Here is a 41,258-nt window from a genome sequence, read left to right on the forward strand (position 1 = left end):
GAAATCCGGATCAGTAATCGCTTCCGTTTTCAGCTCTTTACCCGTTTTCGACAGTGTCGTCATCAATCCTGGTGCTTGCGGATCATCCTGTGTTTCTTTATGACGGTTAATATCGCTCCCATACAGCAGGATGACCTGACCGTCTTTCGGCTTAAACGTCATCGTCGTGAGATCCTTCGAAATGACCGGATAGGAAACGGCTTTTGGTTCCTCCGGACGCAATCCGAGATATAAAGCACCTGCACTGACAAGAACGACAAGGCCCGCCGATCCGTACAGCATTCGTTTTTTCCATGATTGAAGCATTTTATTCACTCATTTCATTTGTCGTTTTCCCCTTCCATTGTACCGCTTTTTTTGTAAAAAAATTCTTTTAAAACGGATTTATTTAACCAATTGAACTGTTTTTCCATATAGAAAGACACTGCCGGATGGACAGTGCCTTCATGTCGTTCCAATTATCTGGCTGTGACGCCACCGTCTACCGGAAGACCGACGCCGGAGATATGGCTTGCTTCATCTGTTGCGAGGAAAAGAACAGCGTGCGCGACTTCTTCCGCCTGACCAACATGACCAAGCGGAATCACCTGTTCAAAATAGTCTTTATAGGCGGTCATCGACGGGGCACTCATCTTCGTCTCAATGTAACCCGGATAGACGGCATTGACCCGAATGTTGTGCTTGCCGTAATCGACAGCCGCCGCCCGTGTCACCGCATCGATTGCGCCTTTTGATGCCGTATAGCCGCCGGCTCCCGCCATTCCGCTGATGGCAGAAATCGAAGCGATGTTGACAATCGATCCACCCGTTTCCTGCATCAAGTGAATCGCCTGTTGCATCCCGAGCAGAACACTGTTGACGTTGATGTTAAAAATCCGGGACCAATCGGTTTCATCCTGCTCTAAAAACGGCGTACTTAGTGCAACGCCGGCATTGTTGACCAGAACATCCAGTCGATTAAACTCCCGCTTGATCATGTCCGTGACGTCTTGCCAACTTTCGCGGGAAGAAACGTCGTGGTGTAAGGCATACGCTTGACCGCCTTCAAGCAGGATCTGTTTGACGACAGCACGGACGGCCTCTTCATTGATGTCGGTCGCGACGACGATGGCGCCTTCACGCGCCGCCATCAATGCCGTTGCTTCTCCCATGCCACTCCCGGCACCGGTCACTAATATGATTTTTTCTGCTAATCGATTCATCCTCTTTCACTCCATTTCTGAATTACTGCTGCATTGCTAAAAAATCGGGACTGGTCGGATTGCCGATATAATGCCCGCCTTCAATCTGAAGGGTTTGTCCGGTCATGAATTTTGATTCGTCCGACGCGAGATAAACGACGGCATGTCCGATGTCATCGGCTTCGCCGTGATACGGAAGGGCATTGTATTTTTCGAAGGTCGCAAGCAGACTTGGAATCATGTTGGCTTTTGCCGCCGGTGTCAAAATCAGACCGGGAGCAATCGCATTACAGCGAATCAAATCTTTCCCATACTGCGTCGCGATATACTTCGTCAACTGGACGACGGCAGCTTTTGACGTCCCATAGGGCGAACGGATGCTGTCACCTGCAAAGGCCGACATCGATGCTGTATTGATGATTGATCCGCCACCTGCTTGTTTCATATGCGGTATGGCATACCTTGCACCAAGCAAGACACTTTTGACATTGACAGTCATCAAACGGTCCCATTCCGCCAAGTCCATCGCGACGACATCTAAGTCCTTCTGAAGGTTCGTCAGGCCGACGTTATTGAATAATACGTTGAGGCCACCATACGTCTCGACGGTAACATCGATGGCATGTTGAATCGATGCGGCTTCAGACGCGTCCAGGAAGACGGCACAAGCTTGGTGTCCTTGTTTCCGTAACTTAGCTGCCGCTTCTTCCGCACCATCGACGTTATAATCTGCCACGACGACGGCGGCTCCTGCTTCGGCGAGCAAAGTCGCGGCCGATAAGCCGATCCCTGACGCACCACCTGTCACTAACGCCACTTTCCCCGCTACTCGATTCATCGTTTCACTCCATTCTCCCGTTTCGCCCGGATATGGGCCAACAGTTTTTCGTTAATGGCTAAATAAAGCCGAATCTCTTCTTCATCCAATACGTCATACAGTTCGAGATACTGTTGTTTTCCGATTGCCTGGGCTTCACGTAAGACCTGCTCTCCCTGCTCCGTGATTTGGAGCAAAACTTGACGGCGGTCCTGTTCGTTATAGACCCGATCGACCAGTTCGAGGTGGATCAGTTTTTTGGCGATGTTCGTCATCGCTCCTCCTGTAAAACCGAGTGTTTCTGCTAATTTCATTTGGTTTTGAGGACCTTTCCGTTTCAGCTCACCTAACGTCAGAATCGGCGAAATTCCGACATTGTAGGGAAAACGAGCATTCCAATCGATGATTGCTTCATTTGTCACGGCTTCCACTGTATGAATCATTTTAAAGAGTTGATCCTGTTCCATTGTTTATACATCCTTTCCTGGTCATTTGACTCATGAATAATTTTCTGTCCATTCCTTATTACGTTGAATAATTTAACACTAAACTATTTAACTGTAAACATTTCATGGATTTTTTTTGAGTTGATATTTATTCTGATCCCTTTTTTAGGTACGCTCTCTATAATTTATTCAAAATCTAACCGATAACATAGATAAGCAACACGCAGAATATCATCAGGAGGTTTATATGGACACGACACGGACGCATTCCATCAGAACACGGTTATTACTCATCATCAGCTTGATTCTCATTCTTTTCTTTGTTTTCAGCAGTGTGTCCCTTTATCTCAACACGAAACAAACCGCCCTGTCGACGCTCAAGAAAACGGCGGAACAGGACGCCTTACGGATCGCAAAAACTGTCGATAGCGCCGCCTATCAAACATTCTTAACGAATCCGACGAATGATACGAACTACGATCAATTACGTGAATCGCTCGATCAGCTGCGAAAGCAAAACGGATTGCTGTATGCCTATACGGCGACGGTCGAACAGAATCAAGTCAAGCTGTTGGTCGATGGTCTCCCGGTCGCAGATGCCGCGAAGATCAATGATCCGGCGACTGGTGCTGTCGCGTCCGATATGAAAGACGTCTTACAAGGTAAAACGCACGCGACAGATGTCATCGATGATCCAAAGTACGGTAAATATATCAGCGTCTATGTTCCATTAAAAAGTTCGACCGGCGACATCATCGGGATTTTGGGTGTCGACATTGCAGCGAAGAACGTCGAGAACTTGACGACGGCTATGCTTAAACAAACTTTGCCGTTATTTATCGGACTATTGCTTGGTTTACTTGCCTTGACACTCGGTCTCCTCTACTACATACTCGGCCGGAAACTAAAGCCACTTGAGACCCTGCAATCCGTCGCCCGGATGATTGCCGACGGAAAACTTTCGCAAGCCGATCAGACGATGCAACAACTGAAGATTCCGGCAAAAGATGAAATCTATACGCTCGCCCGCTCGATTCAACAGATGAACGAAACACTCCGCCTGATGATCGTCGACATCAAACGGACGACGGCTCTCGTCACGGACACGAGTCAGGCGATTGATGCTGGGACAACGGAAGTCCTCGATGGTTCAACGCAGATTGCCGAGACGATGTCGGAAATCGCGACCGGTACGGAAAGCCAGACGCATACGACTCTCGCCTTGACGGACGAAATGACCGGCTTCTCCTCGCTCGTTCAAAAGACGGCCGACGACAGTCAAGAAATCGAACAGACGGTTGAGACGATGCGGCTCGTGACCCACGACGGACAATCGCAGATGAAACAATCCGTCACCCGGATGAATACGATTCATACGCACGTCGTCGAAGCAACGGAGCAGGTCCGCCAACTGAAACAACAGTCCACCGACATCCAAGCGCTCGTGACGATCATCCGGGACATCGCGGCACAAACGAACTTACTGGCTCTCAATGCCGCCATCGAAGCAGCCCGTGCCGGTGAACAAGGCAAAGGATTTGCCGTCGTCGCGACCGAAGTGAAGAAACTGTCGACCCATGTCGCAAGTAGCGTTGATCAGATCGCCTCAATTGTTCAGCACATCACCGGGAATTCGACGCAAATGGAAGTCCGGTTCGCCGAGGCGTTACAGGAGACGGTCTCCGGTCAACAGGAAATTCAAGCGACGGACGGCTCGTTCACCCAAATCGCGGAACAAGTCGGGACAGTCGCGGCGTCTGCTGCCGGAATGCGGCAACAAATGCTTGACGTCGCCCGAACCGAAGCCCGGATTCGCAATGCCTTGACGGAAATCGCCGCTGTCGCCGAAGAACATACGGCAGGCAACGAAGAAGTTGCGGCGGCGTCCGAGCAGATGATTGCGACGATCACCGGACTGCACGTCCTCGTTGAAACGTTAAATGAAACATCGACCTACTTAACGAATCAGACGGAGAAATTCGATCTGACGTAATCAACAAGCGTCCGTCTCCCATGAAGGAAACGGACGCTTGTTTTCAATGGAATCGTAACTTTAGAACGAACCTACTTTTTCACGGATTCAGATGGATATTGCATCGTGCCGTTCGTTTTATTTTTGAGCGCTTCCGGCACGATTGGGGATTGTAATGCCTGCGTCATCTGTTGCACGGAGAGATTGGTTTCGTTCGCACTTTTAAGTTCGACGGTTCCGTGTGTCGAAAAGGCAGTATGCCACTTTTCCGACTTTAAGTACCGCGTCGCGAACATGTACGGTTGACCTTTTTTCAACAGAGCATCTTCGTTGTATAGAACCAGAACACGATGACCGGCTGCATCTTTTTCGAAGCCGCCCAATTGATTGACCGTAATGTCACCGTTTAACGTTCCCTTCAAGTTTTTCTTCACTTGAACCGCATACTGTGTTTCAGGAAATCCGTCAGGACGTCTGCTGCTCACTTCCGTTATGACTTCACCTATGAATACATTATCCGCGGCACCTGCAAGAAGTTGTGGATTCGAAAAATCCGCAATCTCATTCAGTTGACGGTGCACCATTTCAGGAGGCTTTGTCATGTTTATATAGTAGAAAGTTAAAAAACTTAAGACTACAGCTACAGTCGTGAGTAGACCTTTTTTCATTCTGGACATTCCCCCTGGTTTATTCGCTTCACTTGTTCGAACCGCGTCTGATGCCGTTCATAACACCAGTATGCCATTTCTATTATTTTACAATGAGGATATCGTTATTTCTACTCCGATTGACGTTATTCTGTTGACTGGAATGTAAAGCGTCCGTTTCCTCGACAGGAGACGGACGCTTGTTTATGATGAAATTTGATCTGATATTGCTAGCGGCTACATACGAACCGCTCCACCTGAAAGGATGATTGACGATGAAACAAATCCATCACCTCTGTATCCAGACGACCGACTACAACGCGTCGAAAACGTTTTATGAGCAACTGGGATTCGAACTGGTCCAAGAATCCCCTGATTTCCACACCCGTGCTTTTAACAGTTGGTTGAAGCTCGGTGATTTTTACATCGAACTCCAGACGAACAAAGTCGACGAGACCTTGACGCCTTATACGAAACATGCGGCAGGTCCCGTCCATTTCGCTTTGTACGTCGACGATTTGCAGGCAGAAGTCGCCCGGCTTGAACAACTCGGCATGCCGTTTTTACCGAAACACGGCGGCAACATCTATTTTGTCGTCGACGGTCATCTCAGTAAACTGATAGCGCCGGAAGGAACCATCATCGAGCTGCGGGATACATGGACGATTGAAGGATAATCAAACAAACGCTTATGCCTGGTATGTTTAAGGCATAAGCGTTTTTCCGTTACAACAGAATATCCTATCATTTGATTCCCAAGTTCTCGAGATACGTCGTTTCCGACTTGTCGAGATCATCCGATACCGTTTTCAGATCTTTCCGGACGTATCGGTCACCCTGCTGTTGATAAACACTTTCTTGCAGGGGCTTCTTACCTCCCTGCACAGGTGCATCATAGGACAATTCAATCCAGTCCCCGTCATCACTGACTTCAATCCCTGTTTCTTTTCGGACAATCGGATCGTGATTCTGCCGAACGAATTCCTCGTTTTCCAGTTTGATCACGGTCTCGATGGATGCATTAAATCTCTATTTATAGTCAGGCGCCGGTGGTTCGCGGAACAGATAAAAAATCAGTATGGCACCGAAACCGGCTATAAACATCTTCCGAAAATTCACCTGAATCCTCCTTTGACAGTTGGTCCTGACTTTTTAGAACCGATCGACGATCCGTAAATCAGACCGCTTGTCCCATCCTTTATCGGTGACCCGTTTTTGAAAAATCGTATGACGCGGTAACCCTTTTGAGAACAGCGGGGTCGGGCGAATCGTCCGGGTCTGTAAATCGGATGTGCCATACGCCAGATACAACTGCAACTGTCCGTCTTTTAACTTCGCCGCAATCGCCGTCACCGTCTCCGGAAAATGCGCGATCGCGTCACAGGTCGATTGATACGGCGGCAACTCGTTTTTCAGGTGCATCCGCGCCTGATTTTTAACGGACCACGGCAACAACTTCCATGACTTCAACTGTTCCTCATACTGTTTTTCCGTTTCTTCCGATCTATCGGTCGCGTCGTAATAGACGACATCGATGTCCTGCTCGTCGGTCAAGACCAGTCCCCAAATCAACGACCGGATGTAACCAGCGCAAATCCAGGCATCCGGCAGTCCGAGCCGGTCGACGAGGATTAACTGTTCGCGCAGTGTTTCATTTTCGCGTAATGCATGGTGAATTTCGTTTGTTTCCTGCATTGCTATGCCCCCATTTAAGTCTTCAGCTTCTTCCACGTCTTCGGATAGGTCCGCAACTCTTTTTTCGTCGGATGCTCGGGATCGAGTACTTTTCCGCGGCGTTCAAGGATCGTATCCGTCAGTAAGAGCACAATAGCGAGCAACAGATAAACGCCGATACTGGTGAAGAACGGCAGACTCAGATTTAATACGACCGGCAGAAAAAGACCGACCAATACGATGAAACAGTAATCAATTACGTACTGGATCTGGATGATCCGCTTCATTGCCGGGTTCGGTGTCAGCGCCATATCCCGGTTGACTTCTTTTGAGTGCAGACGGGCAATCAGGACCAGCGCAACGATGAGAACGGCGAACGGCCAGTAAGCCCCGCGATTGGCGACAATCAGGACAATACTTGTTCCGTACAATAGCGCACTCAATATGCGTTGTTTTATCAGATGCCGTTTTTCCTCCTGAATGAACCGGGTCCGCTCCTGTTTATTTTTCATGGATATTTCCTCCCCTTACCAGGACGGCGGGTCATTTCAATGATGGATATCCAGTTCGTGATCGTTTGACGTATACGCACGATCGTCCAAAGACCGTTCCCGGTAACCGCGTCGTGCCGCTAAAATCGTCATTCCTACAGCAATCACGGCAAATATACCAATCATGATTATCGCCATTCCTCCTTTTAGAAATCCGCTACTTATATCCTATTCGCTTCCATTTACCGGATGTCCTTTAATCAGATTAAGCAGTCATTCCGGACGATTCGTAAAAATAAATTGATGGAATTTTTAGATAATTATATCCATTCTGAACCAAAAAGGTTCTTTAATTGTATATAATGGTAAAATAATCATTTTCAAATGAAAAATATGACATACAAATTTTGAGGGAGGAACTGTGATGAGCGATGTACGTAAAAATCCAATCGTCATCCGAATGAATGAACCATCATTTATTGAACCTGTTGTTTCGTTTTTTTCTAGTCAAAGGATGATTGGAGGAACGGCTGATGCTTAAATTCATCTGGAATTCCTGGTGGCGTAACAAGGAGCGGTTCATCCTGCTCCTCGTCGGCGTCCTGATCGTCAGTACCGGACTCAGTTATCTGATTGGGACGACTCAGGCGAGCAACGGCACCGTCGTTGATGAACTGCAAAAGCGCTGGGGCTCGTCTTACGACATCGTCGTCCGACCGCCGGACAGCCGCAGTGTAACGGAAGACTTGAAGCTGCTTGAGCCGAACTATATGAGCGGGCTCGACGGCGGCATCACGCGAAAACAATATGAAACCATCAAACAAATCACTGCTGTTGAAGTCGCAGCTCCGATCGCGATGATCGGAAATTATTATGCAGATGCCCAACTTGGTACGTACGATTTCAAAGAGCCGGGTATCTATAAAGTCACGATTCAAGATGTTCAGGATACCGGTTTACAGCAAGAACAACAGACGAACTCTTACTTTTTAGGAGCCGGTTGGTCCCCTTCCGAAAGTGACGGCTTAAACCGTGATCTTTCCCCGCAAGAGTTGGGAAAACAACCACTGATGGAGTTCGGCAGTGCAACGATGCTCGCCGGAATCGACCCGGAAGCAGAAGCCCGGCTCGTCGGTCTCGATCAAGCGACAAAAAAAGCAACGAACAGCCGTTATTTCACAAAAGACGATATCGCGACAGATAACGGAAACGATGTGTGGAATATCCCGTTGATTTTAAACAGTCACGAATATGTCGATGCGTACCGCAAGTATCGTTACGAAAAAGTCGATGTTCCCTTAGTTAATGATTCGATGACCGAGACCGTCCAAGATATTATGAAAAAAGGCGGGAAGTCATATCTGAAGACGCTTCCGGTCCAACCTGCGAAAGTTTATACGATTACGACAAACGAAACCTCTAAAGAACTGGTCAACGACATTTTAAAAGGGACGGTCCCGTCTAAATCAGCCGGAAGCTTCGATTGGATGTACTTGAAGCCCTCCTCCATCGAATACCAGGCGCTGGCAAGTCCATTCGCTACCCGGTGGCCGTTTGCCTATCAGGTCACACCACAGGAAGTTCCGGAAGACGTTCAATTGGCAAAACGAACAATGTATCGAAAAGCACGAACGTTTGGTGATACGTCCGTCAATTTAAACTCCGTACCGAAGATGAAGTTAAAGTTCATCGGTGTGTTCGATCCACAGAAACTGAAGATTTCAAAGGATCCGTTGACCGAGCTTCCAATGGAAACGTACTTCCCGGCGAAAGCCCAGTGGGTCATGGACAAGAATGAACGACCCGTTAATCCGGTCCGTGACGTCAAGCCGACAAATGACCCGTACGACTTTCTGACGAAACCCCCATCGATGCTGACGACACTCGATGCGGCGTTCAAGCTCCGCGGTGATAAAGCCATTTCGGCGATCCGGGTCAACGTCAAAGGGGTCGAAGCGATGAATGCGTCGAGCGAAAAAAAATTGCAGGCTGTCGCTCAAGAGATTGAAGACAAGACGGGACTGATTACCGATGTGACACTCGGGTCCTCGCCGCAACTCGCCCTGACCTATCTGCCCGGCTTAAAAAATGAATCCGCTTTAGGTTGGGTCCAACAGCCGTGGATCAAGCTTGGTTCCTCGATGGCCATCTTCCAGGAAGCGAAAGTCGGCATGAGCGGTGTCATCGCGAGTGTGATTGCGGTCGCGCTCGTGTATGTCTTTAGTTCAAACATCATCTTGCTGTATGCTCGCAAAAAAGAGTTTGCGATTTTACTGTCGCTCGGCTGGCGTCCGCGTCAATTGTCAAAGTTGCTGTTCCTCGAGGCAACGTTGCTCGGAACGTTCGTCGCTCTGATTTCCTGGACGATTCTCGGTTCGTTCTGGCTGACGACGGATCATCCGATCGCCCTCGGCCGCATCCTGTTGATCGGACTCGCCGGTCTCTTGATTTACTGGGGCGGCACGCTTGTCCCGATGGCTTTGATCCGCCGCATCCAGCCTTTTGAAAGCATGCGGTCCGGTGAAGTTTCGAAAGGCCGCCGGTTCGTCCGGTCGCAGTCCCTGCTCGGGATGAGTCTCAATCAGCTCGTGACGTACTGGCAACGGACGTTGCTGTCGATCGTCGCGATTGCCCTGCCGACCAGTCTGTTTATCTTCTTCCTTTTTGTGACGTTCCGACTGAAAGGCGTCTTGTATGCGACCTGGCTTGGGGAATACGTCGCGCTTGAAGTCGGAACGATGCATTACGTCGCGATGGCGGTCGCCCTCTTAATCGCCATCCTGACGACAACGGAAATCATGTGGCAAAACGTCAATGAGCGGAAACCGCAACTTGCTGTCTTGAAGGCAACCGGTTGGCGCGACGGCTGGATCCGGCTGCTTGTCCTGACGGAAGGCATGTTGACCGGGCTATTCGCCGGTGTCATCGGTCTCTTGATTGCGCTCGCCATGATCGGATACGTCTACAACCAGTTCCCGGTCAACGAGTTGTTATTCCTCGGCGTGATGCTGTTTATCCCGGTCGTGACCGGTGTCCTCGGTGCCCTGTTGCCGGCACAACGAGCCGTCCGCATTACGCCGAATGCGGCGATCGGCAGTGTCGCCGTCAATACCCAGGCGACGGAACGCCGCTTTAAACTGGCGCTTGGATCCATTGGCGTCGTCCTAGTCGCCGGCGTCTCCAGCCTGTTCCTGTTTGCCTCAAACGAAGATATCGAGCAAGCACCAAAACAGACGAAGGCGAAACCGCCTGCCGTTCAAACGACAGGTGCGAAAATCGCTGATTTAAAACAAAATGAATCGAAGAAAACAGCGGCCGTTTCGCAAACGGAAACCGATAAAAAAATCAAGAAACTGATGAAAAAAGGCATGGTGCAGACGACTCCGGGTGGAGAACGGATCAGCAATCAGTTCTTTTATGTCGATCCGCTGATCGAGACATCAAAAGAACTGGATTTAAAAGAAAAACCCGGCTACCGTTTTGTGACAGTTCCGGCGATGATGCAACAAAATCAGGATCCCCGCTCAAAAGGTACTGTATCCAATTATCGACCGAGCACCTATGCGATGACCGCTCCTGACGGGAAAGAGTACTTGCCGGTTGATTATGTCAATCGTAATGAAAAGGCCTGGAAGTTTAGTTATCAGTATGTTTCACCTGAAAAATCACATGTGGATCTCGTCTATCAAGTACCGGAAGATGAAAAAGTATTGGTCCTGTATGCGTCGGACGAAGCGTTCCCGAGAACGGTCACCGTCAAAATCGAATTGCCTCCGGTAGCAAAGGCGTTGACGAATCAAGAAGAACAAGCGGTCAAACAGATGATGAATAAAGGTGTCGTCAAGACCTATCCCGGTGATCCGCTTCAGAAGAAAGCAGTGTTTCATGTGGACGCCATGTTGCCGAATCCGCCGAAAGAGTTGAAGTTACAACCGCGGAGCGGTTATCGACTCGTCACATTACCGTTGATTTTTCAGGATACGTTTGACGATTACGACGGAAGTTCCGTGAATTACCGTCCGAATACGTTCACGCTGCAAGCACCGGACGGAACCGAGTATGAACAAATCGATTACGTCAATCGAAACGAAAAAGCATGGAAAAATGGATTCCAGTATTATCCTCCGTTTCGTTCGCAGATCGATTTCGTCTATGTAGTGCCCGACGATCAGTCTGTTTTCGTCATGTATGCGTCAAGTGAAGCGTTCCCGAAACCAACAACCGTCAAAATTGAACTGGACTAAAAAATGCTCTCTTCCGTCATTGGAAGGGAGCATTTTTAGTTAGAGGCGGATCAATACGATGCCGACAATCATCAGCCCGAGGCTGACCAGTTGAACACCGGTGACCGGCGTTTTTGTTGCGCCAAACAATCCGAAGCGGTCAATCAACAGACTGCCGGTCAACAGACCAATCGTCACGATAACGACAGCGGCACCCGCTCCGACAAGCGGGACGATGACGGCATTGCCTGCGATGAACAAAGCCCCGATCAACCCGCCGATCCAAATCCACCACGGTGTCGGGAGTGACCGGTCAAACTGCCACTTCGTCCGGACAATCAAGTTTACAAGCAACAAGGTCACTGTTCCGACGATAAAGGAGATTAACGCCGCTTTGACAGCAGATTCAAGAACGACTCCAAGATGGCCGTTAATCGCAGCTTGGGCGGCACTCATCATTCCCATGAAGACACCCATGATGCGCCAACCGTAGATCGTCGGATCGACTGGCTTTGCTTGTTCCGGATGCCGGCGTTTCGTTAGCCAGTCACCGAGCGCAACGGTACCAACGACACCGAGCAGCACAAATCCGGCGCCAAGTAGTCGCGTCGACGACAGTGGTGTGACGGCGGTCGAAAACCAACCGAAGTTGTCAATCAACAGGCCCATTAAGACCTGACCGAAAATCGGCATGATGACGGTCTGGACACCGCCGATTCGCGGAAACAACAGAATGTTCCCAGTCAAGAAAATGACACCGAGCACGCCGCCGATCCAAATCCATCCGGGTTCCGACCAGACACCAGGATTCAGACGGAAATTCTGTTCAACGAACAGCGTCAGTACGATCAAAAAAACCGTCCCGAGGCTGAACGACAGCAGAGATGCAAGGAATGGCGAGCCGACAATACCGCGTAAGCGTGTATTGACACTCGTTTGAACGGGAACGAGTATCCCGATGATTAATCCGATGATAATGGCAAGAATAAGAAGCCCTCCTTTTGTGCGAGTCGTTCCTATCATATGCCAGAGGCGGACAGGAAAGCGATTTGCCTGCTTATACCGTCAGTTGAACATAAGAAAAAGCATCCGGATGTCGCGGATGCTTTTTTCGTAATATAGAGAGTATATCACCGATATTCTTTACTCATCGGATGATCTGGATCGGCTTGACTGATTCGACGATCTAAGTATGTTTCGATCACAATCGCAAAAATCATGAAACCAATCATGTAATGAATACGGGAATTAAGAACAATTAAAATGAACGACAAAATTAACATCATTCCAAGATTAGTCGTATATCGAAGTTGAATCAATCGTTTGGCTTGTTTCGATTTTGATAATCTTTGGACTTCAAGACATTCATTTCTTAATGAGATACCAACCGCAATCAAAGCAGAAATGAGCAAAACAACAGACCACAAAGATTGATCAAAAAAAAGGATTATAAATAATGCGATTCCAAAAAATCCGGCACATGCAATCCGGACAGGCTTCGTCCGCTTGTGAATGGTTTTAATCGTTTGAATCCGTTCTTGTTTGTTCATGCCCTCGAGCTCTCCCTTTAGATTTCTTCTCTTTTCGTAAAAATCATGCCAATCCTTTCCCCCCGCGCGGCTGATCTTCAAGTACCCGTTCGACCTGCAGCAGAATCGGCCGCGCCTGTTCAATCAATCGCTGGGTCGCCGGTAACTGCAAAGACGCAGCATGGGCCGCTTGATCCGTCCAAATTTCCCGCACCATCACTGTATCGGGTTGCTCTGTCACACTGACGATATACTGCTTACAATCCGAGACATCTTGTAATGAAGTTGCAGCTTCTAACAGTAAGTCCACCAACCGTTGTCCCTCATCTGCTTGCGTCGTGAACTTTGTCCATAATCCGTAAAACATCTTCATTTCCCCTTTCATGACATGATGATTGCTTATTTAAGTAAAGAATTCTGGGAACACTTGGGTAAAACGGACGTATATGAAGTAATAGCTTACATAAGAAAAAGGAGGATGTTTTCTTGAAGAACCGTCTGTTGTTAACGACCGGCTTGTACCTGCTCGTCATGCTGATGACAATTTACGCCATCTTTTTTGAACAATCCGATTCGACTTTCCTGCTGATCATCCAACTTGGACTGTTGATCCACTTCTACTTTCAGTACCGGATGTCGTACATCGTACCTGATCAGGATGTTCCTACTGCACCATTTCGATTGAATGTCCTTCGAACCGGCCTGATTGTAGCAGCCTTCGTCTCGTACATATTGCTTGATTCCGTACCGCTCCTGCTCGCGACGGCTGTCGCTTTGGCGTTCGCTGTCCCGACGCTTGTTTCCTACTTGCATTTACGGACGCAGGAAGACTGACGCGTTCAGCTTATTCCCGTTCCGGTAACGAGCGGGTCCGCCCAATGAAGACGACCTGTTGTTTTGCCAGTCGAAAGACCTGATACTCGCCACGCGGATCGGTTTTCAATTGAACGGCGACCTGATGCCTCGCCTCTTTTGAAGAAGCCGTCTTGTCATAAGCGGACCGGACCGCAATGATCGTTTCCTTGCCATATTGCTCGGCGACGTGTTTCGTCACCCGGGCGCGTACGATTTGTTCAAACGTCTCATCCTGTTCCTGCTCAAGAAAAAACCAACCGATGCCGCCGATCATTCCTAATAAGAGTAGTGCCAGTACCGTCTTTCGCATTTCGAACGCCCCGTTTCCGTTTTGTTCTCTTTAGACAGAATTCGCTGTTCATTAAAGATTTCCTGCTTTTTGAATAAAGACCGAGATGGACAGGAATCCTTCAAAAAAATCCGTGAATCCACTCCCTTTTCGGGAATCGGGTGCACGGCTTGTTCGTTACTGTTTTAATTCTTCAACTAAATTCTCCTGCTTGTGCCGTGTCGCAAATCAGAAAAATTCGGTAACCGGTATTTTCAAATCCAAAAAAACAGGCCGCTGAACGTCTCAGGGGCTGTTTCAGGATTCAGATCAGTTCTCCTTGTCCTTCCGGTACGTCAGACCGATGAACTGTGATTTCTGATTAAATAATTTCCGGTACGACATGTAACCGACGAGGACAGCCGACGTCGCTGCCGTCGTCAGCAACAGGAATAAGATCAGCAGTTGGTACAGAACGGCTTCCATCGGATCGGCCCCGCCGATGATCAGACCGCTCATCATCCCTGGCAGTTGCACAAGACCCATCGTCTTTTGTGCCTCAATCGTCGGAATCATACTCGTCCGGATTGCGCTTTTGAGACTCGTATCGATCGCCGTTTTCGTATCGCCGCCGAGTGATAAAATCAATTCGATCACTTCGTCGCTGCGTTCGACTTCATCCTTGAACTTGTTCAAGAACAACAGTGACAGGATCATACAGTTTCCGATGACCATCCCGCTGATCGGAATGACCTGCTGGGCTTCAAACGGAATGATGTTCAGTCCGAGCATCAGCCCCATCGTCAGGACTTCGACCGAGACCAACGTCGCGAGAACAATCCACTGGATTCCCGGAATCCCGTCACCTTTACGGATGACGTTGAGCGTCGCCGCCCCAACCATCAACAGAATCATCAGCAGGATATAAATCGGACTGTCGCTCTCAAAAACGAATGTCAGGATATACCCGATGATCAGCAACTGAATGATCGAACGAACAGTCGCGATCAAGATATCTTTTTCAAGACCAAGTTTCAGCGTAAAGGTAAGAATCAGCGGAATCGCGATGAAAATCAGCGACGTCGCCAGTTGAACGTAACTCATAACGATTCCCCCTTCAAGAACGCTTCGATGTCAGGGCGTGTTCCATCCGGCTTAAGCAACGAGACGTCCCCGTGCTCAAGCAATTGACCGTCTTTTAAGAACCAGACCTCTTCACTGAACCGGCGTGCCTGATCGAGATCATGTGTGATCCAAATGACGGTCACCTGAAGCTCGCGTTGCAGGCGCTGAATCAGCTGTTCGATTTCCTTGACCATCCGAAAATCAAGACTGGCCGTGATTTCATCAAGCAACAAAATATCCGGTCGATTGACAAGCGTCCGGGCAATCGCAAGCCGACTCCGTTCACCGCCCGACAATTCTTTGACCGGCTGCTTCAAGTCGACATGGAGGTCGACTTGCTCCAGCAGCCGCTTCGCTTCGTCCGGTGCCAATGTCTCGTGAAAAATCGTTTTCGGCAAACTGAGATTATCCATGACGGACCCCGGTAACATCGGCGCACTTTGAAACGCCATCCCGATCTGTTTCCGCAGTTCGACGAGGTTCATCTGTTCCAAGTCCTCGCCGCGGTAACGAATCCGACCGCTGTCCGGGGAAATCAATCCGTTGATTTGTTTTAAGCACGTCGATTTGCCGGCACCGCTTGGTCCGACGAGCGTCGTGATTTTTCCTTCAGTAAACGCACCCGAGATGCCACGGAGTATGTGTTTGTACTGCACGTCCTCAAAGGTAATGATCGACACGTCTGCTTCACCTGACTTTCTGGTTTCAATTAATCCGCTATGAAACAGGTATACCCGAAAATCACAAAAACATACAACGCATCGATGCGCTGTATGTCCAAAAAACCGTCTATTTTGCTTCTTTTGGGTCGATCAGCGGCCGCACTTCCATCCGCCAGCCGTACTTCTGTGCTTCCGGTAACTGGGTCGTCGGATGAAGTAACGCCAAGTCGACCGCCTGTTCCAAATCATCCGCTTCAAATACAATCAGACTGCCGATCTGTTCCGTTTTGTCCGGATCCGGTCCGTCCTGATGCTGAATCTGACCGTCGAGGAGCCGGGCCCGTTTCGTCTTGGCTCCCGGATGCCATTCATACAAAACGTTGAGCTTCGTAAAAAAGGTTTCGAGCGGTGGATTACACCGTTCCATGACGGCATCGAGCTCTTGTTGCGAGGACTGATTCATCTTTTCTGCATCGTAATAACCGATGAATAGAAATAACATCTGATCCCTCCTAGTTCCAAGGCTTTCCTGAGACGTCGTTCATTATTTAAGTACCCTGTTTTTAATCGATGTAATACAAAACACCTTGTCTCCGTCGAGGAAACAAGGTGCCGCTTATTTATTGGCGATCTTCCGCAACAGGTACAAAGCGTACACCATTGACGGGATTGCCATGACGAGGACTGCTATGCGCAGCAAACCAAAGATGAAATTCAAGTCTGTATAATCCATTCGTACTTCCCTCTTTCTTAATGTAACGATTTTGCGACGACTTGGCGCATCTTTTCAAAGCCAAGCCGTTCGTAGAAGACATCGACCCCGTCGTTGCTCATCCAGTAGTCGAGATCAATTTTATGTATGTCTTGTTCGAGTGCCCGGCGCTCGACTTCCAGCAACAACTGACGGCCGAATCCCTGTTGCTGTTTGTCATCGACGATACAGAGATGATGGACGCGGGCTTTCGAATGGGCAAACTGAAAGGCACTTTCCGGACGTCGGAGATATTCGATCCAGACGTAGCCGATCGCTTCCCCGTCCAGTTCCGCCAGCAAAAACTGATGGGTGCCGGTTCCGACGATTTTCGCAAAAAACGCCCGGACCGTCGTAAAGTCATACGGTTTAAAGAAGTCCGGCTGTTGCACGACATGCGGCTCATGGACGTAGCGGTTCAGCCGGGCGAGTGTATCGAGATCCGTTGTTTCGACAATTTGCATGCCTATCCCTCCGCTCAGTGTGTGATTTGTCCGTTGAAGACATACGGGATCGTCTGTTGCGTCGTAAGGATCTGTTCGTATTCTTTCGACAGATTCATGAACTGAACAGCATCGGAAATTGTGACCCACGAAATTTCTTCAATCTCATCCGGGAACATCGTGCCGAGTTCGCCACCGCGAATCTCGGACTGGAAAAAGAAGAACAGACAATGTTCATCGACTTGCGGGAAAAAGGCTTCGCTGACGTGCAACAGTTCCCCGACTGCAACGTCATAACCGGTCTCTTCCTTCGCTTCCCGGACAGCTGCTTCCGGTAACGTCTCCCCCGCTTCGACCGTTCCCCCAGGCAGCGTGTAGTACGAATACGACGGTCCGATGTTTTTGACCATCAGGACCTGATCCCGTGTCTCGTTTAATAAGACGTTATAGACGATGTTTTTTTGGCGTGTCATGCTCATTCCCCCCCTTAAACCAATAGATGGTATTTTTTAACTTATCTACTATACCATAGTCTTTTTCAGGCAGGGAGAGTCCATTATTCAAAAAAGGAAAATTAATTCCATACAAAAGGAATCATGGTAAAATAATTCCATCCTGGACAAACAGGAAGGATGGATACGATGATTCACTTGGAACCGGCAACCGATAACGATGCCGACGCTTTATGGAAGTTGCAAGTTGCAGCCTTCAGTCCATTGCTTGAGAAGTATCAAGATTATGATACCAATCCGGCCAATGAAACGATTGACCGGATCTATACGCGAATTCATCATCCAGCGAGCTGTTTCTTAAAGATCGTCGCGGACGGCCAGCTCGTCGGCGCGATCTGCATTCGTTGGAAAGGAGACGTCCATTTCCGGATCAGTCCGCTGTTTCTAGCACCGGATGCGCAAGGCAACGGATTTGCCAAACAAGCGATGCTGCTTGCAGAAGCCCGTTATCCGCAGGCTGAGACATGGGAACTGTCGAGTCTCTTTGAAGAAACGAGAACGTGTCAGTTATACGAAAAGATGGGTTACGTCGAAACCGGTGTCCGGAAACCGCTGAACGACAACGCAACGCTGATCTATTATCAAAAAATCATGGGATGAAAAAGGAGTCTCGTCTATGTTGATCAAATTTTTCGCGGCCGTTCTGACGACCATTGCCACTTCCGGTCTGTTGACGTTGGTTTTATGTGTTTATGACTTTCTCGAAGATTCAGATGCAGATGTCTTTTCCTCAGCTTTCGATTTTTTCCTTATCTATACGATCTATTTGTTTCCCATCATCTTAATTTCAGGAATCATAGTCGACTGGCTGAAGAAACGATTCGTTTCAATCTTTCCTACGCGCCGAAAGACGGTCCCTTTACTGTATGGTGTATCCGGCAGTCTGATAGCCTTGGTCATTCTATTACTGCTTCATGACGGTGCCGTTCGATTCAGTGATCTGCCTGTTTTGTTGCCTTTCCTGATGCTTTTCGGTGCATCAGCGATTCTGTATTTTTGGATTTCGCATAGGATTCTCAAAAAATCGTATAATAATCCTAAAAAATGACTCTCGGTTGAACTGCCGGAGTCATTTTTGACGTCAGTCGAGTATCGTCCGTTTGAACGGAATGAGCATCGTCCGTTGACCGTTCAGTTCGACTTCTACTGCTGTGTTCTCCTGTCGGAATCCGTTACTTGTCATGATTTTTTGCGAAGCGATGTTTCCGTCCGTCGTTTTCGCTTGAATTTCCTTAATATCAAGTTTCCGACATTGTCCAATCAACAACCGGACGGCCTCTTTGGCAATCCCCTTACCCGTATGATTCTGTCCGATCCGGTAGCCGAGTTCGGCCCGTTTCGTAGTTATATCCCGATCGACGAGATTGATGCGACCGAGAATTTTTCCGCCTTCATCTTTGATCAGGTAAAAGAACGAAGTCCCATCCTGCTGTTCCAGCAAAAGCGACGCATGCCGTTGCTTAAAAATCTCAGGCAGGTAATAGTCATCTCCGCGTGACGGAATCGACTGTTCAAAATACGGGCGGTTCTCGAGTTCAAACGCATATAACTCTTCTGCGTCCAGTGCCGTACAAGCGTTCAACTGAATTTTCATATCACCCCTCCTAACCCCCTAATTATTCCTTTCAAATTCCATATATTATCATTACAATCATATAAGATACAGTTTATCACCGATTCATCACTACAGGTCAAGTTAGGAAACAGCATGTTCATCAAACGAAATCATCATAATTTAGCTACCCATAATGTCCGTGTGTTTTATTTCATCACTTTATTCGGCACGATCAATCTCCTCGATCCGGTCATCACCTTGTTTTATTTCCAGCGCGGCTTGTCGGCATCTGACATTTTGATCATCCTCTTCATGTATTGTGCCGCGACATTAGTATCAGAAATCCCAACCGGTACCTTTGCCGACCGCTTCGGACCAAAAGTATCGTTTTTAACCGGCAGCCTGATCAGTATTTTCTCAACCAGTCTGTTGCTGATTGCGGATGACCTTTGGTGGTTTTCCATTCAGGGACTGCTGTGGGGATTATCAACGTCCTTCTTTTCCGGTTCAGACGATGCCTTGATTTACGAATCCTTAAAGGAAAGCGGACAGGAAAAGACGATGAGTCAGGTCATGGCGAAAATCTCGTCCGTCATGTTCTCCGTCACGATTTTTACCAGCCTGATCGGCGCCTATCTCGTCCGCGATTTAGCGGAAAGTCAGTTCCAATTTCTGATCCTCATCGGAATTCTCTTCAAAATCATCGAATTCTTGTTGATTTTCAGTCTGATCAATCCTAAATCGTTTGATCAGTTCCGGGACAACCCGTATACCCATGTTAAAAACGGTTGGCAGATCATCCGCCGATCACCGGATCTGATTAAAGTTTTTCTCAACTTCACGATTGTGTTGATTCCATCTGTCGTCATTTTCGGAAAGTTTGAGCAACCGTATGTGACGGGAGCCGGACTTCCTGTTGCCTGGCTCGGTGTTTTGTACGCAAGCGCCGCTCTACTCAGCATGCTGATTACCCGACATCTCGCATGGCTGTTGCTCCGGTTTAAACGGACGACATTGATGCAACTGTCCGGGATTGTGACACTGCTTGCCGTGTCACTGGCGAGTTTTCTGTTTGACAGCTTATGGATTGCTTTAGTGCTCTTTTTTGTCCTGCGGATGCTTCGGTCGATCCGTCAACCGCTCTATTCCGGTATTATCAACGAACACATCCCGTCCGGCAGCCGGGCGACGACCCTCTCGCTGCTTAATCTCGTCGATTCCGCGTTCGACTTAATCATTCTCGGAACGATGTCATTCGTCGCGACCCTCGGATTACCGGCCATCTTCATCGGGTGTGCCTTAATCATTGGAATTGGCCTGTTGTTTCCGGTACGGGAAGCGAAACACGTACATGAGCAAGAAGGGAGGCACATTGTATGATTTACCGGAAAGTGATCGCCGCTTCGATCTCCGGCTCTATCTTCGCTATTTTATTCGGTCTGTTCGTTCCGGATCCGACAAGTCCTCCCGTCACCTCGATTTGGCAGTACATATCATACGTTTTAATCAGCATTCCGTTCTACCTGATGTTCAGTTTTCCGGTCATTCTGATGTACGGTGTCATCACGTCACTACTCAGTGAGATCATCAGCCGGCGTATGACCAAAAATCAACGAGCCGTTTTTTTTGTGTCGGGTGCGTTGCATCTGTTATTCGGATCCGTTTTTTTCCTGATCCTCCATGCTTCTGTTCTCCTCATCGTCACAGCTGCCGCTTTATTATTCTTCGTGACAGATTGTTATTTGCAAAACAAACGAACTTCGTACCGCCTGACGCAAGCATTGATGAGTCTTGAAATTCTGATTGCCGTCTGGATTCTGTTCTCAGGACTTAATTATCTTCAAAGTCTGGTGACTGGAATCTGAACAAGAGCGGACCACCTGACACTCCAGGTCGTCCGCTCTTTTATTAAAAGTAAGTATTAAATCCGACTTCATCTTCCCTCAGAAAACCTTTTTCATTGATATATTCCGTGGCCAGGTTCCCGTGGCGAAGCAGCTTCTTTTTCTTCAAGGTCGCTGCCAGTCGCTTCAGATTCTGTTCTTCAATCGGCACCCGGTCCCGTTGCAGTGTAACCGTGATGAACGGCGGGATTTTTGCTTTCTGATAATCGGTTGCTGCTGTCGGCTTTAGCTTCAGCTGCTGGATGTCATCTTGATAATACACGGCCTTGTACGCCGTCCCTGGACCGAAGATGTTTTCGACAAGCGGACGGATCTTTTCCGTCAATTCCTGTGACCACTGTTCAGACAAGTAGGTATCCATGACCTGATTCGTCTGCTGATCGACATAGACGAAAAATTCGGTAGCGGTTTTTGGCTCATTTAATTGCACGCATAATCAAACTCGGAGTATTTGCCTGTAGCATCATAGAAGACGCCACTCACTTCGGCCTGTTTAAAGTGCTTTGCGATGTATGATTTTGTCTCACGTACCACACGGTCGACTTCCGGTTCGTCCGGTTCCATCGACTGGACATACCGGAAAACAACCAAACCTGACATCACGACCATGACACCGAAAAGAATCAGTATCTTCTTCCAGAACGTATTCATTCTGACGCCACCTCTTTTTCCCTAATACTACCACTTCAATAATCAAATTGACTAAAATCATCCATATTTTTCTTTCTACTTGTGCTTAATGCCTCTACAATGGGGATAACCGATTCTTCATACACGTCTTGAGGAAAGGATGGTATACATATGCGTCGGAATAGTTTTCTATTGCTGATGAGTCTTTTGACCTTTTTGATGATGTCCGGTTGCTCGAATGAAGAGTACGTCATCGAAGAAATCCATGGTAATCAGTTTTCGCTCGGTCCTGACGAGCAAAATCCGGAAGAACAATATGCCTTGACAGAAGTCACGATTGACAACCAAACGACGGTCGACGGTAAGGTCAATCCATTATCCGCCTTACAAAAAGGCGACGTCATCCGCTTTGAATACCGAAACGACAAAAAACCGCTCGTCGCAACGATTGAACGGGTCAAGTAAAACTGAAAGAAGGTAAATCAGATGGAACTGTCAGGAAAACGAATACTCGTCACAGGGGTTACCGGGACGCTTGGACTGCGCGTCGCAAAACGATTATTACCGGAAGCGCTCGAAGTCCGGGGATTGATTCGAAATGCGGAGCGGTTCACTGAATTCGAGTCAATCGGAATAACGCCGGTCCTTGGTGATTTAACCGATCAAACGTCACTTGAAAAAGCGATGGATCAGATGGACTGGGTCGTCCATTGCGCCGCCTATCTCGGTGATGATGAAAATCTCGCCCACCAGTCGAATGTTGAAGGTGTCATTCATTTAGCAACGGCCGCGTTAGATGCCGGAGCACGTGTCCTCCACATCTCAACGACATCCGTCTACGGTGAACCGGCAGATGGTCACATGAAGGAATCGTCTCCGCTTGCAGTCGATCATCCGGCACCCTATATCCAAACAAAAATCCGGTCGGAACAGATTCTAAACGAGTACGCCACGCGCGGACTTGATGTCCGGATATTACGGCCCGGGGCCATTTGCGCCGAACACGATTCCCACTGGGGGGACCGGCAAGTCAGACGGATGCAGGAAGCGGATACCGTGACTTGGGTCCATCCGGACGATCTTGTCAACTGGGTCCATGCCGAGAATATTGCCGAGATGGTTGTCCTCGTCCTCACACGCGGACAGCCGGGGGACGTCTACCACGCCGTCGATGCCAACATTCCGGAAACCGACTTCCGGATGCGGATGATTGAAGCCTCCGGCAAACCGTATCAGGTTCCGAACCGCGCAGCGGAACGCCCAACGTATGCAACTGATAAAATCAGGACGCTGGGTTACCGATCGGTTCGCTCGTTTGAAGAGACAATGGTCAGGTTGGTCTACCTGTTTCAATCTCCTGTATGAAACAAGCTCACGTCTGTTTAATTTAAGTGACTCCTTTCATTTTTTAATTGCTGCAGTACCTATTAAAAAGACCTGATCCTCGTAATCAGTGTCTTTTTTATTTTTAATATCGCATTTTTATATCTATAAAAACGATTTTTCAGATTTCTTTGAATTACAATATCGAAATAATCCTTCAAAAAGCCGATATACTATTGAACTGCAGGTATCTTATCAACGGCTTAGAGGAGGGTTTAATTTGAAACAGTTGAAATTCATATCTTTTTTTAGTGTCATTCTTGTTTTTTTATCATTCGGATTTCACTTATTGATATTTGAAGGACCGTCCTGGAAGCGCGTATTAAATTTAAATAGTGTTCAATTAACAGTTGGATTGTTAAGTACGTATTGGCTGTTTAAGACATTTCGACGTACAGCAAAAAAGGATCGATTCTTTTGGCTATTCCTCTCTGGAGGGACGTTTTTTTCAGCGTTCGGGACATTCATTTGGATAGTGATTATGTTACGTTCTCACACCGTTCAAACGCCCGTTTTTTCGTCAGTACTTTGGATTTGTGCTTACTTTCTTTATTTCAGTGCTTTGATTTTTAAATTACGTAAGGATAGCACCATTTTAGCAAACACGACGTACTTCTTTAATATGGCCATCTATATGGTGGCGGCGAGTTCAATTAGTTATTTCTACTTACTTCATCCGCTTTATCATCTGCAAAAAGAGTCTTTTTGGTTAAACGCCATCACTATATTGTTTCAATTTGCCGATTTAGGTATTTTATTTTTTATTGTGACTGTCGGTTATTTAATACCATTTGATCGCAAAAACCATACTTTGATTTTTCTCGTTATCGGATTATTTCTACAGGTGATCGGAGATGTGATTTTTGCTCAACTCACCATCGAGAATAACTATGAAGCCGGTAAACTGGTGGATTTCATGTGGACACTTGCTTTATTGTTCATCGGATTTACAGGCCTTCACTATGCACCCACCCAAGCGCAACATACTTTAAAAGTTAAAAGACCTTTTTTCAAACGAGAATTTTTACTTCCTTATACAAGTATTCTTCTTTTATCTTTTTTAATGATTAAATCGTATGAATGGCACCTAAATGCTTTGAGTATCGGATGGTTTACCATTTTTACACTCATCTTGATTCGACAAACGCTCGTTTTAATAAAAAATAAGCGCCTGTTGACGGAACTTGAGGATGTCGCGTATCGGGATCGTTTAACTGGTATTGGTAACCAGGCGGATTTTATCCGGTCGACCCCTGAACTTAGGCAATATCCCGACGCATCGATTGCAGTTGTAGTGGTTCATTTGGATCGATTTAAACAATTCATGGATGCCTTTGGTTATCATGTGGGAAATCAAATCATCCAAGTCATGAATAGTCGATTATCCGTCATCCTTCCTCAAGGGGTCCGTGTATTTCGGACGAGCGAAAATGAATTCACCGTGCTACTTCCTTACGAAAAAGTAGAAACGCTTCATGAACGATGTAACGAGATGATTGCTTTTTTACGGACCACTATGAAAATTGAATACCATGAGATCAGCCTGGTCCCCCGAATTGGAATCAGTTTATTTCCTGTTCACAGTGACGATTTAGAAGAGCTTCAAAGATTAGCAAGCGAAGCCTTGTACCATTCACAAAAAAGAACGCATCATCTGTATACTTTTTACGATGCTTCGTTCACTTCACGACTGGCACAGCATTTAGAAATGGAGACCCATTTGCGAAATGCACTACAATCAAATCAATTTGAAGTGTATTACCAACCGAAAGTTCATTTGTCGACCGAAAACATTGTGGGTATGGAAGCATTGATACGATGGAAACATCCGGATTTCGGATTTATCTCACCCGCTGAATTCATCCCAGTCGCAGAAGAGTCCGGATTGATCAATGAAATCGGTGAATGGGTGTTACGTACGGCCTGTGCATATAATAAAAAACTCCAAACGTCGGGCTTCACGCCACTTCTGCTATCAGTAAATGTCTCGTCACTTCAGTTTCAGAATCCTCTTTTCAGTAAGAAAGTGGAAACGATTTTAGAGGAAACAGGCCTGGATGCTCAGTGGCTGGAATTAGAAATCACCGAAAGTATTGTTCAGGATATCGAGGAAAGTATTTCCATCCTTCAAGACCTTGCTCGATTGGGTGTCGAAACGTCTATTGATGACTTCGGTACAGGATATTCTTCACTCAACGTATTGGAGCAGCTGCCAATCGATACGCTGAAAATTGATAAGTCCTTTGTCGATCGACTAGAGGAGAATCCCTCTTCGCCAATCGTCAAAACCATTATTGAACTAGGTATGAATTTACAATTATCGATTGTCGCAGAAGGAATCGAAACCGAACAACAAAAAAAAATATTGCAACAATATGGCTGTCCGATTGGACAAGGGTACTTCTTTTCACCGCCCGTAGAAGCACAAGCATTCATGGCATTGCTTCCCGTTCCCCAGACAATGGTTTTAGCGCAAATCAGTCATCACTGAGGTTGCACTGTAAACAGACGACCAAAATGATTTGTCTATTTCTTGTTTAAAAGACACAGAAAGAGACATGATTAAAAATTTTCTTTATGTAAACGAATTCTCATTCCCCTAAACCATAATTACCTGCTAGAACCATGAGGTGAGCATGTATAATGAATAAATCACAAAAAAAGGAGTATAGATGATATATGCTTAAATCATTACGATGGCCTTTATCCATTACGTTTTTTTATCTTTTCCTCTATTATATATGGATTTTAGCTTGGAATGATAACACCTATATTCAAGCATTCGGTGGAAATCTTTTTTCCATTTTCGGAATCTTCATCGCCTTCGTTTGGCTCTCGTCCACGGTCAAAAAATCGAAAGATACAGATAAAACATTTTGGATGCTACTGACAATCGCAACATGCTGTTACCTGATTGCAGAGATTATCTGGTTCATTACAGAGAGTATCTTTTTAAGGGCAGTACCTTCTCCCGGTCTGACCGATGTTTTTTATCTGTTACAGGTTGTTTTTATTTTAAGTGCCCTGCTGTACAAAGTCTTTCATCAAACAAAAAAACAAGAGCGCGTACCCTTCCTATTTGATGTTTTAATTGTTTTAGTAGTCGCCTCGACATTTTCTTGGCACTTTTTAATTGCGCCCATTTTGGATTCACACGATATCAGCATGAATGAGCTGGTCGTTTCGTTGGCGTATCCGATTGGCGATTTAGGAATGCTTTTAGCAACCGCTTTTCTTTTTTTCAGTGCGACAAAACAACACCAAAATCTTTCGACACTACTTGTATTTGCAGCTTTATTAGTCCAGGCAATCGCCGACTCCGTTTACCTCTATCTGTTGTCGATTGGTGCCTATTTTTCCGGAAGTTTCATTGATCCGTTATTCATTGTCGTCATGATGATACTCGGATTGTCGGGATTACTTCATTCCTCTTCCAAAACGCCAGTAGAGTCCGAAGTGCTAATTGCCCAAATGAATATTTTTCAGCTGTTGACCCCGTATGGAGGTGTCCTGATTCTATTTCTTTTCATGGGCTTACACTCGACCGGAATGGATTCAGTCACCATCGGATCGGGTCTATCAATTGTCTTAGTGATTGTCAGACAAGTACTCATGATTTTGGAAAATCAGCGTCTGGTCAAACAATACTACCGCAAGACGCAGGAGTTAGAAATGAGTGAAGAACGCTATAAATCGTTATTTGAATATCACCCGGATCCTGTGTATTCCACTGATCTTACTGGTCGGTTCGAAAGTGCCAATAAAGCTTGTAGCACCCTGCTTGGTGTAACAAATGAAAAAATACTCGGTAAAAACAGTTTATTATACGTCGATCCCCTTGATCGTGACCGTGTCACTTTTGAGCTCAAACAAGTATTTATAGGCCATCCCCGGAGTTATGAAACAATCGTTAACGGTCATAATGGAAATAAAGCATACATGCATATCACAAACATTCCGATCATCGTTCGTGACAAACTGGTCGGCATCTTTGGCATCGGGAAAGACATTACAACCAACAAGGAAAACGAGCAGAAAGTTAACTATTTGGCCTACCATGATGCCCTAACCGGACTTAACAACCGGATTGCTTTTGAGGAAAAAATACATGAATTGATTAATACTCAAACCAATATCAACGCGAATCAAAACATTTCATTATTTTTCATGGATTTAAATCAATTTAAACATGTGAACGATTCTTTAGGGCATGACGTAGGTGATCAACTTCTTACAGCTGTTGCTCAGCGTCTGCTTAATATGTCCGAATCTTTTACGATGATCGCAAGACAAGGTGGAGATGAATTTACTTTAATTGCGGAAAATATCGAATCTGATTCAAATTTGCAGGAGTTGGCAAGCATGTTAGTAACTTGTCTTCAAGATCCTTACAACATTCAAGGGCATACCATTCATTGTCCTCCAAGTCTTGGTGTATCGTCCTTTCCAATGGATTCAAATTCATTTCGAAAATTGATGAAACATGCAGATATTGCGATGTATGCTTCTAAGAAAAAAAGCCTAAAGGGAGCTTACACTTTGTATTCCTCACTCCATGAGTTAGAAAAGTAAGTAATCCTCTTGAACTACCTCCACCTACGCTTCACTTAGAGGTGGAGGATTCCTGAGTTATCCGACCTGACGGTCGAAACCTGATCAGGCTAACCCCGTCGTTCCGACGGTTGAAGAAGCTAAAATGCGTTCTGCTTCTTGTTTGAGATTCAGTCCTGCGTTCACATCACGGTCGTGATGGATGCCGCAACTGGAGCACAGTTGACTGGAAGCAAAGGTCTTGCCGACCTTGACGACAGTCTTCCCGTACCATTCTGCCTTGTACTCCAGCATGCGGAAGAACTCCGACCAGCTGACGTCCGAGATGGCCTTGCTCAACTTGCGATTCTTCTGCATGTTCTTCACCTGCAAGGTCTCGATGCCGATGACGTCGTGGTTTTTGACGATCTCGGTCGATACCTTGTGCAGGAAGTCGGTGCGCTTGTTGGCGATCTTCTCGTGGATACGGGCAACCTTCCGCTTCTGCTTCTGATAGTTCCTCGCCTCGGAAAGCTTGACTTTCTTGTTCAGAGCGATGAGCTGACGGCGAGAGAGCTTGCGCTGTTCGCGCACCAGTTTCTTCTCAAGCAAACGGAAGTAACGGTCGTTCTTGTACACCTTGCCGTCCGACAGGATGGCGAAGTTCTTGAGTCCTACGTCGACGCCGACGGATGAACCGGTCTTCGGCAGTTCGTTGATCTCCTGCTCGACGAGCAGGGAAACGAAGTATTTTCCTGAAGCGTTACGTCGGATCGTGGCGTTCAAGATACGGCCTGTGACCTGTTTCGAGTGGGCGAAACGAACCCATTTCAGCTTCGGAAGTTTGAGCTTGTTGCATCCAATCGAGACTTCAGGAAGCTGATTTTTACCTTGGATGTTGGTCTTGTACGACTGGACGGGATGGCGCTTGGACTTGAAACGAGGGCGTTCGTTCTGCTTCTTGAAGAAGCGGTCAAACGCATCGGCAAGGTGTTTGACGCTGATCTGAACAGATGTACTATCCACTTCCTTCAACCAGTCGAACTCCTGCTTCAACAAAGGAATTTCTTTAGAACAAGAACCGAAAGACAGCCCTTTTCCAGTGGTCTTGTACATTTCATCCCACTTCGCCAGGAAGTGGTTGAAGACGAAACGCGAACATCCAATCGTCTTCGCGATCAGGATTTCCTGCTCTTTTGTGGGGTAGATTCTGAATTTTTAGGCCTTGTGCTTCAACACCATTTTTCACCTCCTTCAAAGGGAATATACCCGAAAAGCAGGCTGGCGATTCATCTCCCACTTTCACTTCGTTTAAAAGTGGGAGATGAATCGCCTAATTTTGATAAAATCATTTTTCATGACTCTAATTAAAAGAACTTATTTAATAACAGAGGAATGATTTCTCCACATGTTGACTGGATTACTGACAATTCGTTTACTCCATCTTTCAAAAGATGTCGCTTCTCGTTCGTCCGGAGAAAAAAATCACATTCATGTCCTCAATGATATTATGTAGATTTTCATAATCGTATCGTTCTTCAAAGGACTTGATCTATACTTGAAAATAGATCGGCAAACGTTAATTACTTCGTTATCAAAGTCGACTCCACAGCTGAGTGAGTTGTTGCTGTACGGTCCAAAACATCCACCAACACGCTCCAGCGCACACCATGCTAAGTAAAAGTGATCCGCCTCGACTCAAAAGTAGATACAATACCAACAACAGAAGAAATGTCGCCGGTAAGCCGTACAGGACACTTTTGACAAACGCCGTCACTTCCATTTTTGATTGGCCTTGCCGGACGAGCCAGATGAGACTGATCAGACTGACGAGCGGCAGGGCCGCAATCACCCCGCCGTACGTCGGGGAACGTCGGGCCAATTCCGTGACAAAACCAATGACGACGGCACTGGTCAGAATCTTAATCAGAAAAGCAGTCATCGGTCGCCTCCCGAAACAGCTGAAATGCCGCTTGAATCATGTGTTGTTCTGCAGGAGATAATTGGGTTAAAACATGCTCGACACGCTTTGCGTCGAGTTCGGTATGCGTTTTGACGGCTGTCCGTCCTTCGCGCGTCAAACTGACTTGAACGACACGCTGATCGACAGATGACCGTTGTTTGACGACATACCCAAGCCCTTCTAGTTTCTTTACATGCTCCGACGCGGTATTCGGAGACAAATTAAACCGGGCTGCAATCTCCTTCACTGTCATGGCGCCTGTCATTTGAATCGTTTGCAAAATCCGGACACTTTGATGCGACAGATTTTCCGTCCATGTTGGGTGCAGATGATAGTACAAGCGGGCAATGTCTTCATGAATCGCTGACATCTGGTTCACTCCCTTTTATATCGATACAACCGATTATATCGTAAATTACGACATAAATAAACAGTCAGGAAAGCGAGGACAGACCATGAAAAAACGAATCACACTGTTCGTCATGAGCAGTCTATTCTTTACAGCAGGATGTACGACTGACACAACGACTTCGACGACAGATTCGATTGCGATCGAAGCCCGTCAAGATCCGGCAGCTGATTTAATCCGGGCAGACGACCGGGTGTATCGGCTCGACGGCAAAGACACGACGATCAAAAAAGAGGACGTGATTTCCTTTTCGACTGTCACGAAACAAATTACCGCCAAACAACCGTTGACGGACCAATCGGCGACAGACTGGCAATCCGGAACGAAGTTATACCGGAGTGAAGACGCGACCGGTGTGCTGTATGTTTTCAAAGGAACGACCGCTTACCGGTATACGGCCATTCCGGAAGGTTGATTGATGTGCGGTCCTTTTGGTCAAGCCGACTGTCCCTTCGAACCTTACGATTTTGTTAGTTAAATCTCTTCGAGGTAGATGGTACACTAATCCCGTTACGTTCCAACGATCCACTAAGGGAGACTTCTTGATGAAAGAAACCACGCACACACCCACTTCCACCTTGACGACGGACGAAAAAATCATCCGCTTGATTCAAGGTCTTCACCAGTTACATACAACACCGATGAAAGCAGCACATTACCAAAAATTAGCCATGCACCTGCCCTATCCCTCTTTACAGGAAATTGAACAACGGTTTGGCTCTTGGACCAAACTATTGGAACAAGCGGGCATCGTCAGACCGTTCGAATTGTCAATCGAGGACCATTTGACGCTGAACCGGGCAAAACCCGATACGTCCAGTCAAAAACGCTGGAGTGTTGACGAAAGCATCGCTTTTTATATCAAGACGCGTGGCTCGCGCGTGACCATCCGCTCCTACTCGGAGTTACGGGAAACACATACGCAGATGGTGAGCGCGAACACCATCATCCGGCATTACGGGACATGGAAACAGGCATTGGCACATTTCCGGTTGTCGTCAAACGGTTTTTATTCCGACGCAGATTGCCTGAACGCGTTGCGTCAAGCATACGAAGAGATCGGTCCTGACTTAACGAGCCAAGAGTATGTCCGGTTTGCCCGTAAGCACCAAGCCCCTTCCTTGACCTTGTTGATCGAACGGTTCGCGAGTTGGCGGGAAGCATTACGGATTCTCGAAGAGACACTTGACTAAAAAACAGTTGATCCTCCGATTCACGCGAGGATCAACTGTTTTTTCATTTTTTAAGTTCATCAGGATTTGATTTGAAAATCTCATGATTCTGTCCTTCTTTGCAATCGGTCAGGGTGAAGGTATTCCCTCCATCTGTTGTTTGTTGCTCAAGGTTTTGACAGATTTCCTTGTCTCGGTCGTCTGTCTGCGCACCATATTCATCACGCGACGAATCGAGCGAATAAATAAACCGTTCCCCGTCATACGTCACATCTTCAAGAATGGCATCGCCTTCCGTCGTATACCCCGTGATACGGATCGTATCCTGTTTCTGTTGCCCGACTCGCGTTAAAAAGGTCTCGAACCGGTCGAGATTATGCCGTTCCGGTGTCGTGACGATGTCACCGTTTTTGACGGCTTCCTCTGACGGGTAATCGTTACTTGCACAACCGGCCAGCATCAGAATTCCAACTCCAAGCAACAGATGGATTCGTTTTCTCATCCCTATTCCCCTTTCAGAGTGTCGTCGCGACGGTCTGTAAATCGTCTGCCGTCTCTGCAATCGATTCCGCGATATGCCGCATTCCTTCAATCGTTCCGGCGACCTGTTCCGTATCCTGCGACAGCGTAATGATTTGTTTCGAGACATCAACCGTTTGACGGGAAATCGTCGTAAAAGCGGTAACGACACGGGTCAGTTCTTCCGTCGTTTGCACGACCGACTGTTCGGTCCCGCTCATCCGCTCCGAAACTTGTCCCATTTTCGAAGTGATTTCCTGAGCGATGCTTGATGCTTCTGACGCGGACCGTTTACTTTCTTCCGCCAATTTTCGGATTTCCTGGGCGACGACGGTAAAGCCGCGTCCCATCTCACCGGCTCGTGCGGCCTCGATCGAAGCGTTGAGACTCAGCAGGTTCGTCTGATCGGAAATCGCCGTCACCATCCCGGCAATCCGTTCGATTTCGCGTGACAAAAAGGCGAGCTGTGTCATCTGTTCCGTCGTCAGCGTCATCTCTTCTACAACTTGTTCAAACCGCTTCGTTTCCGCCTCGACCAATTCGACACCGTCTGCCGCTTCTTTAGCGGCCTGGGTCAATTGTGTTGCAATCGCCCCGGTCGTCACGGACACCTGTTGGGCATGCCGCTCCATTTCCTGAAAACTGGCGGATGATTGTTGACTCATCGCGGCCAGTTCCTCTGTCGACTTTTGAACAGTCTGTCCGACACGCTGTTTCGCATCCGTGACCGTCTGCCGCTCGGCTTCGACCATCTCCTCATACATCGTCAGGACGATCTGTTGTTCGAGATTAAACAGTTTCCCGGCAGATCGGACAATCCGGACCTGTTCCGACTCGGGTAACGTACTCTCCTCGATTTGCCGGCTTAAGACGTTTAACACTTTTTGGAAAGCGGCGATGTACCACTTATTTTGCAGGCCGATCCGGACATGACGGTCGGCGATCCGTTTTCGGACGCTGATGTAGTCCGGTGTGACCTGTCCGTCAAACATCTGAAGGATATGCTTGGCAAGCGTTCCTTTTAACCGTTCGAGTGTCGAATGCCGTTCAATCAATTGTTTCAGCTCCGGCACCCGGACCAACTCCGCATAAAACGCATCGACCATCTGCGGCATCCACTCCGCTACATCGTGACGAATCAAACGGACGATCTGTAAATCCTCGACCGTCAAATCAATCAGCTGGAGTTGTTGCGCAAATGCTGCCCCCGCTTCTAAGCGAACATGTTCCTGTTCTTGTTGCATCCGTTCTGAAAACGTCATCTCTTGTTGTTTCGACCACCATTTCACACTATCGATCCCCTTTTTCAATCATCTCATCTTGTATAACGGCTTCATACTGCCAAAGATGAAGTATTTTCCTTTAAATTTCCAATATGGAAGACCTTTTTTCCAAAAGAGTGACAGATATGACCGAATATTCGAAAAAACAACCCGTCCGTGACGGATTGTCAGAAACTTTTAGGATACGGTTCGTTGAAGAAGCCATTGATCGAGACGGTGCAATTGTGACGTAAACCCTTCTTTCATGCCCATCTCAAGGACCTGCTTTACGGCTTCCTCGGTCTTAAAGTCCGACCGGAACACTACCCGGGTCCGGTCACCGACGGCTTCGAACGTCGTCACGTTTTCACTGCCCGGCAATTCTTCGGAAATGGTTCCGGAAGCATCCGAAAAATAGTCAGCATGAGCGTAACTTTGCGGAGCATCAATCTGTCGGAAGTTGGCTTTTCCCCAGGATTCCATCCCGAAAAACTCGCCCTGATTTGGATCCTCGCATCGCATGCAATAGTGCCAGATACCGCCTTCGACGAAATCAAAGGTCGTGATTTCCGTTTGCCAGCCTTCCGGTCCCCACCAGGCTTCGAGATGCTCTTTTTCCGTGAATGCGGCAAATACCATTTCGCGCGGGGCATCAAACGTCCATTCCATTTGTAAAACGGAACCTTCGACTTTCGTTTTTAGTTTTTCTTGCATCTTCATTCACTCCTTTGGATTGACTGCATTCTGCTTCTGCTCCAAATACGTTTCGAGTCGTGTCATCCGGCTGATCATCTGCTGTTCAAACGATTGGCTCCACGCAGTGAGGCCTTGAAACGGCTCCGTCCGCAAATGATAAATCCGGCGATTGGCGGCCGGTTCGATGCGGACGAGATCCGCTTCGAGTAAAACTTTCAGGTGTTTCGATGTTTGCGGTTGGTTAAGACGTAACTGCGCCGCAATTTCACCGACCGGCAACGGACCCGTTTTCAGCAGTTCGACGATTTTCAATCGATTGGTATCGGATAAAGCAAATAACGTACGTGCAAGCCCATCTGACATGATTTCCACCTCTTCTGTTTATATATACCCTTTAAGGAATATTCCAAACAAGGAATATATTAAATTGAGCGGAAAAGTTGTCAGATCAAACGAACGTACAGTATCGTCAAAGCACAAGAACGTAGGAAGTGAGTGAAGTCTGATGAAAACCGAATGGCTCGAGGCCTTTCATGTCACGGCGGAAACGTCCAGTCTGACGAAAGCAAGCGAACTGTTGCATATGACGCAACCGGCGCTCAGTAAACAAATCAAAAATCTCGAACAGGCGGTCGGCGCTCCCCTGTTCACGCGGACGACGAGCGGTGTCTCGTTGACGCCGGCAGGAGAAATCGTCTTTCAGGACGGGCAACGGATCATCGAACAACTTGACGACATGCAACGAAAAATTGATCAGTTACAGGGACAGACGTCGTTCACCCTCGGTTCGTGGCCGAGTGTCGCCATGTCTTATTTGCCGCAACACTTTGCCAAAAATCCAACAGTGGATGGATCGGAACTCAAAATCAAGACGGCCCACACGTATATCGAATTGATGGCCGGTCTTGAGCAGCACCAGTACGATGCAGTTTTGCTCGACGACCGGCAAATCGAGCATCCGTACCCGTCGACCCACCTGTATACGGAACCGTTTTTACTCTACTTCCATGAAGCCGACGAACGATTTGAAGGCTGTGTTGATGTCCGGTTTGATCAAATCGAAGCTTCGTCATTCCTGTCGCTGCCAATTGACTGTGACTCGACGAATATTCTGAAAGCGGCTTTCGAAGAACGCGGGGCGACCTATACTGTCGCTTCGGAAATGGAGTTCGGTTCAAGTGTCCTCGGTTTCATCCGGGCAAAACTCGGGATTGCGATTTTACCGGCGATTTTCCAGGATGGTCTGCCACCGGAAATCCGGACGTTGCCGATCACCGGCTTTGAAGTCACCCGTGAGTTATCTCTCATAACGAGGGACACCGAACATCATCAGACGTTACTCCGTCTGATTGGTCATCCGCGTAACCGTTGATCCAGTTTGATCCGAAGTGTGTCGATATCGGCACGGTCGAGTATCTGCTCGTCGATTTCACCGTATCGGACAACATGATAAAGCATCGGATCAATCGTCAACTTTATCCGATCAAGCCAGTCCTTGACTGTTTCTTCCGGCCGGCGTTTTGAGACGTCAGGCAATTGCCGGTCAAATGCTGCAATCAATTGACGGACTTCCGACGCGGAGTCCGTTTGTTGTGGTTGCGGACGCCAGTCGGAAATTGACGGCTTCGCTCGCAGAACTTGCGGATCGCCCTCATCTGTTGGATCAAGCGTCTGTTTACGCCCACGGTATCTGGATAGCCGGCGAAAAACAAAAATGGATAATCCGGCTGCGACCAGTGCTCCGACCGGTACCAGTATATCGGGCAAGAACAAGGAGGTCCCTTTGATCATCGGACCGCTCGGAAAATATTTAATTTTAATCGTCGGTGCCTTCAGTCCTTTACGCGGTTCGATCTGGTAGTTGAATTCATAATCCGCCGGTTTATAAATGTACGTCGTGTAGACATACCGTTCAAAAGCGACGAGAGATGCAGCCAGTACTAAAACGGAGATGATCATCAGTCCGAGCTTCCGTTGCATATTCCCCCTCTTTTTTTACCAAATAATAACATAATACATCTTCGTTCATCAGCATTTTTCTTTCTTTTCAGTCAATTTCAGCGTACAGTGAAAATACATTGTCAGAATAGGATGTGATCATATGTATTTACCTTCGTTTCGATTGGATCAAAAAACCGTTCTCGTGACCGGTGCCGGTCGTGGAATCGGCCGTGCCCTGGCGATCGGGATGGCGGAAGCCGGCGCTGATGTCTTACTTGTCGCCCGGACGGAATCCGATTTACAGGAAACCGCAAAACAGATTGAACAGCTTGGACGACGGGCGTTCGTCTTGACGTGTGACGTGACGGACCGGACGCAAGTCCAGGCGACGGTCGATCGTGCCTATACATACGTCGACCGGATTGACGTCCTTGTCAACAATGCTGGGATGAACATTCGCTCGAAAGCACTGGATGTCACCGAGGACGAGTGGGAAACGATTCAACAGACGAACTTAAAGTCGGCCTTCCTGTTCTCGCAGGAAATCGGTCGCCGGATGCAGGACACCGGCGGCAGCATCCTCAGCATCGCTTCGGTTGCAGGACACGTCGCCTTACGGACCGGTGTCGTCTATGCGACGACGAAAGCGGCCTTGATTCAGATGACAAAAGTGTTAGCGCTTGAATGGGGACCCAAAAATATCCGCGTCAATGCGATTGGTCCATGGTATTTCAAGACACCATTGACGGAGCCGTTACTTGCCGATCCCGCTTATCTGAAAGATATTGTCGACGTCACACCACTCGGTCGGGTCGGAGAACTGACGGAACTCGTCGGGCCAGCGGTTTTCCTTGCGTCAGATGCCGGAACATATGTCACCGGACAAACGTTATTCGTGGACGGCGGGATGACGATTAAAGGCTTTTAAGGCGAGACAAAAAGGACTTCCGATCTTGATCGAAAGTCCCTTTTTCTGTCGTGCCCTATTTTTAAAGTGAGGTGGGAAATGTGTATGTCTTCATTAAAAAGTAAAATTGCTGTTGTCACAGGTGCTTCACGGGGTGCCGGTCGCGGCATCGCTTTCGAACTCGGACTAGCCGGAGCAACTGTTTACGTCACCGGACGCAGTACGCAGGAAGGCTCTACCGACGGTCGTCCGGAAACGATTGAACAGACGGCATCCGGTGTCACGGATCGTGGTGGCCACGGAATTGCGGTCCGCTGCGACCATACGGATCCGGATGATGTTGCCCGATTGTTTCAACAGATTCACGATCAGCACGGTCGGATTGATCTGCTCGTCAATAGTGTGTTCGGTGGTTCGGAAGCCTCGCTACCTCCCGGACAGGGCAAACGGTTTTGGGAACGTCCGCCGGAACACTGGGACGCGATGATGGTCGCCGGACCAAAAGCCTATTTGCTGACGACGCGGGCGGCTGTTCCGTTGCTTGAACAGAGTCCGGCTGCATTGATCGTTAATTTGACATCGTTCAGTCCGAATCAAGCGGCCGGCAACTTGTATTACGATTTGGCGATGCAGTCAATCAACCGGATGACGTGTGTCATGGGACAGGAACTTCGAACGGCACGAATCGCAGCCGTCGCCCTGTGCCCCGGTTTCATGCGGACGGAACGGGTCGTCGACGCAGGATTCGGCAGTGATGCAACCGAGACCACCGCTTACGTCGGACGGGCTGTCGTCGCTCTGGCCCAGGATCCGGATATCTTGCAACGGACCGGTCAAGCCTTATTCGTCTCGGAACTCGCCCGTGACTACGGCTTTACGGATCAGGACGGTTCGCAGCCGGCTTCATTTGGATTATAAGTAAACTTTTTATCGATTTACACAAGAAGGTTCGGCTTGGTCTCGCGACAGCCGAACCTTCTTGTATTTCATTATGCCATTCTCCGGCCAATTACCCGGTACATCAGTTTGATTAGAATGAGCGTCGTAATAAGTGTGACAACGAGGACGGCAATCGGCAACAAGACCGGATAACCGAAGACATTGACTGTCACATACTCCCGGAACAATACATAGACACTCAATGACTGACCTTGTGTGAATTGAAGCAATGTTCTAACCGAAGTCGGAGTCATCGAATTAAATACCAAACTTTCTACTAGAAAAGGTCCTCCAATGATCAGACCGGATAGGAAAATAGCAACAACAGTCTGTTTGATCAACATTGACAAGAATAAAACGACGATGACGAGAGAAATCGCAATCAACCACTGATACAAAATCGCGATTCCATACAATTCGCTCATCGACAATGGATAAGGGGAATCGTTGTAAACGAATTGAATGGCGATATTCCAACCAGGATACCCGCGGAAGAAACAAAGAAGTTGTACTAAGTTGTAAATCAGAATGATGCCGGTTATCAACGCGACGGATACAATCAGCTTTGCCGTCAATAATTGCTTTCTCCCGTAAGATGACGAATAAAGATAAGATACGACTCCCGTCTGGTATTCATTTGAAATACTGACAGCTGTTCCGAGAATCAAAATAACTGCTAACAGGGCATATCCACCTGTTCCTAAAAACGTGATCAATTGTTCAAAGGTTTGGTAGTTTCCAACTGGACGATAATCGATCGATTCCATCAAATCTGCTTGTAAGCCGTATTGGTAGCTCTCGTATGAAGAAGTTGCGTTCGTTGCTTTTTTGCGTAAAGACGCAACACGTTGCGCTTGATTACGATCATTCTCTTCAGCGGATAAAACTGTAGCGTAAGTACCATTTTGCTTTAAATCTGCTAGTGTAATATCCGAACTCTTTTTAAAAGAAGCTATTCCCGATTCGGCGCGTTGAACCATTTCCGAGGTCAATTCTCCTTCAAACCCTTTGTTTATGCGTTCGGCATTGGATAATCCCATCCGTTGAAAAGAAATAACCAAGCCCACACAAAACACAAGGATGAGCATTACCCATAGAAAACGTTGTTGAAATACTTTATAAAATTCAAAGCGGACTAATTCTACCATTGTAGCCTCTGATTTTCTCATACAGCTTCCCTCCGTTGACTCGCTCGATATAAGACTTTCAACACAATCAACGTCAGGAGAAACTGGACGAGTAGGATGATTACCGGTAAGAACAAGGGAACTCCTATGTTAATCGTTTGATAAGTTTCAAAAACTTCTCTGGTTAAAAGGGAACGGCTTGGGAAAAACAAAATGATTTCCTTGAAGATTTCCGGGAAAAAAGTTTCCGGAATTACAAAATTATAGAGAAACGGAACGCCAACCAATAAACCTGACCAAATGATCGCCTGTATATGATTTTTTACGAAAAAAGAAATTGCTAGCACCCAGATACCAAGTGAAATTAATACAATTGTTTGAAAAATAAACGACACGAAAATAAACTGCCCAATCGTAAACGGGTATGGGGATTTAGACAAGCCGTCGATTACCTGTATTGGCGCAGACCAATCAATTATTCCGAAGCGATACCAAGAAAGACCGATAATCCCAAGATGTATCACTAAACTGACACCACTCAAAAATACAGACATAGAAAGTAGTTTAGCTGTCAGCAACCTTTTTCGACCATTAATTGAACTCAGCTGGTATTGATTAACGCCAGAAACATGTTCTTTCGAGTAAATAAAGGGAATCAAGATAAACATTGATAACAGCAAAACGGATACCCCAGCATTCGTCGTAAACAATGCGATGCTTTCAGCTGGGATATGGTATTTAATCATATCTAACTTGACATGCTGCAACAGCTTTATATGTAGTGTACGGTCTTTTTTCTCGAAATCAGTTATTACTGGTTCTCTCGATAGGACAGAAAGAGTCTGTGTTTTATAGAGTTGTGCTTCTTGAATATCTAATATACTGCCGATTGCTTTATTTTCATACAAAACATCCGGACCAAACTGGTTGTAAGTGTTATCATTGATTTTAGTGGCGTGGAGTTCAATTTTTTCAAACGCTTCGGCCGTCGCTGGACCTTCCCATGCAACGTACTTCGCCCTTACATTTGCTTCATCTTCCGAAAAGACAGAAGACATCAAATACAGCAATAGTGCTACGATGAATAGCAAAACAGTAATTGATTTACAGAGTTTGTACAATTCAAATCGAATCAACCGGCTCATGCACTTTTGCTCCGTTCGTCCAAGTGATACAAGTATAAATCTTCAAGTTGCGGCTCTTCTTGGACTGCCTCTGGATGCGGCAATTCTTTTGAAATAATCCGGACCCGATTTTTACCTTGTCTTGTTTGTTGAATTGACCCGATTTGATACGTGTCTTGTAAATCGAGCAATTCTTGATCAGTCACATCGACGGTCCAAATCTCAGTTGCGATTTCGTCTAACAACTCATACGGATTAGCTTGTTTGATAACATGTCCTTGCTTCATCAAAATGATTTCACGAGCAATAGATCCAACATCGGATACGATATGGGTTGACAACAGCACAATCCGCTTTCGGGCAATCGAAGCAATCAAGTTCCGGAAATGGATACGCTCCTTCGGATCAAGCCCAGCTGTTGGCTCATCGATGATGAGGAGTTCCGGATCATTCAGCAACAATTGGGCAATCCCAATTCTTCGCTTCATGCCGCCAGAAAAACTTTTCAGCTTTTTATTTGCATGTTCTGTCATGTTAACTGCTTCAAGAGCTGACATGACTTTTTTCTTTAGATCCTGTTTAGGTACACCTTTAACCGTTGCAAGATAACTTAAAAACTTAACGGCAGTAAAGTTTTCATAGATAGGTGTGTCTTGGGGAAGATATCCAATTTTTTCTCGGTAGGCATCGTCAAGCGGCGATACCTCTTGTCCATCGATTAAAATCTTTCCTGATGATGGTTTGAGCAAACCCGCTAGAATTTTCATCAACGTCGATTTACCTGCTCCATTTTCCCCGAATAAGGCATAAACGCCCGGTTCTAACGTGATATTTGCGTCAATCAATGCTTTTTTCCCATTTATGTATGTTTTTGAAGTATTTTGAATTTCAATCTTCATGCAATCTAACTCCTTGAAAAAAATTATAAGATTTTTGAAGCCATCGGCGTATTATGTATTATATAAATCTAATCAATCAATTAATCGGTTTTAATCGTACCATACAACATTAATTGAATCAGGATTTTTAGATACTTTACTAAAGTTTAAATATAACTCCTCTTTACCTGATTCAGAGTTGATTTCAGACCATGTAAGGCAGCTACTTCCTTTGCCAAGGGTTTTAGATGAATAAGTCTCATCTGGATTTGCAGGGTCTTGTTCTTTCAGTGTCACGCGATATTCATAATCAACATCTGAAAAACAAACTTTTACACCGCCACCATCCATTGATACTGCTGTCGTTGTAGTATCAGAATCTACAGTCCAACGTTGACTTGCTATATATTGCCATCCAGCTGAATCTGCAAAAGCAGTATTTCCCACGAGCAGTAAACTACATACCGTAAGTCCACTTACAAATTTCTTTAATTTATTCATTTTCATGATTGTACCTCCAGTTATAATATCCGATGGCTTTAAAAATACAACAATCTAATTAAATGTATTTTAAAAGGTAAAATTCGCTTCTGAAATGGATTTTATATACATTTACTAAGTTTTACAATAGTTTTTGCTGGTTTCAGTTCTTAATACTTATCTCATTTAAAAATTAGGGTAAAAATGCCTTTGTTTTTCGTTTGACGAATTGTAATATTAAGT

General features: G+C 46.8%; 50 protein-coding genes (1 of these 50 cut by a window edge). 17 read left to right on the forward strand and 33 right to left on the reverse strand.

What is annotated here, in order from left to right:
* The 4 genes from BLD48_RS09940 to BLD48_RS09955 all read right to left on the reverse strand — a co-directional run.
* Window positions 1–306: the 5' end (the start) of a hypothetical protein gene (locus BLD48_RS09940; RefSeq protein WP_071500084.1), read on the reverse strand. The gene continues 873 nt to the left of window position 1, outside the view; only the first 306 of its 1,179 coding nucleotides appear in the window; it begins with the start codon at window positions 304–306; its stop codon lies beyond the left edge, outside the window.
* 152 nt (window positions 307–458) lie between these two features.
* Complete coding sequence (locus BLD48_RS09945) at window positions 459–1,202, reverse strand: SDR family NAD(P)-dependent oxidoreductase (RefSeq protein WP_071500085.1); 744 nt, start codon at window positions 1,200–1,202, stop codon at window positions 459–461.
* Between the two features lie 22 nt (window positions 1,203–1,224).
* On the reverse strand, window positions 1,225–2,019 hold the full coding sequence (locus BLD48_RS09950; protein WP_071500086.1) for an SDR family NAD(P)-dependent oxidoreductase: 795 nt from the start codon (window positions 2,017–2,019) through the stop codon (window positions 1,225–1,227).
* The gene (locus BLD48_RS09955; RefSeq protein ID WP_071500087.1) at window positions 2,016–2,465 is read right to left on the reverse strand and encodes a MarR family winged helix-turn-helix transcriptional regulator; all 450 of its coding nucleotides are present in this window, start codon (window positions 2,463–2,465) and stop codon (window positions 2,016–2,018) included. The genes BLD48_RS09950 and BLD48_RS09955 overlap by 4 nt, the downstream gene beginning before the upstream one ends.
* A 226-nt stretch (window positions 2,466–2,691) precedes the next feature.
* On the opposite strand from BLD48_RS09955, the gene BLD48_RS09960 reads away from it, so the two are divergent.
* Window positions 2,692–4,437, forward strand: coding sequence for a methyl-accepting chemotaxis protein (locus BLD48_RS09960; protein WP_071500088.1), 1,746 nt, complete (start codon window positions 2,692–2,694; stop codon window positions 4,435–4,437).
* Window positions 4,438–4,508: 71 nt separating this feature from the next.
* Here BLD48_RS09960 and BLD48_RS09965 read toward each other — a convergent pair whose 3' ends face one another.
* A complete protein-coding gene (locus BLD48_RS09965; protein WP_161487712.1) occupies window positions 4,509–5,018 on the reverse strand; it encodes a hypothetical protein in 510 nt (169 codons plus the stop codon).
* Between the two features lie 320 nt (window positions 5,019–5,338).
* Between BLD48_RS09965 and BLD48_RS09970 the strand changes: the two genes are divergently transcribed.
* Window positions 5,339–5,740: a VOC family protein gene (locus tag BLD48_RS09970; RefSeq protein ID WP_071500090.1), complete on the forward strand. Its 402-nt coding sequence runs from the start codon at window positions 5,339–5,341 to the stop codon at window positions 5,738–5,740.
* 67 nt (window positions 5,741–5,807) lie between these two features.
* Here BLD48_RS09970 and BLD48_RS09975 read toward each other — a convergent pair whose 3' ends face one another.
* The 4 genes from BLD48_RS09975 to BLD48_RS16605 form a co-directional block, all read right to left on the reverse strand.
* Window positions 5,808–6,068, reverse strand: coding sequence for a hypothetical protein (locus tag BLD48_RS09975; RefSeq protein WP_236629990.1), 261 nt, complete (start codon window positions 6,066–6,068; stop codon window positions 5,808–5,810).
* Between the two features lie 147 nt (window positions 6,069–6,215).
* Window positions 6,216–6,758: a nucleotidyltransferase family protein gene (locus tag BLD48_RS09980; RefSeq protein WP_071500091.1), complete on the reverse strand. Its 543-nt coding sequence runs from the start codon at window positions 6,756–6,758 to the stop codon at window positions 6,216–6,218.
* Window positions 6,759–6,772: 14 nt separating this feature from the next.
* The gene (locus BLD48_RS09985; RefSeq protein WP_071500092.1) at window positions 6,773–7,249 is read right to left on the reverse strand and encodes a hypothetical protein; all 477 of its coding nucleotides are present in this window, start codon (window positions 7,247–7,249) and stop codon (window positions 6,773–6,775) included.
* Between the two features lie 36 nt (window positions 7,250–7,285).
* On the reverse strand, window positions 7,286–7,414 hold the full coding sequence (locus BLD48_RS16605) for a hypothetical protein (protein WP_255366255.1): 129 nt from the start codon (window positions 7,412–7,414) through the stop codon (window positions 7,286–7,288).
* A gap of 347 nt (window positions 7,415–7,761) precedes the next feature.
* On the opposite strand from BLD48_RS16605, the gene BLD48_RS09990 reads away from it, so the two are divergent.
* On the forward strand, window positions 7,762–11,472 hold the full coding sequence (locus BLD48_RS09990) for an ABC transporter permease (RefSeq protein ID WP_071500093.1): 3,711 nt from the start codon (window positions 7,762–7,764) through the stop codon (window positions 11,470–11,472).
* 39 nt (window positions 11,473–11,511) lie between these two features.
* Here the strand turns inward: BLD48_RS09990 and BLD48_RS09995 are convergent, their stop codons facing one another.
* The 3 genes from BLD48_RS09995 to BLD48_RS10005 all read right to left on the reverse strand — a co-directional run bounded on the left by BLD48_RS09995 (window position 11,512) and on the right by BLD48_RS10005 (window position 13,347).
* Entirely contained in the window at window positions 11,512–12,474 is a 963-nt protein-coding gene (locus BLD48_RS09995; protein WP_083412296.1) for a DMT family transporter, read from the reverse strand.
* A gap of 107 nt (window positions 12,475–12,581) precedes the next feature.
* Window positions 12,582–13,001 (reverse strand): hypothetical protein, encoded by a 420-nt coding sequence (locus tag BLD48_RS10000; protein WP_071500094.1) that lies wholly within the window; start codon window positions 12,999–13,001, stop codon window positions 12,582–12,584.
* Between the two features lie 43 nt (window positions 13,002–13,044).
* Window positions 13,045–13,347, reverse strand: coding sequence for a putative quinol monooxygenase (locus tag BLD48_RS10005; RefSeq protein WP_083412297.1), 303 nt, complete (start codon window positions 13,345–13,347; stop codon window positions 13,045–13,047).
* A gap of 119 nt (window positions 13,348–13,466) precedes the next feature.
* Here BLD48_RS10005 and BLD48_RS10010 point away from each other — a divergent pair, with 119 nt between their 5' ends.
* Window positions 13,467–13,814, forward strand: coding sequence for a hypothetical protein (locus BLD48_RS10010; protein WP_071500096.1), 348 nt, complete (start codon window positions 13,467–13,469; stop codon window positions 13,812–13,814).
* 10 nt (window positions 13,815–13,824) lie between these two features.
* Here BLD48_RS10010 and BLD48_RS10015 read toward each other — a convergent pair whose 3' ends face one another.
* The 6 genes from BLD48_RS10015 to BLD48_RS10040 form a co-directional block, all read right to left on the reverse strand.
* A complete protein-coding gene (locus BLD48_RS10015) occupies window positions 13,825–14,145 on the reverse strand; it encodes a hypothetical protein (RefSeq protein WP_026828365.1) in 321 nt (106 codons plus the stop codon).
* A gap of 288 nt (window positions 14,146–14,433) precedes the next feature.
* The gene (locus tag BLD48_RS10020) at window positions 14,434–15,207 is read right to left on the reverse strand and encodes an ABC transporter permease (protein ID WP_071500097.1); all 774 of its coding nucleotides are present in this window, start codon (window positions 15,205–15,207) and stop codon (window positions 14,434–14,436) included.
* On the reverse strand, window positions 15,204–15,908 hold the full coding sequence (locus BLD48_RS10025) for an ABC transporter ATP-binding protein (RefSeq protein WP_071500098.1): 705 nt from the start codon (window positions 15,906–15,908) through the stop codon (window positions 15,204–15,206). The genes BLD48_RS10020 and BLD48_RS10025 overlap by 4 nt, the downstream gene beginning before the upstream one ends.
* 109 nt (window positions 15,909–16,017) lie before the next feature.
* Complete coding sequence (locus tag BLD48_RS10030; protein ID WP_071500099.1) at window positions 16,018–16,392, reverse strand: YciI family protein; 375 nt, start codon at window positions 16,390–16,392, stop codon at window positions 16,018–16,020.
* 248 nt (window positions 16,393–16,640) lie between these two features.
* A complete protein-coding gene (locus tag BLD48_RS10035; protein ID WP_071500100.1) occupies window positions 16,641–17,105 on the reverse strand; it encodes a GNAT family N-acetyltransferase in 465 nt (154 codons plus the stop codon).
* Window positions 17,106–17,119: 14 nt separating this feature from the next.
* Window positions 17,120–17,557, reverse strand: coding sequence for an NUDIX domain-containing protein (locus tag BLD48_RS10040; RefSeq protein WP_071500101.1), 438 nt, complete (start codon window positions 17,555–17,557; stop codon window positions 17,120–17,122).
* Window positions 17,558–17,725: 168 nt separating this feature from the next.
* Between BLD48_RS10040 and BLD48_RS10045 the strand changes: the two genes are divergently transcribed.
* Together BLD48_RS10045 and BLD48_RS10050 are read left to right on the forward strand one after the other, a co-directional pair.
* On the forward strand, window positions 17,726–18,196 hold the full coding sequence (locus BLD48_RS10045) for a GNAT family N-acetyltransferase (RefSeq protein ID WP_071500102.1): 471 nt from the start codon (window positions 17,726–17,728) through the stop codon (window positions 18,194–18,196).
* Window positions 18,197–18,212: 16 nt separating this feature from the next.
* Window positions 18,213–18,644, forward strand: a complete 432-nt coding sequence (locus tag BLD48_RS10050; RefSeq protein WP_071500103.1) for a hypothetical protein — start codon at window positions 18,213–18,215, stop codon at window positions 18,642–18,644.
* Window positions 18,645–18,677: 33 nt separating this feature from the next.
* Here BLD48_RS10050 and BLD48_RS10055 read toward each other — a convergent pair whose 3' ends face one another.
* On the reverse strand, window positions 18,678–19,190 hold the full coding sequence (locus BLD48_RS10055) for a GNAT family N-acetyltransferase (protein ID WP_071500104.1): 513 nt from the start codon (window positions 19,188–19,190) through the stop codon (window positions 18,678–18,680).
* Window positions 19,191–19,304: 114 nt separating this feature from the next.
* Between BLD48_RS10055 and BLD48_RS10060 the strand changes: the two genes are divergently transcribed.
* Together BLD48_RS10060 and BLD48_RS10065 are read left to right on the forward strand one after the other, a co-directional pair.
* Entirely contained in the window at window positions 19,305–20,531 is a 1,227-nt protein-coding gene (locus BLD48_RS10060) for an MFS transporter (RefSeq protein WP_071500105.1), read from the forward strand.
* Window positions 20,528–21,016, forward strand: a complete 489-nt coding sequence (locus BLD48_RS10065) for a hypothetical protein (protein WP_071500106.1) — start codon at window positions 20,528–20,530, stop codon at window positions 21,014–21,016. The genes BLD48_RS10060 and BLD48_RS10065 overlap by 4 nt, the downstream gene beginning before the upstream one ends.
* A gap of 43 nt (window positions 21,017–21,059) precedes the next feature.
* Here the strand turns inward: BLD48_RS10065 and BLD48_RS10070 are convergent, their stop codons facing one another.
* Window positions 21,060–21,485, reverse strand: a complete 426-nt coding sequence (locus BLD48_RS10070; protein ID WP_236629991.1) for a hypothetical protein — start codon at window positions 21,483–21,485, stop codon at window positions 21,060–21,062.
* Complete coding sequence (locus BLD48_RS16505; RefSeq protein WP_236629992.1) at window positions 21,476–21,706, reverse strand: hypothetical protein; 231 nt, start codon at window positions 21,704–21,706, stop codon at window positions 21,476–21,478. The genes BLD48_RS10070 and BLD48_RS16505 overlap by 10 nt, the downstream gene beginning before the upstream one ends.
* Before the next feature lie 150 nt (window positions 21,707–21,856).
* On the opposite strand from BLD48_RS16505, the gene BLD48_RS10075 reads away from it, so the two are divergent.
* The 4 genes from BLD48_RS10075 (at window position 21,857) to BLD48_RS10090 (ending at window position 27,640) form a co-directional block, all read left to right on the forward strand.
* Window positions 21,857–22,150: a hypothetical protein gene (locus BLD48_RS10075; RefSeq protein ID WP_071500107.1), complete on the forward strand. Its 294-nt coding sequence runs from the start codon at window positions 21,857–21,859 to the stop codon at window positions 22,148–22,150.
* 21 nt (window positions 22,151–22,171) lie between these two features.
* The gene (locus tag BLD48_RS10080) at window positions 22,172–23,050 is read left to right on the forward strand and encodes an NAD-dependent epimerase/dehydratase family protein (RefSeq protein ID WP_071500108.1); all 879 of its coding nucleotides are present in this window, start codon (window positions 22,172–22,174) and stop codon (window positions 23,048–23,050) included.
* Between the two features lie 238 nt (window positions 23,051–23,288).
* Window positions 23,289–25,559, forward strand: a complete 2,271-nt coding sequence (locus BLD48_RS10085) for a putative bifunctional diguanylate cyclase/phosphodiesterase (protein WP_083412299.1) — start codon at window positions 23,289–23,291, stop codon at window positions 25,557–25,559.
* A gap of 188 nt (window positions 25,560–25,747) precedes the next feature.
* A complete protein-coding gene (locus BLD48_RS10090) occupies window positions 25,748–27,640 on the forward strand; it encodes a DUF4084 domain-containing protein (RefSeq protein ID WP_071500109.1) in 1,893 nt (630 codons plus the stop codon).
* 84 nt (window positions 27,641–27,724) lie between these two features.
* On the opposite strand, the gene tnpB is transcribed toward BLD48_RS10090, so the two are convergent.
* The 3 genes from tnpB to BLD48_RS10105 form a co-directional block, all read right to left on the reverse strand.
* Window positions 27,725–28,807 carry an IS200/IS605 family element RNA-guided endonuclease TnpB gene (tnpB, locus tag BLD48_RS10095; protein ID WP_236629993.1) on the reverse strand — a complete coding sequence of 361 codons (1,083 nt, stop codon included), beginning with the start codon at window positions 28,805–28,807 and terminating at the stop codon, window positions 27,725–27,727.
* Window positions 28,808–29,192: 385 nt separating this feature from the next.
* Window positions 29,193–29,540, reverse strand: coding sequence for a DUF3147 family protein (locus tag BLD48_RS10100; RefSeq protein ID WP_071500110.1), 348 nt, complete (start codon window positions 29,538–29,540; stop codon window positions 29,193–29,195).
* Window positions 29,521–29,931 carry a MarR family winged helix-turn-helix transcriptional regulator gene (locus BLD48_RS10105; protein WP_071500111.1) on the reverse strand — a complete coding sequence of 137 codons (411 nt, stop codon included), beginning with the start codon at window positions 29,929–29,931 and terminating at the stop codon, window positions 29,521–29,523. The genes BLD48_RS10100 and BLD48_RS10105 overlap by 20 nt, the downstream gene beginning before the upstream one ends.
* An 85-nt stretch (window positions 29,932–30,016) precedes the next feature.
* Here BLD48_RS10105 and BLD48_RS10110 point away from each other — a divergent pair, with 85 nt between their 5' ends.
* Window positions 30,017–30,385 carry a hypothetical protein gene (locus BLD48_RS10110; protein WP_071500112.1) on the forward strand — a complete coding sequence of 123 codons (369 nt, stop codon included), beginning with the start codon at window positions 30,017–30,019 and terminating at the stop codon, window positions 30,383–30,385.
* Between the two features lie 130 nt (window positions 30,386–30,515).
* Complete coding sequence (locus BLD48_RS10115) at window positions 30,516–31,163, forward strand: homing endonuclease associated repeat-containing protein (protein ID WP_071500113.1); 648 nt, start codon at window positions 30,516–30,518, stop codon at window positions 31,161–31,163.
* A gap of 43 nt (window positions 31,164–31,206) precedes the next feature.
* Here the strand turns inward: BLD48_RS10115 and BLD48_RS10120 are convergent, their stop codons facing one another.
* The 4 genes from BLD48_RS10120 to BLD48_RS10135 all read right to left on the reverse strand — a co-directional run bounded on the left by BLD48_RS10120 (window position 31,207) and on the right by BLD48_RS10135 (window position 33,982).
* Window positions 31,207–31,644: a DUF4362 domain-containing protein gene (locus BLD48_RS10120; RefSeq protein ID WP_071500114.1), complete on the reverse strand. Its 438-nt coding sequence runs from the start codon at window positions 31,642–31,644 to the stop codon at window positions 31,207–31,209.
* A gap of 13 nt (window positions 31,645–31,657) precedes the next feature.
* A complete protein-coding gene (locus BLD48_RS10125) occupies window positions 31,658–32,950 on the reverse strand; it encodes a globin-coupled sensor protein (RefSeq protein WP_071500115.1) in 1,293 nt (430 codons plus the stop codon).
* 171 nt (window positions 32,951–33,121) lie between these two features.
* A complete protein-coding gene (locus BLD48_RS10130; RefSeq protein WP_071500116.1) occupies window positions 33,122–33,637 on the reverse strand; it encodes an SRPBCC family protein in 516 nt (171 codons plus the stop codon).
* A 6-nt stretch (window positions 33,638–33,643) separates the two neighbouring features.
* On the reverse strand, window positions 33,644–33,982 hold the full coding sequence (locus BLD48_RS10135; protein WP_071500117.1) for an ArsR/SmtB family transcription factor: 339 nt from the start codon (window positions 33,980–33,982) through the stop codon (window positions 33,644–33,646).
* A 142-nt stretch (window positions 33,983–34,124) separates the two neighbouring features.
* Here BLD48_RS10135 and BLD48_RS10140 point away from each other — a divergent pair, with 142 nt between their 5' ends.
* Window positions 34,125–34,991 carry a LysR family transcriptional regulator gene (locus BLD48_RS10140; RefSeq protein WP_071500118.1) on the forward strand — a complete coding sequence of 289 codons (867 nt, stop codon included), beginning with the start codon at window positions 34,125–34,127 and terminating at the stop codon, window positions 34,989–34,991.
* Here the strand turns inward: BLD48_RS10140 and BLD48_RS10145 are convergent.
* A complete protein-coding gene (locus BLD48_RS10145) occupies window positions 34,973–35,599 on the reverse strand; it encodes a hypothetical protein (RefSeq protein ID WP_071500119.1) in 627 nt (208 codons plus the stop codon). The genes BLD48_RS10140 and BLD48_RS10145 overlap by 19 nt on opposite strands.
* Before the next feature lie 121 nt (window positions 35,600–35,720).
* Here BLD48_RS10145 and BLD48_RS10150 point away from each other — a divergent pair, with 121 nt between their 5' ends.
* Both BLD48_RS10150 and BLD48_RS10155 read left to right on the forward strand, forming a co-directional pair.
* On the forward strand, window positions 35,721–36,488 hold the full coding sequence (locus tag BLD48_RS10150; protein ID WP_071500120.1) for an SDR family NAD(P)-dependent oxidoreductase: 768 nt from the start codon (window positions 35,721–35,723) through the stop codon (window positions 36,486–36,488).
* Window positions 36,489–36,572: 84 nt separating this feature from the next.
* Window positions 36,573–37,385, forward strand: coding sequence for an SDR family NAD(P)-dependent oxidoreductase (locus tag BLD48_RS10155; RefSeq protein ID WP_071500121.1), 813 nt, complete (start codon window positions 36,573–36,575; stop codon window positions 37,383–37,385).
* Window positions 37,386–37,456: 71 nt separating this feature from the next.
* Here BLD48_RS10155 and BLD48_RS10160 read toward each other — a convergent pair whose 3' ends face one another.
* From BLD48_RS10160 to BLD48_RS10175, 4 genes are all read right to left on the reverse strand, one after another.
* The gene (locus BLD48_RS10160) at window positions 37,457–38,575 is read right to left on the reverse strand and encodes an ABC transporter permease (RefSeq protein ID WP_071500122.1); all 1,119 of its coding nucleotides are present in this window, start codon (window positions 38,573–38,575) and stop codon (window positions 37,457–37,459) included.
* On the reverse strand, window positions 38,572–39,678 hold the full coding sequence (locus BLD48_RS10165) for a hypothetical protein (protein ID WP_071500123.1): 1,107 nt from the start codon (window positions 39,676–39,678) through the stop codon (window positions 38,572–38,574). The genes BLD48_RS10160 and BLD48_RS10165 overlap by 4 nt, the downstream gene beginning before the upstream one ends.
* A complete protein-coding gene (locus BLD48_RS10170; RefSeq protein ID WP_071500124.1) occupies window positions 39,675–40,556 on the reverse strand; it encodes an ABC transporter ATP-binding protein in 882 nt (293 codons plus the stop codon). The genes BLD48_RS10165 and BLD48_RS10170 overlap by 4 nt, the downstream gene beginning before the upstream one ends.
* Before the next feature lie 90 nt (window positions 40,557–40,646).
* Window positions 40,647–41,042, reverse strand: a complete 396-nt coding sequence (locus BLD48_RS10175; protein ID WP_071500125.1) for a hypothetical protein — start codon at window positions 41,040–41,042, stop codon at window positions 40,647–40,649.
* Window positions 41,043–41,258 lie beyond the last annotated feature (216 nt).

The organism is Exiguobacterium sp. KRL4, from assembly GCF_001870785.1.
Taxonomy (GTDB): Bacteria; Bacillota; Bacilli; order Exiguobacteriales; family Exiguobacteriaceae; genus Exiguobacterium_A.

What these genes read in the sequence shown, in the direction of transcription:
- BLD48_RS09945 (WP_071500085.1), bottom strand. Translation starts at nt 1,202, where the DNA reads ATGAATCGATTAGCAGAAAAAATCATATTAGTGACCGGTGCCGGGAGT.
- BLD48_RS09950 (WP_071500086.1), bottom strand. Translation starts at nt 2,019, where the DNA reads ATGAATCGAGTAGCGGGGAAAGTGGCGTTAGTGACAGGTGGTGCGTCA.
- BLD48_RS09955 (WP_071500087.1), bottom strand. Translation starts at nt 2,465, where the DNA reads ATGGAACAGGATCAACTCTTTAAAATGATTCATACAGTGGAAGCCGTG.
- BLD48_RS09960 (WP_071500088.1), top strand. Translation starts at nt 2,692, where the DNA reads ATGGACACGACACGGACGCATTCCATCAGAACACGGTTATTACTCATC.
- BLD48_RS09965 (WP_161487712.1), bottom strand. Translation starts at nt 5,018, where the DNA reads ATGACAAAGCCTCCTGAAATGGTGCACCGTCAACTGAATGAGATTGCG.
- BLD48_RS09970 (WP_071500090.1), top strand. Translation starts at nt 5,339, where the DNA reads ATGAAACAAATCCATCACCTCTGTATCCAGACGACCGACTACAACGCG.
- BLD48_RS09980 (WP_071500091.1), bottom strand. Translation starts at nt 6,758, where the DNA reads ATGCAGGAAACAAACGAAATTCACCATGCATTACGCGAAAATGAAACA.
- BLD48_RS09985 (WP_071500092.1), bottom strand. Translation starts at nt 7,249, where the DNA reads ATGAAAAATAAACAGGAGCGGACCCGGTTCATTCAGGAGGAAAAACGG.
- BLD48_RS16605 (WP_255366255.1), bottom strand. Translation starts at nt 7,414, where the DNA reads ATGATTGGTATATTTGCCGTGATTGCTGTAGGAATGACGATTTTAGCG.
- BLD48_RS09990 (WP_071500093.1), top strand. Translation starts at nt 7,762, where the DNA reads ATGCTTAAATTCATCTGGAATTCCTGGTGGCGTAACAAGGAGCGGTTC.
- BLD48_RS09995 (WP_083412296.1), bottom strand. Translation starts at nt 12,474, where the DNA reads ATGATAGGAACGACTCGCACAAAAGGAGGGCTTCTTATTCTTGCCATT.
- BLD48_RS10000 (WP_071500094.1), bottom strand. Translation starts at nt 13,001, where the DNA reads ATGAACAAACAAGAACGGATTCAAACGATTAAAACCATTCACAAGCGG.
- BLD48_RS10005 (WP_083412297.1), bottom strand. Translation starts at nt 13,347, where the DNA reads ATGTTTTACGGATTATGGACAAAGTTCACGACGCAAGCAGATGAGGGA.
- BLD48_RS10015 (WP_026828365.1), bottom strand. Translation starts at nt 14,145, where the DNA reads ATGCGAAAGACGGTACTGGCACTACTCTTATTAGGAATGATCGGCGGC.
- BLD48_RS10020 (WP_071500097.1), bottom strand. Translation starts at nt 15,207, where the DNA reads ATGAGTTACGTTCAACTGGCGACGTCGCTGATTTTCATCGCGATTCCG.
- BLD48_RS10030 (WP_071500099.1), bottom strand. Translation starts at nt 16,392, where the DNA reads ATGTTATTTCTATTCATCGGTTATTACGATGCAGAAAAGATGAATCAG.
- BLD48_RS10035 (WP_071500100.1), bottom strand. Translation starts at nt 17,105, where the DNA reads ATGCAAATTGTCGAAACAACGGATCTCGATACACTCGCCCGGCTGAAC.
- BLD48_RS10040 (WP_071500101.1), bottom strand. Translation starts at nt 17,557, where the DNA reads ATGACACGCCAAAAAAACATCGTCTATAACGTCTTATTAAACGAGACA.
- BLD48_RS10045 (WP_071500102.1), top strand. Translation starts at nt 17,726, where the DNA reads ATGATTCACTTGGAACCGGCAACCGATAACGATGCCGACGCTTTATGG.
- BLD48_RS10050 (WP_071500103.1), top strand. Translation starts at nt 18,213, where the DNA reads ATGTTGATCAAATTTTTCGCGGCCGTTCTGACGACCATTGCCACTTCC.
- BLD48_RS10055 (WP_071500104.1), bottom strand. Translation starts at nt 19,190, where the DNA reads ATGAAAATTCAGTTGAACGCTTGTACGGCACTGGACGCAGAAGAGTTA.
- BLD48_RS10060 (WP_071500105.1), top strand. Translation starts at nt 19,305, where the DNA reads ATGTTCATCAAACGAAATCATCATAATTTAGCTACCCATAATGTCCGT.
- BLD48_RS10065 (WP_071500106.1), top strand. Translation starts at nt 20,528, where the DNA reads ATGATTTACCGGAAAGTGATCGCCGCTTCGATCTCCGGCTCTATCTTC.
- BLD48_RS16505 (WP_236629992.1), bottom strand. Translation starts at nt 21,706, where the DNA reads ATGAATACGTTCTGGAAGAAGATACTGATTCTTTTCGGTGTCATGGTC.
- BLD48_RS10075 (WP_071500107.1), top strand. Translation starts at nt 21,857, where the DNA reads ATGCGTCGGAATAGTTTTCTATTGCTGATGAGTCTTTTGACCTTTTTG.
- BLD48_RS10080 (WP_071500108.1), top strand. Translation starts at nt 22,172, where the DNA reads ATGGAACTGTCAGGAAAACGAATACTCGTCACAGGGGTTACCGGGACG.
- BLD48_RS10090 (WP_071500109.1), top strand. Translation starts at nt 25,748, where the DNA reads ATGCTTAAATCATTACGATGGCCTTTATCCATTACGTTTTTTTATCTT.
- BLD48_RS10100 (WP_071500110.1), bottom strand. Translation starts at nt 29,540, where the DNA reads ATGACTGCTTTTCTGATTAAGATTCTGACCAGTGCCGTCGTCATTGGT.
- BLD48_RS10105 (WP_071500111.1), bottom strand. Translation starts at nt 29,931, where the DNA reads ATGTCAGCGATTCATGAAGACATTGCCCGCTTGTACTATCATCTGCAC.
- BLD48_RS10110 (WP_071500112.1), top strand. Translation starts at nt 30,017, where the DNA reads ATGAAAAAACGAATCACACTGTTCGTCATGAGCAGTCTATTCTTTACA.
- BLD48_RS10115 (WP_071500113.1), top strand. Translation starts at nt 30,516, where the DNA reads ATGAAAGAAACCACGCACACACCCACTTCCACCTTGACGACGGACGAA.
- BLD48_RS10120 (WP_071500114.1), bottom strand. Translation starts at nt 31,644, where the DNA reads ATGAGAAAACGAATCCATCTGTTGCTTGGAGTTGGAATTCTGATGCTG.
- BLD48_RS10130 (WP_071500116.1), bottom strand. Translation starts at nt 33,637, where the DNA reads ATGCAAGAAAAACTAAAAACGAAAGTCGAAGGTTCCGTTTTACAAATG.
- BLD48_RS10135 (WP_071500117.1), bottom strand. Translation starts at nt 33,982, where the DNA reads ATGTCAGATGGGCTTGCACGTACGTTATTTGCTTTATCCGATACCAAT.
- BLD48_RS10140 (WP_071500118.1), top strand. Translation starts at nt 34,125, where the DNA reads ATGAAAACCGAATGGCTCGAGGCCTTTCATGTCACGGCGGAAACGTCC.
- BLD48_RS10145 (WP_071500119.1), bottom strand. Translation starts at nt 35,599, where the DNA reads ATGCAACGGAAGCTCGGACTGATGATCATCTCCGTTTTAGTACTGGCT.
- BLD48_RS10150 (WP_071500120.1), top strand. Translation starts at nt 35,721, where the DNA reads ATGTATTTACCTTCGTTTCGATTGGATCAAAAAACCGTTCTCGTGACC.
- BLD48_RS10155 (WP_071500121.1), top strand. Translation starts at nt 36,573, where the DNA reads ATGTCTTCATTAAAAAGTAAAATTGCTGTTGTCACAGGTGCTTCACGG.
- BLD48_RS10160 (WP_071500122.1), bottom strand. Translation starts at nt 38,575, where the DNA reads ATGAGAAAATCAGAGGCTACAATGGTAGAATTAGTCCGCTTTGAATTT.
- BLD48_RS10165 (WP_071500123.1), bottom strand. Translation starts at nt 39,678, where the DNA reads ATGAGCCGGTTGATTCGATTTGAATTGTACAAACTCTGTAAATCAATT.
- BLD48_RS10170 (WP_071500124.1), bottom strand. Translation starts at nt 40,556, where the DNA reads ATGAAGATTGAAATTCAAAATACTTCAAAAACATACATAAATGGGAAA.
- BLD48_RS10175 (WP_071500125.1), bottom strand. Translation starts at nt 41,042, where the DNA reads ATGAAAATGAATAAATTAAAGAAATTTGTAAGTGGACTTACGGTATGT.